Here is a 57,671-nt window from a genome sequence, read left to right as displayed (position 1 = left end):
CTCTATGCCTCGCTGCACAAGATGAAACGCTCCTACATCCGCAGTTTCGTGTTCCTGCTGACGGAACTGGACGGGGCCGTGAAATGGCCCAAAGCGATCTCGCGCAACACCGGCGTGGATCTGGCGCGGATGCTGAAGGCGCAGCCGGAACGCACCGGAACCCTGCGGCGGATGCTGGAGGCTTGTGTGTCCGAGGATCAGCAGACCGAGGAAATCGCGGGCTTCCTGAGCTACGGCCAGAAGCTGCGCAAGGACGGTGCAAAGACGGCCGCGCGTCCGCAACGGCGCGAGAAGTATGAACTGGCCATCGGGTCTTTGAAGGTCACCGCGCGGGATGGTGAATGCCGGATTGTCAGCAAGCGCGACTTCACCGTCATTCCCCGCGACCGGCTGGAACGCGCCGTGCGACTGTTCGAAGAGGCGCTGAAGGACACTCCGCCAATCGAGCCGCGCATCAAGCCGCTGGATGTGGAGTAACCCACGGGTTACCCGAAAATCGCCCGCCGTAACCCACGGGTTACGGCCCTGGAAAACACCCCGCTGGACTGGCTCACGCCTCTGGCGGGGTTTTTCTTTGGGCCGGTGGTTGCGGGGAAAACCGTGGGTCCGGATCAATCCAGAAGGTCGGTTGCCGGGTTCTCGGTGATGTCCACGTCGTCGTAATAGCGCTGTGCCTGTGAGACAGAACGGTGCAGCGACAGGCGCATAGCGGCCTGGATCGGGGCGCCGTCAAGGGCTGCCTGGGTCAGGAAGCCGGACCGCAGGCCGTGGGGGCTGGCGTGATCCGGGGCATAGCCTGCAGCGACCAGCAGGCGGCGCAGGATATGGGCCACGGCCTCGGGGGCCAGCCCGCGCTTGAGCACCCGGTCGGATTTCGAGATGGCGCGAAACAGCGGCCCGCCGGTGATCTTGCCCGCGTCGATCCAGGCCACCAGCGCCCGCGCGGCGCGGCCCTTCAGGACCAGTCGCGGGGTGTCGCCCTTGGTGGTGGTCTTGGTCTCGATAAGGCGGATCCAGACCACGCCGGATTTCTCGAAATCCTCCAGATCGATGTCGGCGCGATGCAAGCCGGTCAGCTCGGACCGGCGACGGCCACCCGAAGCCCAGCCGGTCAGCAGCAGCGCCCGGTCGCGCAACCCGCGATGGCCGGGGCCGGATGTGGCAAGAAGGTCTTCCAGAAGGTCGCGGGTGATCGGGCGGGCGGATTTTGGGGCCGGGGGCCGGGCGGCGGCGCGGCGGGCCTTGGCGCGGGCCTGACGCACCAGCGGGGCCTCGAACGGATTGGCGAGGTTGCGCATGCCGTGAAAGGCCCGCCACGAGGCAATGCGACGGTCCAGCGTCGAGGGCGCGGGGCAGGTGAGCTGGCGGCGCAGACCCGCGTCGATCAGCGTCTCGGCGGTGATCCGGGCGGGGTCGGTCAGGGGCGCCTCGCTGAGGTCGCGGGCGTGATCGAGGATGAAGCGCAGGGCCACGGTCTCGGCCTCGGGCCAGTCCAGTGGGGCGTCGAAGGCGGCGGCTTTCCAGGCGGTGACATAGACCAGATCACGTTCGTAGGCGCGCAAGGTATTGTCGGGCGTGCCGCGCAGGTAAAGGTCATGCAGCGCGTCGCGATCGGTTTGCGACAGGTGCTGGGCGGCCTCGGCCAGCAGCAGTGGCGGGGCAGGGGAGGGGCGTGTCATGGGCAGAGTTTGGGGGATTTGGCGTATCGTCTCAAGGGCTTTGATAAGGGGAGATTATCGGTTCAAATGCCGGAGATTTCGGGAGAACACAGTAGTGTGCAAAAACTAGATATAATGCGCACAAGAAAATCAGGAATCGGGGATCGTGACAAGACCCGGATGTGCCGATGGTTCCAGAAGTGCGCTTAGGTGACGGGCCTGCCGTGGGCGCGTGTCACATCGGGGCAGGGAAGGGCAGGGTCACAGGCCGGTGCTTACCGCAATCCTCCCTTGATCCAGGGGTGATCAACAGGACCCCCACGCCTGGCCCTGTGTGGCGGGTGTTCTGACCAACCTTTGCCGGGTCAGGGCGGGGCCGGTTCATCATGCGGATCAGGGGTCTGTCGAAAACCGGAACGGGTGGGCCTGTATCGGGGGGAATTCCGCAGGCTGACAGGGTGTCCGCGCCGGGATGCAACCATCGCGTGTTACCCCGCGGAAGGCAACAAAAACACTTGGGATCAGTGCCGCGTAAAGTCAAATGACCAGACGGAAAATCTAAAGATATGCGACAAGATGGCCTTTTGGGGGCAGCGTAAATGGTGCATCCTTGGCCGGTGGGTCGGATTCTGGCGCAAGCCGCAAAAACGGTCGCCCCGCCACGTAAGAAAAAAGGTCGGCAGCTGAATGGCAACCGCAACAAGTCGCAGGGAATTTCTGAGGGGAAGGGTGGGGCCGGACGCCCGCACCGTGATGCGTCCGCCGGGCGTGTCTTCCGCTTTTCTGGAAGCCTGCACGCGCTGTGCCGACTGCATTACTGCCTGCCCGGAAGGCATCCTTGTGCGCGATGCGGACAATGGTCCGGTGGTGGATTTCGCGCGCGGGGCCTGCACGTTTTGCGGGCAATGTGCCGAGGCCTGCCCGACCGAGGCCCTGATGCCGGACCGGGTCGCGGCCTGGTCGTGGAAGGCGCGGGTTGCCGACAATTGCCTGTCGATGAACGGCGTCACCTGCCGCAGCTGCCAGGATTCCTGCGAACCTGCCGCAATTTCATTTCGTTTGGCGTTGGGAGGGTGTTCGCGGCCCGTAGTTGACCTCGATCAATGCACGGGGTGCGGCGGATGTGCTTATTCCTGCCCAACTGGCGCCATCGACTTCTATCACCCGGAAATCACGAACAAGGAGGCCGCGGTTTGAATATCTGTGGATGCCTCGTGCATGTTGCAAAGGACAAGGCCGATGCGGCCCGGTCCGAAATGACCGGCATGGCCGGGGTCGAGGTTCATGCCGCCACCGACGACGGAAAATTCGTCGTGGTGGTGGAAGACATCGACGACAAACGCGCCTCTGACCAGATCATGGCGCTTCACCAGATCCCCGGCGTGATTTCGGTCACGCTGAACTATCACCATTTCGAAGACCTTTCCCAGCGGGTCCCACTCGCCAGTCGCTAAGCCGGAGAACAGACGCATGACCATTTCGGACTCTCGCCGGACATTCCTGAAAGCCACCGCCGCCGCCAGCACCGCTGCGGCCGCAGGTATTCCCCTTGCAAGCGGCCAGGCCGCCGCGCAGGTGCGGACCCCCGACATTCGCTGGGACAAGGCCGCCTGCCGCTTCTGCGGCACCGGCTGTTCGGTTCTGGTCGGCACCAAGGATGGCCGTGTCGTGGCCACCCAGGGCGACCCCGATGCCCCTGTGAACCGCGGGCTGAACTGCATCAAGGGCTATTTCCTGTCCAAGATCATGTACGGGCAGGACCGGCTGACCACGCCGCTGCTGCGCAAGACCAATGGCGTCTATGACAAGAATGGCGAGTTCGAGCCGGTGAGCTGGGACGAAGCTTTCGACATCATGGCCGAGAAGTGGAAAGAGGCGCTGGTCAAGAAGGGCCCGACCTCGGTCGGCATGTTCGGTTCGGGCCAGTGGACGGTCTGGGAAGGCTATGCCGCCGCCAAGCTGATGAAGGCCGGCTTCCGCTCCAACAACATCGATCCCAACGCGCGGCACTGCATGGCTTCGGCCGTGGTCGGCTTCATGCGCGCCTTCGGCATCGACGAGCCGATGGGCTGCTACGACGATCTGGAACATGCGGACACCTTCGTGCTCTGGGGCTCGAACATGGCCGAGATGCACCCGATCCTGTGGTCGCGGCTGACCGACACCCGCCTGACCAAGCCGGGCTGCGAAGTGCACGTTCTGTCGACCTACGAGCATCGCAGCTTCGAACTGGCCGACAACGGCATGATCTTCACGCCGCAGGCCGATCTGGCGATCCTGAACTACATCGCCAATTACATCATCCAGAACGACGCGGTGAACTGGGATTTCGTCAACGCCCATGTGAACTTCAAGCGGACCGATACCGACATCGGTTATGGCCTGCGCCCCGAGCATGAGCTGCAGCAGGCCGCGGCCAACCCGGATTCGGGCAAGCTGTCGGACATGACCTTCGAGGAGTACGCCGAGTCGGTGTCCGAATATACGCTGGAGAAAGCCTCCGAGATTTCCGGCGTTCCCGAAGCGCAGCTCGAGCGTCTGGCCCAGCAATACGCCGACCCGGACCGCAAGGTCATGAGCCTGTGGACCATGGGCTTCAACCAGCACACCCGCGGATCCTGGGTGAACGGGCTGATGTACAACGTTCACCTGCTGACCGGCAAGATCTCCGAACCCGGCAACTCGCCGTTCTCGCTGACCGGCCAGCCGTCGGCATGCGGCACCGCGCGCGAAGTCGGCACCTTTGCCCACCGTCTGCCCGCCGACATGGTGGTGGCCAACGACAAGCACCGCGAGATCTGCGAAACCGCCTGGAACATCCCCGAAGGCACCATCCCGCCGAAGCCGGGCTTCCACGCGGTGCTGCAGAACCGGATGCTGAAGGACGGGGTTCTGAACGCCTATTGGGTGCAGTGCACCAACAACATGCAGGCCGCCCCGAACATGAACGAGGAAGGTCTGCCGGGCTATCGCAACCCGGAGAACTTCATCGCGGTGTCGGACCCTTATCCGACGGTGACCGCCATGTCCGCCGACCTGATCCTGCCCACCGCCATGTGGGTGGAAAAGGAAGGCGCCTATGGCAACGCCGAGCGGCGCACCCAGTTCTGGCGTCAGCAGGTGGATGCGCCCGGCGAGGCGAAATCCGACCTGTGGCAGCTGATGGAATTTGCCAAGCGCTTCACGGTCGAGGAAGCCTGGGGCGACGAACTGCTGGCCAAGATGCCGGAACATGCGGGCAAGACCCTGTACGAGGTTCTGTTCGAGAATGGTGTCGTCAACCAGTTCCCGGTGTCCGAGACCGCCGAGGGCTTTGCCAACGACGAATCCGAGCATTTCGGCTATTACGTCCAGAAGGGTCTGTTCGAGGAATACGCCGCCTTCGGGCGCGGCCACGGTCACGACCTGGCGCCCTTCGAGATGTATCACAAGGCCCGCGGTCTGCGCTGGCCCGTGGTCGACGGCAAGGAAACGCTCTATCGCTTCCGCGAGGGCTATGACTCCTATGTCGGCGAAGGCAAGGGGGTCGAGTTCTATGGCAACCCGGATGGCCGTGCGAAGATCATCTTCGCCCCGTTCGAGCCTGCCCCGGAAGTTCCCGATGAGGAATTCGACCTGTGGCTCTGCACGGGCCGGGTGCTGGAGCACTGGCATTCCGGGTCGATGACCCGCCGGGTGCCGGAACTGCACCGCGCCTTCCCCTCCGCCGTGGTCTACATGCATCCCGACGATGCCCGCGACCGCGACCTGCGCCGGGGGCAGGAGATCCTGATCTCCTCGCGCCGGGGCGAGATGTTGAGCCGGGTGGAAACACGGGGCCGGAACAAGCCGCCGCGCGGCCTGGTCTTCGTGCCGTGGTTCGACGAGGGCCAGCTCATCAACAAGCTGACGCTGGATGCGACCTGCCCGCTGTCGAAAGAGACCGACTTCAAGAAATGCGCCTGCAAGGTCGAGCGCGCCTGAGCCCGGACTTGAGCCAAGGAACGCGACGCCATGCCTGCCGCAGGAGGAAAGCCACGCTCAACTGACCGCCGCCGGTTCCTTCGGGACGCCGCGCGGGCGGCGGGCGGTTGCGCAATTGCCGGGATGGGTCTGACCTATCTGGCGCGGGACGCCCGCGCCTTGCCGGCCGAGGCGTTGCGGCCGCCCGGTGCCCTGCCAGAAGATGACTTTCTGGCAGCCTGCATTCGCTGCGGGCTGTGCGTCCGGGATTGCCCCTATGACACCCTGAAGCTGGCGGAACTGGGAGAAGACGGGCCGGCCACCGGCACGCCCTATTTCACCGCCCGCGACGTGCCCTGCGAAATGTGCGAGGACATCCCCTGCGTGGCGGCCTGTCCGACCGGCGCGCTGGACCCGGCGCTGGATGATATCGACGACGCCGAGATGGGGGTCGCGGTCCTGGTGGATCAGGAAAACTGCCTGAACTTCCTCGGGCTGCGCTGCGATGTCTGTTACCGGGTCTGCCCGGTGATCGACAAGGCGATCACGCTGGAGTTGCGCCACAACGAGGTGTCGGGCCATCACGCCATCTTTGCGCCCACGGTACATGCGGACCACTGCACCGGCTGCGGCATGTGCGAGAAAAGCTGCGTCCTGCCGGAAGCCACGATCAAGGTTCTGCCGATGCGGCTGGCCCGTGGCAGTTCGGCGGAACACTACCGCAGGGGCTGGGAAGAAAAGGAACTGAAGGGCGCGCCGGTGGTCGAAGGCATCATCGATCTGCCCGACCGCCTGCCCGGACCGGGCACCGACAATCTTGTCGCGCCCGGCGGGTTCGACCCGGCCTTCAAGCTTCCGGGGGCAGGGCAATGAGCGTCAAGACAAGACTGCCCGTCGGAGAAGAGGCCATCCGCGAAAAAGGCTGGATCGGTGCGCATCGCTTCTTGCTGTTGCGGCGTCTGAGCCAGGCATTTTTCCTGGTCTTGTTCCTGCTGGGTCCGTGGTTCGGCCTGTGGTGGGTCACCGGCACGCTGGCCGGGTCGCGCACCTTCGGGGTGCTGCCGCTGACCGATCCGCTGGTGTTGCTGCAAGGCATGGTCGCCGGGCATTGGCCGGAATTCACCGCCCTTCTGGGCGCGATCATCGTGCTGGTGGCCTATGGGTTGATCGGCGGGCGGGTCTATTGCTCGTGGGTGTGCCCGATCAACCCGGTCACCGACGCCGCCCATTGGCTGCATGACAAGCTGGGGATGCCGAAGGGCTGGCAGCCCAAGCGCAACACGCGCTTCTGGATCCTCGGCGCGGTGCTGGCGGCCTCGGCGATCACGGGCACGGTCGCCTGGGAGTTGATCAACCCGATCACCATGCTGCACCGCGGCCTTGTCTTCGGCATGGGCTTTGCCTGGGCGCTGGTCGTGGCGGTGTTCCTGTTCGACCTGGTGGTCGCCCGGCGCGGCTGGTGCGGGCATGTCTGCCCGGTCGGCGCCTTCTACAGCCTTGTTGGCGCCCGCAGCCTGCTGCGCGTCAGCGCGGCCAACCGGCAGGCCTGCGACGACTGCATGGACTGTTACGCGGTCTGCCCGGAACAACAGGTGATCTCGCCTGCCCTGAAGGGAAAACCGGGGGAGACCCCGATCATCCTTTCGCCCGACTGTACCAACTGCGGGCGCTGCATTGATGTCTGCTCGGTGGATGTCTTCGCCTTCACCCATCGCTACGACCAACGTGTCGTCCCCCTCACGGAACCGGCAGCGCCCCCTGCCACCAGAAACGCCGCCTGAACGGAAGAACGGAGAACAAAGATGAATAAGCAGGTCCTTGCGGGTGTCTCCGCCCTGGTCGTAACCCTTTCTCTGGCCGGATGGGCCGTGGCGCAGGGGGTCGGAAGCGTCACCTCGCTTCGCGGCGCCGATGTGGACGAGCCACAGCTGCTCGACCAGGTTCCACGCCAGATCGAAGGCCGCATGGTGCGAAACTATCGCCAGCAGCCGCCCTTGATCCCGCATACTGCCAGCCAGTACCAGATCGACCTTCGCACCAACCAGTGCCTGAGCTGTCATGACTGGACCAACGCCGGAGAGCGTGGCGCGCCCACCCTGTCGATGACCCATTACCTGGATCGCGACGGCAACGAACTGGACCAGGTCGCCGGAACCCGCTGGTTCTGCAACCAGTGCCATGTGCCGCAAGCCAACACCCCCGAACTGGTCGGGAATGATTTTCAACCTTCCGCGAACCTGCGCTGAACCGGTGAGTTCAAGGAGACACCAACATGGCTGATCCAAAAGACAAGACACGACGCAAGGGCCTGCTTGGCTTGTGGGACCGGTTCTGGACCCCGAACGGGATACTCAGCATCGGTTTCATTCTGATCGCGGGTTTTCTGACCGGCATCATGTTCTGGGGCAGCTTCCACTGGTCGCTGGAACTGACCAACACCGAGGAATTCTGCGTGTCCTGTCACACGATGGAAACCAACCTCGGCGAATACCGCGAGACCATCCACTACAACAACCATTCAGGCGTGCGCGCGACCTGTCCCGACTGTCACGTTCCGAAGGAATGGAACCACAAGGTCAAGGCCAAGATCATGGCCGCCAAGGACGTGTACCACGAGTTGCTGGGGACGATCTCGACCGAGGAGAAATACGAGGATCGGCGGTTGCACATGTCGGCCTCGGTCTGGCGCAAGATGAAGGCCTCGGACAGCCGCGAATGCCGCAACTGCCACGCCTTCGAATACATGGATTTCACCGCTCAGGAGAACCGCGCGGCGTCCGAACACCAGCGCGCGCTGGACAACAACATGACCTGCATCGACTGCCACCAGGGCATCGCCCATGCGCTGGCACCGGGATACCTGGAAGAATACAAGCGGGTCGTGGAAGAGCTGGGCGGCGAACCGGAACTGTCGCAAAGCTCGATCGTCGATCTGCACGCGATCCGCAGATTCCTGGGCGAAAAATCCGAATAGGCCGACACATCGGGCGGCTGTCCGCAGCGCGCGGGCAGCCGGTTGCACAGACATCTACTTGGGAAGGCTGGTATGCTTGATTTCTTTGGAACCATCGCGGGAAACATCCTCAGTTTGCCGGGGATTCTGGGCCTTGCCCTTGGGATGATGACGCGGAACTGGTCGCTGGCGGCCTCGATGGGCGGCTTCGTCGGCATCCTGAACACGCTGATCTTCGCGCATTTCTCGTTCGCGGAAATTGCCGTCTATGACCTGCTGATCGCGGTCGCGGTGGGGGCTGCGGCCGGTGTCGTGGGCTGCGCCATCCGTCACAAGGGATCATTGGCCTGAGGACAGGGGCCGGACATCCGGCCCGCCGGATCTGAGCGCGCCGCCGCCCGTCCGGGTTGGCGGCGTTTTCCGTGGTCGCCGATCAGCCGGATGTGCATCGACAGGCCGGCACCCCCACCAGCCGGGACCGGCGCGGTGTCAGATGTCTTGCCAAGGTCTTTCCGCTTTTGCTCGTGGTCCGCATCGGTCTAGGAATTGTGCGACCGCAACCAACCCGGAGGCTCCATGCCCGACGATCTCAAACTCCTGCAACGGACAATCGATCTTGCCCTGGAGTCCCGTGCTTCGGGCAATCATCCCTTCGGGGCACTTCTGGCGGATGCCGAGGGCAACATCCTGTTCGAGAGCGGCAACACCCACAGCACCGACGGCGGCACCGGCCATGCCGAGCTGAACGTGGCGCGCGCCGCCGCCCGAGCCCATGGCCCCGAGTTTCTGGCCGGATGCACGCTTTATACCTCGGTCGAGCCTTGCAGCATGTGCGCGGGCGGCTGCTATTGGGCCGGGATCGGCCGCGTGGTCTTTGGCATGACCGAGGCGCGGCTGGCCGAACTGACCGGCGACAATCCCGAGAACCTGACCATGTCGCTGCCCTGCCGGCAGGTGCTGTCCGCCGGCCAGCGCGATGTGCAGGTGTCGGGCCCGTTTCCCGAACTCGAACCGCAGATCCTGCGCACCCATGCGGGGTTCTGGTGATCCATCGCTTGCCGAGGGGATCTTGCCCATGCCCACGCCCGGCGCTGATTGTCAGGCCGGGATCACGGCCGGACTAGGTTCAGGCGAGTTCGGGGCGCATCTGCCGCCCGAACCCGCCCCGGTGTGTCTTACCGGGCCGCGACAAGCTCGATCAGCTTGCGGTGGTCGGCGTCGAACTTGCGGATGCCTTCGGCCAGCTTTTCGGTCGCCATCGCGTCGGCGTTCAACTCCCAGCGGAAGGTGGCTTCGTCCATGGTGATCGGAGCCATGCCGCTGGTGGCATCGGGCGACAGGACGCGGGGCAGCTCGGCCTCGTCGCGCGACAGCTCGTCCAGAAGGGCAGGGGCGATGGTCAGGTTGTCACATCCCGCCAGCGCCTTGATCTGGCCCGCGTTGCGGAAGGACGCGCCCATGACCACCGTGGCGATGCCGTTCGACTTGTAATAGTCATAGATCTTGCGCACCGATTTCACGCCCGGATCTTCGTCGGGCGCATAGCCTTCGACCCCTTCGGCGGCCTTGTACCAATCGGTGATGCGGCCCACGAAGGGCGAGATCAGGAAGGCACCGGCATCGGCACAGGCCACCGCCTGCGCCATGCTGAACAGCAGCGTCAGGTTGCAGTCGATGCCTTCTTTCTGAAGGATTTCCGCCGCGCGGATGCCCTCCCAGGTCGAGGCCAGCTTGATCAGGATGCGGCTTTTATCGACACCGCGCGCGGCATAGTCGGCCACGATGTCATGGGCACGCGCCACCGAGGCTTGCGTGTCGAACGACAGGCAGGCGTCGACCTCGGTCGATACCCGGCCCGGCACCAGCTTGGTCAGCTCGGCCCCGACGGCGACGGTCAGGGTGGCGGTGATCTGTTCGGGCGTCAGCCCCTTGGCGCGCCCGGCCGCGATCTCGCGCGCGATCAGTTCTTCCGAGGCAGGATCCTTGGAGGCGGCCAGCACCAGCGAGGGGTTGGTGGTGCAATCCACCGGTTCATAGCGCTTTACCGCCGCCACTTCGCCGGTATCGGCGACCACCGCGGTCATGGCGCGGAGTTGTTCAAGTACACTGGTCATTTTCTTGCTCCTGTGTTGGCGTCTGTATCTCTCAAAATGCGGCGGCGGGCAACTGAGTTGTTAACGCTATCAATGCCGTGCGCCCGGCGATGCGATTTTCCATGGCGCTGCCCGCTGGTCCGAGTCCGCAGCTTGTCGTACAACTAACGCATGACTTCAGACCAGATCATCCTGTTCGGCCTGTTCGGCTTTGTGTTCGCCCTGTTGCTGTGGGGGCGGTTCCGCTATGATCTCGTGGCCTTTTCGGCGCTGATCCTTGGCGTGGTGCTGGGGCCGATCCCGGCAGAAGACGCCTTTTCCGGCTTTGGTCACCCGGCAACCATGGTGGTGGCACTGGTGCTGATCGTCTCGGCGGGGCTGGTCCGGTCCGGCGCGGTGGGGTTGATCACCCGCACGCTGGTCGATCCCGAGCGGGGGCTGGGCGCGCATATCACCTTCATGGGGGCCATCGGCGGGGTGCTGTCGGCCTTCATGAACAACGTGGCCGCGCTGGCGCTGCTGATGCCGGTGGACATCCAGACCGCGAAAAAGGCCGGACGCGCGGTGCGGCTGTCGCTGATGCCGCTGTCGTTTTGCACCATCCTGGGCGGCATGGTCACGTTGATCGGCACGCCGCCCAATATCGTCGTGGCCACCATCCGCAAGGACACGCTGGGCGAGGGCTTTCGCATGTTCGACTTCGCCCCGGTCGGCGGGGTCACGGCGCTGGTCGGGCTGGCCTTCGTGGCGCTGGTCGGCTGGCGGCTGATCCCGCAGCGCGAGGGTGCGGGCGCGATTTCCGATGCCCGACAGGCGGTGAAGAACTATATCGCCGAGCTGTCGGTGCCCGAGGAGTCGCCGCTGATCGGCAAGCGGTTGTTCGAGCTTTACGAACCGGCCGAAAAGAATGACGTGGCCATCCTGGGCCTCGTGCGGGACGGCCAGCGCCGCTATGGCACGCAGCGCAATACCCTGCTGCAAAGCGGCGACACCATCGTGATCGAGGCACAGCCCGAGCCGTTGGACGAATTCCGCACCACCGTGGGGCTGGATTTCGCCAATGAGGTTGACCAGAAACGCCTGTCCGCCGAGGGCGCGGGTCTGTCGATCACCGAGGTCGTGGTGCCCGAGGGTGCGCGCATCGTCGGGAAATCCGCCCGCAGTCTCGGGCTGGCATGGCGCCAGCGCACCATCCTTCTGGGCATCTCGCGTCAGGGGCGTTCGATTGCCAGGGAAGTGCGCAAGACCACGGTGGAGCCGGGCGATATCCTGCTGCTGCTGACCCCGGAAGGCGAGGGCGAGGCGGTGGCCGACTGGCTGGGTGCCTTGCCGCTGGCCGACCGGGGACTGGCCGTCACCGACGCCAGCAAGGTCTGGCTGGCCATCGGCATTTTTGCCGCCGCCGTGGCGCTGGCTTCTATCGGGCTGGTGTATCTGCCGGTGGCCCTGGGGATCGTCGTGGTGGCCTATGTGCTGACCGGCATCCTGCCACTGTCGGATATCTATGACCATGTGGAATGGCCGGTGATCGTGCTTCTGGGCTCGATGATCCCGTTGGGGGCGGCGCTGGATGCGGCGGGGGGTACGGCGCTGATCGCCAATGCGCTGGTCGGGCTGACCGCGGGCTGGCCGGCCTGGGCGGTGCTAACGGTGCTGATGGTGGTGACGATGACCCTGTCGGATGTGCTGAACAACACCGCGACGGCGATTGTCGCGGCCCCGGTGGGCATCCAGATGGCCCGCAGTCTGGAGGTCAGTCCAGATCCCTTCCTGATGGCGGTTGCGGTGGCGGCGTCCTGCGCGTTCCTTACGCCCATCGGTCACAAGAACAACACGCTGATCCTGGGGCCGGGGGGCTATTCCTTCGGCGACTACTGGCGCATGGGGCTGCCGCTGGAAATTCTCGTGGTCGCGACCTCGGTGCCGATGATCCTGCTGGTCTGGCCCATGTGACCAGCGCCCGGACGGGGCTTGCGTTGCGCGGGCGTGCCGTCCTATGCCCAAGAGGCCCGAACAGGACATGCCCCGATGACCCGACAGCTTCGCCTTGCCAGCTATAACATCCGCAAAGCCGTGGGGCTGGACTATCGCCGCGATCCGGGGCGGATCCTGGATGTCATCAACAGTCTGGATGCCGATGTCGTCGCCATTCAGGAAGCCGACAAGCGTCTGGGCAACCGGCCCACGGCGATGGATGTCGAAGCCCTGTTGCGCGACACCGATTTCCAGATTGCCCGGCTGGCCGACAACGATGTCAGCCTGGGCTGGCACGGCAACGCGGTGCTGGTGCGGCGCGGGCTGACCATTCACCGGGTCGATCGCATCGAACTGCCGGGGCTGGAGCCGCGCGGTGCCGTACAGGTCGACGTGGGCACCGATACGGGCCATCTGACCGTGGTCGGCACCCACCTGGGGCTGCTGCGCCCTTATCGTCTGGAACAACTGGCCCGCATCCGCGCCCATCTGGCCGAAACCGGGGCCGGGGCCACGGCGATCCTGGGCGATTTCAACGAATGGTCCGACACGGCCGGGCTGGAGCCGCTGGCCGACGGGTTCGAGGTCATCAGCCCCGGCAGATCCTTCCACAGCGCCCGGCCCATGGCGGGGCTGGATCGGATCGCCCTGAGCACCGGAGTCGCGTTGCGCGATGCCGGGGTCGAACAGGGCAAGTTGGCCAAGGTGGCGTCGGATCACCTGCCGATCTGGGGCGATGTCACCCTGCCGGACCTGACCAAGGGTTGAAGCCATAGGCCGGAGCCGTCAGCCCTTGGGCTTGGGGGCAGTGATGGCGGCGTAGTCCTGCGGCTCGCGGTGCAGGGCGAAGTTGAAGACATTGGCGCGGGTTTCGGAACAGCGGTTCAGATCGACCTCGGCGGTGATGATCTCGTCGCCGCTGGTCGCAGCGCGGGCCAGGATTTCCCCGGTGGGCGCGACGATCACGCTGCCGCCGATCAACTCGCTGCCTTCCTCCATCCCGGCCTTGGCGACGGCCACGGCCCAGACACCGTTCTGGTAGCATCCGGCCTGGATCGACAACTCGTTGTGGAAGTATTGCAGGTGATCGTGTTCCGGCGCGGGCGGATAATGCAGCGGCGTGTTGTAGCCCAGAACCACCAGTTCGGCCCCGCCCAGCCCCAGCATCCGCCAGGTTTCGGGCCAGCGCCGGTCGTTGCAGATGCACATGCCCAGCTTGCCGCCGAAGGCCTCGAACACCGGAAAACCCAGATCGCCCTTTTCGAAATAGCGTTTTTCCAGATGCTGGAACGGGCGCCAGGGTTCATCCTCGCGGTGGCCGGGCAGGTGGATCTTGCGGTACTTGCCGACGATGGCGCCGGTCTTGTCCACAAGGATCGCGGTGTTGAAATACCGCCCTTCGGGGGTCAGTTCGCCATAGCCCAGGTGAAAGCCGACCCCCAGTTCGCGGGCCAGATCGAACAGCGGCTGAACCTCGGCATTGGGCATGGCGGCTTCGAACCAGCCGTCTATCTCGGCCCGGTCGGTCATGAACCAGCGCGGGAAGAAGGTGGTCAGCGCCAGTTCGGGAAACACCACCAGTTCCGCGCCACGGGCATGGGCGTCGCGCATCAGCGCGCACATGCGCGCCACCGCCGAGACGCGGCTGTCCCCGCGCTGGATCGGGCCCATCTGGGCCCCGGCCACGACGAATTTCCGGCTCATGTTTCCACCCCTGCCAAATCGCACACGAGATCGAGCAGCACCTGCGTGCCCGCGATGATATCGGCCTCGTCGCTGTGTTCCTTCACGTTGTGACTGAGCCCCTTGTGCGAGGGGATGAAGATCATCGCCGTCGGACAATTGGGCGCGAACATCTGCGCGTCATGGCCCGCGCCCGAGGGCATCCTTTTCACGGACAACTGGCGCGCCGTCGCGGCGGCCTCGACCTTGTCCACAAGACCCGCGTCGAAGGCCACGGGGGCAAAGCGGGCCAACGGACGATGGGTCAGGGTGCACCCGGCCTCGGCGGCGGCGGCCTCGGCAAAACCCGTCAGCCGCCTGGTGGCGGCCTCCAGCACCGCGCCGTCGGTGTTGCGCAGATCGACGGTCAGGCGGGCGCGGTCGGGCACCACGTTGACCAGTCCGGGGGACACCTCGAAGACGCCCACGGTGGCCACCTGTGGCGGGCCGTTGTCGGTGGCGATGGCGTCGGCTTCGCGGGCGATGCGCATGGCCACCTGTCCGGCGTCGCGGCGCAGGGCCATGGGCGTGGTGCCGGCGTGGTTGGTCTGGCCGTGCACGGTAAATTCGGTCCAGTGGATGCCCTGCACGCCGGTCACGGCGCCGATACGCACCCCGTCCTGTTCCAGGACCGGGCCCTGTTCGATGTGCAGTTCCAGAAAGGCCGCCGGGGTGATCGGGGCGGCGTCACCGCGATAGCCGATGCGGTCCAGGTCTTCCTTGACCACGCCCTTGCCATCGGTGGCGGTGACCGCCAGCATCTGCTGCAGTTCCAACGCCCCCTGATGCACGCCCGAGCCCATCATGTCAGGGGCGAAACGCGCGCCTTCCTCGTTGGTGAAGGCGGCCACGGCGACGGGGTGTTCGGTGCGCGCCGCACAGGCGTTCAGGGCGGCGATGACCTCCAACCCGGCCAGCACGCCGAGCGCACCGTCATAAATTCCGCCGGTCGCCACAGTGTCGATATGCGAGCCGACCATGATCGGCGCGCCATCGCCGGTGCCGGGCCGAATGCCCCAGATGTTGCCGATGCCGTCGATGAAGACGCTCAGTCCAAGCGCCCGCATCCCCGCGACCAGCCAGTCGCGTCCGGCCTTGTCGGCGTCGGTCAGCGCCAGGCGGCTGACGCCGCCACCCTCCAGCGCGCCGATGCGGCCCAGTTCGGTCAGACGGGCCATCATGCGGTCGGGGCAGATTTCGGGGGTCATGCGGTGCCCTGCCGGATGGTGGCGGCGGGCGCGCCCACGAGGTCTTGGTAAAGGGCGGGATCGGTGTCGCCTTCGGTGCCGAACAGCAGCACGCGGGCGTCGGGGCCAAGATGCAGCAGGCTTCGGGCCTCGGCATCCTCGGCCAGCGCCAGCAGCCCGGCCAGCCCGGCCACGGCGGATTCGCCCGCCACCACGGCAGGGTCACCGCCCTTCGGGAAGGCCAGATGTTTCATCGCGGCGACGGCGGCGGCGTCGGTCACCGCCATGACGGCATCGGCGTGTTCCTCAAGCACCGCCCAGGCCAGCGCCGAAACCTCGCCACAGGCCAGCCCGGCCATCAGCGTGTCCAGATCGCCTTCGACCACCGCCGGTTTCCCGGCGCGGAAGGATTCCAGGAAACAGGCGGACAGATCCGGGTCGCACAGCACGATCACCGGGCGGGCATCGCCCCAGCGCCGCTTGGCTTGTGCCGTGACCGCTGCGGCCATGCCGCCGACGCCGGTTTGCAGGAAGATGTGTGTGGGCGGATGGTCCAGCGCGTCGAAGGCTTCGGCGGCCATGATCTCATAGCCCTGCATCACGTCCTTTGGCACCTCCATGTAGCCGGGATAGGAGGTATCCGAGACCACGAACCAGCCTTCGTGCCGGGCGGTGTCCTGGGCTGCGCGCACGCTGTCGTCATAGTTGCCGTCGCAGCGGCGCACCTCGGCCCCGAAGCTTTCGATGGCGGTCTTGCGGGCCTCGGACACGGTGGCGTGGATGAAGATGACGCAAGCACAGCCGAAGGTTTGCGCGCCCCAGGCGACCGAGCGTCCGTGGTTGCCATCGGTGGCGCAGCACACGGTGATCTTCGCGGCCAGATCCGGATGGGCGACCTGCGTGACCTCATCCATGGTCACCTTGCGGCCCAGGGCCTTGCCCAGTTCCGCTTGCAGCAGCCGCGCCACGGCATAGGCGCCGCCAAGCGCCTTGAAGCTGCCCAGTCCAAAGCGCCCGCCTTCGTCCTTGTAGTGCAGACTGACGACCCCGGTCCGGTCGGCCAGATCGGGCAGCGCCACCAGCGGCGTGGGCGCATACCCCGGCCAATGGCCGATGGTGTCCCGCGCGGCGGCAAAGCCCGCGTCGCTGAGGATCGCGTTCTGCGCCGCGGTCCAGGGGTTTCTCGGGGCCGCGGCCGGATTCAGGCGCAGCGTATAGGCGGCAGGGGTGTCCGGGCCGCGGGTCAGCTCGATCGTCATGGGATCCTCGAATGTCATGCCCGGTGCGGGGCGGGGTCCGGGCACTGAAGGGGCGCCCGGACCGGTTGGCAAGGCTCAGAAGTTGCCGCGTTCCTCGTCGATCGAGGCCAGCATCGCGTCCAGCAGGGCCATGCCCTCGGCGCCATAGCTGTCTTCGATCAGGGCGCGCACGGCGGGCTGGGCGGCGGCAGCGAATCGGGCCTGTTCCTCGGGCGTCACCACGTTGACCTCCATCTTCTCGGCCAGCGCGGGCAACCCGCGATCCGAGGCTTCGATGACCCGGCTCATGGCGCGGCCCGCGTCGGTGGCAACATCGGCGGCCCAGCGGATCAGGTATTGATCCTCGGCGCTCAGCCCTTCCAGGAACTCGGCGTTCATGGTCCAGATGTAGGGCGTGATCAGGTGGTTCGTGACCGACAGGTATTTCTGCACCTCGTCGAACTTGGCAAAGGCGATGATCGGCACCGGGTTCATCTGGCCATCGGCCACGCCGGTTTGCAGGGCGGTATAGACCTCGGCCCAGGGCAGCGGCGTCGGCTGGCCGCCCAGCGACGAAACCATGGTTTCATGGGTCGGCAGGGTCATGGTGCGGATGCGTTGACCGTCCATGTCCTCGACCGAGGTGATCGGCGCCTTGCCCGAGGTGAAGGCGAAGAAGCCACCGGAATCCAGCAAGCCCAGCACCTCAAGCCCGGTCTTGTTTTCCAGATCGGCCACGAAGGCCTCTCCGAAGGAGCTGTCGGTGTCGATCACCTTGGAGGCCACGCCGATGTTGGGGAAGGCGAAGGGAATATCGAAGACGCCAACCAGCGGATAGTGCTGCGCCATCCCGCCCGACGAGGAAATCGTGCTTTCCACGAGGCCCGAGCGCACTTGGTCGATGACCTCGTTGTCCTTGCCAAGCTGGCCGTTGGGGAAGACCTGCACCTCGATCCGGCCGTTGGAGTTGGATTCCACCAGCGAGGCAAAGACCGCCGCCATGGCCCCCGAATGCGAGGCGAAGGGATCGTCGGGGTTCAGATGCGCCAGACGCAGGGTGATGTCGGCGGCGTTGGCGCCGGTGGCAAGGCAGGCACCGATCAGCGCGGCAGAGGCGTATTTCAGTAAAGACATGGGATATTCCTTTCCTTTTGGGACGTTGAGCCGGGGGTCAGAGCCCCAGTAGCCTTGGGACGAAGAGGGTGAGATCGGACCAGAAGGCGATCAGCAGAAGGATCGCCACCTCGGCCAGGATAAAGGGCCAAAGCTCGCGGGTGATGGCCTCGACCTTTTCGCCGGTGACCGAGGCCAGCACGAACAGGCAGGCGCCCACCGGTGGCGTCATCAGCGAGATGTTGAGCGCGAGAATGATCATGATGCCGGCGTGGACCGGATCCATGCCGATCTGCAGGGTCAGCGGCGCCAGCACCGGCGCCAGGATGATCAGGGTGGCGTTGATGTCCATGACCAGCCCGATCAGCAGCAGCAGGATCAGGATCATGCCGATAATGATGTTGGGATTGTCCGAGACCGCCAGCATGGCCTCGGCAATCGCCTGCGGAATGCGGTTGAAGGTCATCCACCAGCCCAGGATCGAGGCCGCGGCGATGATCAGGAAGATCACCCCGGTGATCCGGGTGGTGCGCACGGCGATCTCGTACAGGTCGCGCCAGGTCAGCGCCCGGTAGATCACCCCGCCGACGAACAGCGCATAGGCGACGGCGATGGCGGCGGCCTCGGTCGGCGTGGCAAAGCCGCCCAGGATCGAGCCGAGGATGAACAGCGGCAACAGGGCCGCCAGAAAGCCCTCGCGCAGGGCCTGAATGACAAGGCGAAAGCTGGGGCGGCCCTCGCCCTTGGGCAGGTTCTTGCGGCGCGCGGTCAGGGCGATCACCGCCATGCAGATGGCGCAGATCAGCAGCCCCGGAAGGATGCCCGCCGCGAACAGCCCGGCAATGGACACCCCCATGATCGAGCCATAGATGATCGCCAGCGTCGACGGCGGGATGGTCGGCCCGATGATCGACCCCGCCGCCGTCACCGCCGCGGCATAGGATTTCGAATAGCCCGCCTTGTGCATGGCCGGCACCATGGTGTTGCCGAAGGCCGCCGCATCGGCGGTGGCCGACCCGGTGATGCCCGCGAACATGACCGAGGCCACCATGTTGGAATGGGCCATGCCGCCGCGCATCCAGCCCACCAGCGCGTTCGCCAGCTTCACCAGCCCCTGGGTGATGCCCGAGCGGTTCATGATCTCGCCCGCCAGGATGAAGAAGGGCATCGCCAGGAAGGGAAACAGGTCCAGCCCGGCAAACAGCCGGTCCGGGGCCATCTGCATGAAGCGCGGCCCGATATCCAGGATGCCGATCATGCCCGACACCCCGATGGCAAATCCCACCGGCATGCCCAGGGCCATCAGCCCGAAAAACGCGATTGCAACCAGCAGTGCACCCATCAGTCGTCTCCCGGATCGAGCAGCGTCGCGCCCAAGGCCTCGGGCGGTGTATCGTTGAAAAAGTCGTGGATCCCGATCAGGGCCAGTTGCACGCAGGCCATGCCCGCGGCCAGTGGCACGCCGAGGAAGGGATAGCCCTTGGGAATGGCGTAGATCATCGTCAGCCGCGAGAACCCGCGCTCGGCGAAGCCGATGCCATAGTAGAAAAGTGCGGCGAAGAAGATGAAGGCGATGACGTCGAACCCGGTGGCCAGCCAGCGGCGGGCCGAGGCGGGCAGGCGGCTGAAGATGAACTCCACCCCGATGTGTTCGCGATGCGCGATGCCCGAGGACACCGCCAGCAGCGCCATCCAGATCATCAGGTAGCGCGCCAGCTCCTCGGTGAAGGTCATCGGCAGGGGGATGACATAGCGCGCCAGAATGCCAAGCCAGACATCCAGCACCAGCAGCACCAGAAGGGCAACGCAGACACGTTCCACCACCCAGTTGACGCGCAGGCTGAGCCGCTTGGCTTTTTCCGAGATTGGGGACACGTTGGTTCTGGCCTCTCTGGCTGGGACTTGACGTACAAAGAGAAAGACACTTTTCTTTTACCATGGAACAACGAAAAACCTATTTCAATTTATCGGCGCCGCGACGTGTCTGAAAAACAGGCAAAAAAAAGCGCACGCCCAATGCCGCAGCGCATTCATGAGGCGTTTTCAGGACTGCCCGAGGGCGAAAGGCGCATCGCCGATTCGGTGCTGGAGAACCCCGCCGAACTGGCGGTGCTGACCGGGTCAGAGCTGGCCACCCGTGCGGGCGTGTCCAATGCAACCGTCAGCCGCTTTTTCCGGCGGATCGGCTATGACAGTTTCGACCAGGCGCGGCAGGAAGCCCGCAAGCTGCGGGCCGGAGGCTCGCCCCTGTTCACCGGCGCGCGGTCCGGGGACGGCGGCCATCTGTCGGATCTGCTGCACAACGAGATCGAGGTTCTGGAAGGCACCCTGTCGCGGCTCAACCCGCTGACGTTGAAGGACATCAGCACCGCCCTGGCCAAGGCGCCCCGCGTGCGCTGCCTGGGCTATCGCAACAGTCATTTCCTGGCGCAGTACGTCACCGCGCAACTGGCGCAGATCCGCCGCGCGGTCTCGCCGCTGTTGCTGCCCGGACAGACGCAGGCCGAAGGGATTGCCCTGCTGGAACAAGGGGATCTGGCCATCGTGGTCGGGCTGCGGCGGCGGCCTGCTAGCTTCAACCGCGTGGTGGCCGAGATGGCGGATCGTGGCGCGCGGATCCTGCTGATCACCGATCAATCCGTGCGCGAAGCCCCGGCGCTGGCGACATGGACCATCGAATGCCAGGTGGACACGCCGCAGTTTGCCGACAGCTATGTCGGCGCGATCTCGATCCTGCGGCTTCTGGTTCTGGAAACCCGCCGCGCCCTGGGTGAGGCCGGGCAAAGCTATCTGGAAGATGTCGAGGCGCTGCGCATCCGGTTGAACGAACTGGAATGACCCGCGCCGCCGGATCGATCTGCCCCTGACCCCTGCTTGACGTGTCCGGTTTTCCCAACTCTGCGCCCGATTTCCGCGCAATCTTCTTGCATGTCTGCCCCGGTTTGCAGGAACAATGTGTTAAGATGACGCCACGTCGCAAGAACATTGGCAATGCAGCCGCCAGAAACACCGGGGAAGTTCAGTGGGAAAAATTCAGTATCTGCCGATCGCAAACGCCACGCAAACCAGCGCGCAGATATTCGATGCCTATCTACAGCCCCTTGATGCCAGCAGTCTGGCGGTGTTCGCGGCGCTGTTGCGCCAGTTCAGCCTGACCTTCGATCCGCTGGGGGCCACGCAGCCCGTGACGCTTGACCATGCGGGCGTCCGGTTGATGGGCAGCGGGCTGCCGACGCTGCCCGGCCAGATGGCCTCGTGGCTGGTGATCGGCGATCCGACGCAGCCGCTGCTTGAGGTGCTGAGCGATGGCACTGCCACCCAGCTGCGCTTTTCCCAGGCGTCGCGCGGGCTGGACCTGACCGCGGCCAGCAGCGGCGACACCGCCGCAACGGCCGATCAACTGGGCCGGGTGCTCACCCTGTTGTCTTCCTATCACGATGGCCAGTTGGACGCGGATGCGCTGGCCACCGGCCTGGAAGGTGAAAGTGTGACCGCGCTGGACAGCGCCCTTGCCGCGCCTCTGGCCGCGCAGGCGGCGGTGCCGCTGGCGGCGGCGTCGATGGGCGTGAACTTGGTGGGCGATGGCAGCGACGAGACCCTGACCGGCACCGATTTCGACGATGTGATCGACGCGCGGGCGGGCAATGATTCCGTCTCGGGCGGGCTGGGAAACGATACGCTGATCGGCGGCGGCGGGGCCGACACGCTTTATGGCGAACAGGGCGACGACAAACTGGACGGCGGTTTCGGCAACGACCTTCTGTTCGGCGGATCGCAGAACGACACCCTGTCGGGCGGCGATGGCAATGACCAGCTGTTCGGCAACTCGGGTGCCGACATCATGGATGGCGGCAACAATTCCGACAGCTATTTCGTGGACCGGTTCGACACGGTCACCGACACCGGCACGGCGGGTTATGACAAGGCCACGATCCAGGATCCGACCGGGGTCGCGCTGGATCTGACCGGGTGGAGCGGGATCGAACGGATCAACGGCAACGATGGCGACGACACCATCGATGGCTCCAGCCAGACCACGACCTTACTGCTGTCGGGGGCCAAGGGCGACGATACGCTGATCGGCGGCACTGCAAGCGATGCGCTGATCGGCGGCGAGGGCGACGACACCCTCAGCGGCGGCGCGGGCGATGACCTGCTGCTCGGATCGACCGGCAACGACACCTATTCGGGCGGCGCCGGCAACGATGTGCTGATGATCGGCGAGGATGGCGACACCGTCACCGATGGCGGGGCCGGCAACGACAAGGCGGTGATCTACAATCCGGGCGGGGTGACCCTGTCGGTGGGCGGCTGGAAAAGCGTCGAACGCTACACCGGCTATACCGGTGATGACACCATTGACGCCACCGGCGGCACCACGCGCGTGGTTCTGTCGGGCGGTGACGGTGATGACACGCTGACCGGCAGCGATGTGGCCGACACGATTTATGGCGGGAAAGACGACGACACGCTGGACGGCGGTATCGGCGACGACCTGCTGGTGGGCGGCGACGGCAACGACATTCTGCGCGGCGGCGCAGGCGACGACCTGTTGTTCGGCGGCGCGGGCAACGACACCTACACCGGCGGCGATGGCGACGATGTGATGCTGATCGGCGAAGACGGTGACACCGTCACCGATGGCGGCGCGGGCAACGACAAGGCGATCATCTACAACGCGGCAGGCGTGTCGATCTCGGTCGGCAGCTGGCTGGGGGTCGAGCGGATTTCCGGCTACACCGGCGATGACACCATCGACGCCACGGGCAGCACCACCCGGTTCACCATGGTCGGCAACGGTGGCAACGACCGGCTGATCGGGGGCACCAAGGGCGACACCATCTTTGCCGGGGATGGCGATGACAACGTGTCGGGCGGCGGCGGCAATGACGTGCTGATCGGCGGCGCGGGCAACGACACCATCGAAGGCGGGGCCGGTGACGACTTCCTTCTGGGGGGCGCGGGCCGCAACACCTATGTCTTCGGCGATGGCGCCGGCAAGGATGTGGTGGTCGGCTTCAAGGATGGCACTGACCTGATCCACCTGGCCGGGCATTCGCAGATCAGTTCGCTGTCGGATCTGGATATCACCCAGATGGGCACGCACACGGTCGTCCGGGCCAAGGGCACCACGGCGCATCAGTTCACGCTGGCCGATTTCGATGCCACCAAGCTGACCACCGCCGATTTCCACTTCGGCATCACACCGGGGGGACCGGCGCAATTCACCGTGGCGCTGAAGACCGACACCGGGGTGTCGGCCAGCGACAATATCACCAGTGATGCCGACCTGATCGCGACGATCCAGAGCACGGCGGCGGTCAGCCAGGTGCTGGTCTCGCTGGATGGCGGCGGGTTCGTGGCGATCTCGGAAACGCCGGATGCGACGGGCAAGCTGGACCTGACCAAATCCAGTCTGGAAACCGCGCTGGGAACCAGCCTGTCGGACGGGCTGCACACGGTGCATTTCGCGGTGGATGACGCCAACGGCGCGCGCAGCATCTCGCAGGCGCTGGATTTCACCTTCGACACCACGGCGCAGACCTCGACCGCGGCGCTGGCGCCCAGTTCCGACACAGATCCGGTGGGCGACAACAGCACATCGCTGGCCAAGGTCAAGCTGGTGGGTATGGGCGAGCCCGGCGCCACGGTATCTGACGGCACGGTCTCGGCATTGGTCAAGAACGACGGCAGTTTCGCGCTGAGCGGGGTGGCCGTGGCCAAAGGGGCCAATACCATCACCCTGACCACCACCGATGCGGCGGGCAACGCTTCGACCCTGAGCCTGACCATCACCGGCGTCGATCCGGTGGCCAGCGACACGCCGGTGCTGACGTGGAACCAGATCGCGCTGGACAGCATCGTCGACAACGCGGCCGGGGCAACCACCGCCAGCCGGGTTCTGGCGATGCAGTCGGTTGCCGTCTATGACGTGATCGCGGCGCTGGACGGAAGCTCGGCGGTGATGGCCGATGTGGATGCGGCGGCGGGGGCCAATCTGGCGGCGGCGGTCTCGGTCGCCTCGCACGCGGTGCTCAGCTATGCCTTCCCGGCCTTCGCGCCGGAACTGGACACCCATCTGGCCACCTCGCTGGCGGCGATCGGCGACGGTCAGGCCAAGACCGACGGCATGGCGCTGGGGCAAAGCGTGGCCAGCAAGGTGATCGCGATCCGGGGGCAGGACGGCTGGGATGATTTCGAACCTTATCCCGGCAGCGATGTGCCCGGCGAATGGCGCGAAACCGGCCCGTTCTACAACACCGCCGTAACGCCGCAATACGCCACCATGGATCCCTGGTCGCTGCAATCCACCGATCAGTTCCGGCCCGGTGGCCCGCCCAAGCTGACCAGCCAGGCCTATGCCGATGCGGTGGCCGAAGTGGCCGATATCGGCGCCCGCGACAGCACCACGCGCACCACCGATCAAAGCGAGGCCGCGCAGTTCTGGAAGGACGCGCGCGGCACCGAGACCACGCCGGGACACTGGAACTCGATCGCCGCGGATTACCTGGCTTCGCAAGGGCTGGGATCGGCCGAGAATGCCCGCACCATGGCAGTGCTGAACATCGCCATGGCCGACGCGATGATCGCGGCCTGGGATGCGAAATACGCCTTCGACTACTGGCGTCCCGAGGACGCCATCCGCGAGGCCGACAGCGATGGCAACCCGGCGACCGTGCAGGATGCCACCTGGAACCCCTATCTCTTTGCCCCGGCGCATCCCGAATACGTGTCGGGCCACGGCGCCGCCTCGGGGGCTGCGGCCGAGATTCTGACCGACCTCTTCGGCACCCAGTCCTTCAGCACCGAGTCGCTGGGCCTGCTGGGCACCACCCGCAGCTTTGCCAGTTACTGGGAGGCCGCGCAGGAGAACGCCGACAGCCGCCTGTGGGGCGGGGTGCACTATGATTTCTCGAACCAGGACGGGCTGACCCTTGGCCAGACGGTGGCGGATTGGGCGATGGCCGCCTTCACCTCGACCACCGATTCCGCGCCGCCGGTCATTGTCGTCGACAGCTTCCCCGATTACGTCGCCAACCAGCCCATCGACCTGACCGGTGCCGCGCTGGACGCGCTGTCGGGGCTGGCCGGGCTGACGGTGTCGGTCAACGGCGGTGCGCCTGCCGATGTCGGCACCGATGCTGCCGGGAACTTTGCCTATACGCTGTCCGGACTGGCGGACGGGCAATACGATCTGGCCTTCCGTGCCACCGATGTGGCCGGCAACCAGAGCGCCACCCTGAACCACACGGTGCTGGTGGACAGCCTGCCGCCCAGCGTGACCCTGACCAGCACCGATGCCAATGGCGACCTGTCGGGCATCGGCGCGCGGCTGACCGGCACCATCGACGGCACCGGCTCTCCGGTCATCGCGCTGGCCTATCAGATCGGCGGCGGCACCACCGTGCCGATCTCGTTCAACACCGCCACCGGCGCGTTCGACACCAAACTGAACCTGTCCGGTGTCGATGCCGGCGACCATACCGTCACCCTGATCGGCGTGGATGCGGCGGGCAATTCGATCTCGCAGGACATCGCCCTGTCGCTGGTCACGGCGGTTCCCTTCGTGGTGACAGACCGGTCCCCGGCCGAGGATGCGACCGATGTCGGCTCGACCTTCCGGCCCGAGGTGCATTTCTCGCGTCCCGTCGATGCAACCACGCTGACCAGCAGCACTTTCTACATCACCGACACCGGCGGGGCGGTTCTGCCGTCGCAAGTCAAGCTCAGTGCTGACGGCCTGAAAGCCTGGCTGTTCCCGGCGCAAGCCATGCCTGGTGCCAGCAAAGTCACCGTTCATCTGGACGGCGACAACATCAAGGCCACCGACGGCGCGGTGCTGGACGGCGACGCCGATGGCGCGGCGGGGGGCGGCTTTGCCAGCAGTTTCTCCACCGTCTCGACCGCGGCAGTGTCGAACACCACCATCACCGGTTACCTTGTCGATCCCGGCAACGATCTGAAGCCGATGACGGTGGACGATTACTCGCGCGGTCCGGATGGCACCGATTTCACCGACGACGATGTGTTCAAAAGCCCGATCGAAGGCGCCGAGGTCTATATTCTGGGGCTTGAGCAATACAAGGTCACCACCGACGCCACCGGCTATTTCGAGCTGACCAATGTGCCCTCGGGCAACGTCAAGGTGGCGCTGGACGGGCGCACGGCGACCAACCCGCCCAACGGCATCTTCTGGCCCGAGATGGTGATGGATGCGACGATCATCGCCGGTCAGGAAAACACCCTGATGGCAGCGCAGGGCACCCCCGAACAGCGGGCGGCGGTCGAAGGCCGGGGTGAGGTCTATCTGCCGCGCGTACCCAGCGAGATCCTGACCGATCTGTCCGACACCGCCGAGACCCAGATCAACGTGCCGGTGTCCGCCGCGCAGGATCTGACCGCCGAGCAGCGCAACGCGATCCAGCTTGTGGTGCAGCCCGGCACCGCCGTCGATGAACACGGCGATCCGGTGAGCAATGCGCAGGTCGGCATTTCGACGGTGCCGCCGGAACTGGTGATGGACATGCTGCCCGCGGGCATCATGCAGCACACCTTCGACCTGACCATCCAGGCCCCCGATGCGGCGGTCTTCACCACCCCGGCGCAACTGACCCTGCCCAATGTCTTCAACGCCGCGCCCGGTACCAAGCTGAACCTGCTGTCCTTCGACCACACCACCGGACGGCTGGTGATCGAGGGCACCGGCACCGTCAGCGCCGATGGCAAGACCGTCACCACCGATCCCGGCACCGGCATCACCAAGCCCGGCTGGCACGGCATGACCCCGCCGGGGGGCAACGGCTGCAATGGCGGCGACCCGCTGCAACCGGACGAAGAAGATCCGTCCGTACCGGACCCCATGTTGCCGACCGATGTCGACACGCTACCGCTTTATAACAACGACGGTGCCGGGGGCATCCGCTTCTCCCGCGACTGGGTCGCGCCGCCGCCGCTGGACGAAACCCCGCCCAACCCCGGCGACGAGGACTGCCCTGAAGCCGCCGAGGATGTGAACGGCAAGGAACAGCCCTGGATCAACGTCAAGATCGAGATCGACGGCCCGCTGGCCGCCTTCGCCGACAAGGAGGGCAACCTTGGTCTGGCGAATACCGAATTCACCCTGCGCGCGGGGACCAATGCGCAGAAGGGCTTTGCCTTCTCGTTCAAGGACTTCGACTCCATGTTCGGGGCGGGCGGCCTGAAAAACATCGACACGAACAAGCTTTATGGTTCGAAGATCACCATCACTGAGCGCACGCAGGATGAAAATGGCGTCCAGACCGTCACCAAGGACGAGATCATCGTTTCGCGGTTTGTCGACGCAACGGATGACACGCATACCGGCGGGATGGGCGGCGGAGAGATGGGCTTTGCCCAGACCGTGAATGATGGGGCCGGGACCAGCGTGCGCGATGTGCCGTTAGAGTTGATCGGGGTGCAGCCGGACCTGAGCATCGGCACCGGAACCCACTATTCCCTGCAAAACGGAAATACCGTCGTGCGGTTCGATCCGACGGCTACGGCTGACGCTTTGACCGACACGTTGGATGTCAGTTTTACCAGCATTGGCGGCGAAAGCGCTGGCACCATTCAGCTGTCCGGCAAAGGGGCCGCCCCCGAAACCTACAAGCTGGATACCACGACCTTCGAGTCGATCCTGGCGAGCATGTTGAATGCCACGAACTATCCCAACCTGACGGCGACCCAGAAGGCCCTGATCGATACAAAGGCCGAGCGTGACGCGATCCTGGCTCTGATCGGGACACAAACTCAGAAGTTCTTTGATGATGCCGGTCTGGAAGGGATTTCCGAAACCACCTCAGGCACCGGCAGCAACAACATCAGCTTCCTCGATGGGCGGTCCCAGATCAGCTATGATCCGGTGACCGGTGCAATAGATGGCTACGGGCTGGGCGGGGCAACAAATGCCTTTGCTGCCACGGACATTGATTTTGACGAGATCATCAAGCTTTACACGGAGCGGGGGAACTACAACAAATACGAAATTCTGTATCGCGCAGCCGAAGTGATGAACAACACGCTGGGAGGGCCGATTGCGTTCTACCTGGACAATTTCTTCATTGATAGCGCCAGCAGCGATACCAATGGCGAGTTGCAACTGGCGCTGGGTCACAACTCTGCCCATGAAATCGGTCACAACCTTGGGCTGATCCACACCCTTGAATACCAATCGACCGGAGCGGTGACGCTTCACGCTGGCGGCACAGATGATGTGATGGCCCAGGGCCTGTATTCGACCAACTCGCAAAGCTTCGATGAATCGCTCGAAGCGGCGATGGTCAACCTTCACAACACCTACACGCCCGAAGAACTGCTGAAGGCGCTCAAATACTACAACACGATCAACACGACACAGGCGGGTTACGTTACCGGCATCAACAATCAGGTTGGCTATACCGGCACGACGGATACCGGCCATGATGCCTTTGTACAGGTTGACGGCCCGGCGCTTGATATCTCGCTGGTGGACGGCACGCCGGTCTTTGGGTCGCTGGCATTCGCAGATGCCGTCATCGGTGGCACCGCCCCGTTCCTTGACATCGAGATCCAGAACTACGGGTCGGATGTGGCGGTGATCGACGGGATCACCGTCGACAGTGGAGCCTTCGAAATCGACGCGCTGGAAACCGCGTTTTCCCTGCAACCGGGCGAATCCCGGATTATCACGATCAATTTCGACCCGGATACTACGGGTGATCTGTCGGCCGTCTTCTCGATCGACAGCAACGCAACAAGCGATCCCTATGAAGTCGCCTTGTCTGGAACCTCGACCGCGTCGCTGCCGACACTGCGTGTAACCTCGGACAATTCGAACATTGGCGGTGTAGATCGGGGCGATACGCAATCGGTTGCAGACATGTTCACCATCACCAACGATGGGCTGCAGGATCTGGTGATCGACGGTATCGATCTGGATGCCACGGCCTCGGCCTTTGATCTGGTCGGCGTGCCCACCGATCTGGCGACCAACCCCATCACTCTGGCCACCGGCGATACCTTCAGCTTCGGAGTCTCCTTCACCGGCGTCGCGCCGGGGCTGGAGCGGGGCGCGATCACCATTTCGTCCAACGACCCGGTGAACCCGGTGACAGCGGTGGCGGCCTCGGCGACCTCCTTCGAAGGGATGCACTATTTCGACTGGGGTAACGACTTTATCGCCGTCGATGTGGCCGGTGACGTGCTGCGCACGCGGTCCGACGACAACGGCGATTTCGAAGTGTTCATGCCGGCGGACGCTGACTATCGCATCACGGTCTTCGACCCGGACAGCGGTCTGGTGGCGCGCGGCTATGGCACCACCTCGCCCTCGGGGCAGGGCACTGATCTGACCTCGGGGCTGGTGTTCCGGCCCTCGACGGCGCCGGACAGGGATTTCGACGGGCTGGCGGCAGACATCGAACATGCAGTCGGCACGTCGGACATCAATGCCGACAGCAACGCCGACGGCATCTCGGACTACAACGCGGTGCTGTCGGGGATCGAGGCGCTGGATCCGTTCTCGACCAACCTTGGCGTGGTGCGCACGCTGGCCCTGAACGGCGAGGTCAAGGCCATGTTCGCGGCCCGCGATCAAGCGGCCGATGGTTCCACCACCGACCCGCTTCTGGTGTTGACCGCCACCGGGCTGTCGGTGATCGACGTCACCGATCCCCGCGCGCCGACGGTGGAGTCCGTCACCGACATCGCCAATGTCCGCGACGGGGACTTCGACGCGGCGCTGGACCTGATGGTCGTGGTCGCCACCGATGGCACCGCCCATATCTGGGATCTGAGCGACACCAGTGCCCCGGTGGATCTGGGCGAGCTGACCACCGGCGCGGGCCATGTGGCCGCGCGCGACGGGCAGGCGCTGATCTCGGTCAGCGGTGCGGTCAAGCTGTTCGACCTGACCACCGGCGACGAGATCGAGAGCATCTCGCTGGGCAGCAATGTCGCCTCGGTGCGCGGGCTGGTGCAGGAGGGCGCCTTTGCCTATGCGCTGGACAATCGCGGCACCCTGCATGTGATCGAACAGCTGGGCGATCAGCTGTTGCTGCGCGGATCGGTGAGCGTCGGCCTGTCGGCGGCAGAGCGCAAGCTGTTTGCCGGGGACGGCGTGGTTTATGTGCCGGCCTCCAACGGGTTCCAGGGCGGCTATGTCACGGTGGATGTGTCCAGCCCCGATGCGCCCTCGGTCATCAGCGGCGCGGATGACACCTCGCTGGGTGGCAACGCCATTGCGCTGAACGGCGCCGGGCGCGGTTTGATCGTCGGCGATCCGGGCGGCGCGTTCGGCGTGGATGCCATCGACGTCATCAACACCGCCAGCCCGGCCAATACCGGCGGGCTGATCACCCGCTACACCGTGGACAGCAAGCCCACCGATGTGCTGATCGCAGCCGGTGTCGGCTATGTCGGCGCGGCGGATGGCAAGTTGCACATTGTCAACTTCCAGCCCTTCGACACCAGCGGCGTTGCGCCCCAGGTGTCGCTGGTGTCGGCGGATGTGGACATGGACCCGGCCACCGCCGGGGTGCAGATCCTGGAAGGCAGCCTGATTTCGCTGGATGCGATGATCACCGACGATGCCGGGTTGCGGTCGGTGTCGCTGCTGGTCGATGGCGATCCGATCATCGTGGACCTGTCCTATCCTTTCGACCTGAACGCGCGCATTCCGCTGCTGGGCAGCGGCGAAACCAGCCGGCCGATTTCGCTGCAGGTGCGGGCCACCGACACCGGCGGCAATGTCGGGTTGAGCACGCTGATCAACGCCGAGATCGTGCCAGATACGATTCCGCCGATGCTGGTGTCCTCGACCCTCGATCCCGGCGCATTGTACGGGCGGTCCAAGCGGGGCTTCAGCTTCACTTTCGATGAACCGCTGGATCCCACAATCGATCTGTCAGCGGCATTCCAGCTGACCGGCCCGTCGGGCGTCGTGGCGCCTGCGTCGGTGCTGTTGCGGTCGGGCGACCGGACGGTGTCGCTGACCTATCCGGTGCTGGAGGAGGGCAGCTACACCATGGCGCTGGTGGGTGGCGCCATCACCGATGTGGCGGGCAATGCCACCTCGGCCACCGACCAGACCTTCGACTTCGAACTCGGCACCTTCTCGAACGAATGGACCGGGGCGGCAGGCGACAACCTGTGGGGTACCGCCGGCAACTGGACCACCGGCGTGGTGCCCGATGCCACGGACGATGTGTTCGTCGGCAATCTGACCGGCGAGGTGGTGTTGCAGTCCCTTGGCGATGTGGATCTGAAATCGCTGGTGGCCGAAGCACCGCTGCGCATTTCCCACAGTACCCGGCTGGCGACCGAATTTGATGCCCTGCTCGACGATGTGACGCTGGAGTCCCATTCGGCGGTGCTGGAAATCGGCAGCCTGGGGCAGATCGACATTCTGAACCTGACGCGGGGCACCGTGGATGGACCGGGCACAATCAACATCGAGGAAGAGCTGAACTGGCGCGAGGGCACCTTCGGGCAGGGCGGTTTGCTGACCGTTGAGAACGGCGCGCTGGCACGCTTCGGCGCGGATTACGACCCCGAAGCCGACGTGCCTTATCCGACGACGCAGCGCCTGCATCGCGATCTTTTGCTGGAAGGCAACGGGACCGTCGGGGCCGGGCAGCTTCGGCTGGGTCTGACCCAGTACAACCCGACGCTGGCACAGAACGAAACCATCGGCGGGCGGCTGACCATTGCCGCCGGGTCGGAACTGGAACTGACCAATTTCAACTCGGACATTTACCTGGATTCCCACTTTGGCGGCGCCGGGGTGGAAAACCTCGGCACCCTGCGCAAGACCGGCGGCGGCACCTCGCAGGCAGCGCCGTTCAACGAGACCCTCGGCCAGGTGGTGATCGAAGACGGGTTCGTGTCGATCCCCCATGGCGCGACGCTGCGGCTGACGGATCAGGACGACCTTACCCAGTTGAACGGGCTGAAGATCGACGGCGGCACCCTGATCCTGGACAGCGATGTGACGCTGGGCGACTTCCAGATGGCCAGCGGCACCGTGCAGGGCGTGGGCGACCTGACCCTGACCGGAACCGCGCTGGTCACCGGCGGCACCTTCCGCGGGACCGGCGACATCGTCGTGCCTGATGGCGAGACGCTGCAACTGGGTCAAACCTATGACCCCGAGGTCTATCCCTCGACCGGTTACATCACCATGGCCCGCGATCTGGACGTGTCCGGCGATGTCATCCATGCCAATGCCAACCTGGGTCTGGGCGACGCGATCTACGATTCAACGACCGGGCAGTATACCTATACCGACACCGCGATCACCGTGCAGAGCAGCGGCGTCTATACGTTCAGCAGTCCCTTCGCGGACATGAGCGTCAACTATCCGCAGCAGAACACCGACTCGGGACTCAGCAACGCGGGTGGCATCGTCAAGACCGGGGGCGGTGCCTCGGGCGCGGCCTTCTTCGGCGCGCAGACCGGCACCTTCGACTTCCGCGATGGCATTCTGGAGATCACCGACGGCACCTTCACGCTGACGCAAGCACTGATAGACGCGGGCTTTGACCGGCTGCAGATTGTCGGCGGCACGGTTGTTCTGGACGAGGATGTGACCCTGACGGAACTGACCATGCTGGGCGGTTCGCTGGAAGGCACGGGCGCGGCCACGGTGCAGGACATGATATGGCGCGGCGGCGCGGTCTCGTTGACCGGCGGTGTGGACATTCCCGCCGGGGCCACGGCCACCGTTGACAACCCGTATTACACATCGCCGACGCTGGCCACGACCCTGACCGTGGATGGCACGCTGGTCTTCGGAGACAACTCGTACTTCACCTTCGGTACCACGCTGACCGATGCCAGCACCTCGACCTCGACCCCGACGGCAGGCACCGTGCAGCTGAATGCCACCGGTGTGGCCGAGTTCCAGGGGCAGACCTCCCTCTACGACGGGTTGAACGATGGCACTTTGTCGGGCTTCACCGGCACCGGCACCCTGCGCAAGACCGGGTCGAACATCTCGTCGCTGATGGTGCAGGATTTCGCCGGAACCATCGACGATCCCGACAGCCAGTTCCACTTCAGCACGGGCACATCGACGATCACCCAGGCTACGCTGGACGGCGGGCTTGCAGTGCTGAACATCGACGGCGCGACGGTGCTGGCCAACGAGGACCTGAGCATCGACACCCTGTCGCTGGTCAACGGGCGGCTGGATGGCACCGGCACCGTGACCATCACTGGCCAGATGGACTGGACCGGTGGCAGCACCAATGGCAGCGGCGGTCTGGTGATCGCCAGCGGCGCCGATGTCGATTTCGGCGAAGCCGGCAATCCCAATGCCTATCTGCGCTATCTCTATCTCGGGCGCGACATGACCATCCAGGGCACGGCCGAGATGGGCAATGCCAATCTGTATCTGGGCAACCAGTACTACGACCGGACCACCCAGGCCACGATCACCCAGCCGGGCTTCTTGACGGTGGATACCGGCGGCACGCTGGACTTCCAGAACACATCCGGTGACGTGCGGATCTACAGCACGGCCTATTTTGCGGCAGGCGATGCGATCGGGATCGTCAACCTTGGCGCCATCACCGCCAGCGCCGGTACCCAGACCACCAGCATTCCGGTGGCGCGGCACGAAGGCAGCATCACCGCCGCCGACGGGCGCTTCCAGATCGAGACCGGCGTGTTCGAGGTGGATCAGGCGACGGATGGTGGCATCTTTGCCATCGCCGACGTGGTCAGCGGCACCGTCCACATCGTCGAGGACGTGTCCCTGGCCGAACTGACCATGGCCGGCGGCACACTTGACGGCCCCGGCGACCTGAGCCTGACCAGCGCCCTGAACTGGAGCAACGGCACCTTCTTTGGCGATGGCAAGGTGATCCTTGCGCAAGGCGCCAACGGGGTGATCGGGGCGGGCGCGGGCAGCACCGCGACGCTGTACCTGCAGCGCGAACTGGTGATTGCCGGCGATGCGGACATGGAGGGCGCGCTGCTGCGGCTGGGCACCTATGTCTACGACGCAACGCAGGGGCTGAACATCAACCATCCGGGGGTTCTGACCATCGATCCCACCGGCACCCTGCGCCTGATCGGGGACAATGCCAATTTCAGCAACTATCGCAGCATCGGGACTGTGGCGGCCGCTGGCAACCAGATCGACAACAATGGCCAGATCATCAAGGACGGCGGCGGCATCAGTTCCGTCTCGAACGGGGTGCCGCTGGTCGGGTCGGGCAGCTATCTGACTCAGGACGGGGTGTTCGAGGTCCGCAGCGGCACGACGCTGGTCATCAACGGATCGGTGTCGCTGTCCCACATCCGTCTGAACGGCGGCACCCTGGACGTGACCGCCGACAGCAGCATCACCGATCTCGAGGTTGTCTCGGGCACCATCACAGGGATCGGGGATCTGACCGTCACCGGCGACTACCGCCAGACCGGCGGCACCCTGACCGGTACCGGCGCCTTGGTCATCGGCACCGGTGCTTCGGCCCAATTCGGGCCCGAGTACACCGGCGACAGCCGCGCCACCAACATCAATCTGGATGTGGCGCGCGACCTGACGATCCAGGGCACCGCCACCATCGAACAGGCGCATCTGCGCCTGGGCGTCAGTGGCACGCCGCAGACCGGGGTCGATGTGACCGTTGCCGCGGGTGGGACGCTGAACCTTGAAGGGGCGCACGCGCGGCTGCAGGACTACCGATCCTCGGCAGGGTCGCCCAATGCGGTCATCAACAACGGCACCATCCAGAAGACCGGCGATGGCATCGCCGACATCGACGCCACCATCGCCCTTTCGGGCAGCGGCACCGTGCTGGCACCCACCGGCCAGATCACCACGCCCAACGGAGACGTCGGCAGCTTCACGCCCCCGGCCCCGACGCCGATCTATGCCGATACGGTGGCCAACGGGGTCACGCGGGTCGTGACCGCCGCCGACGGGGTCACCGATATCTCAGTCACTGGAGGCGTCTTGCAGGTGAACGAGGATATCACCCTGACCAACCTGTCGATGACCAATGGCCGCATCGAAGGCACCGGCGTGATTACCATCACCGGCCGCCTGGACTGGCAGGGCGGCGAGTTCCGCGCGGGTGGCGAGGTCATCGTGGCTGCCGGCGCGCAGGCGGTGCTGGGTGAATTGCTGAACGTCGAGGCGCCCATCGACCACGGCAGTCTCTACCTGGGCCGCACCCTGACCATCGCAGGGTCGGCGGTGCAAGAGCAGGCGACCCTGCGGCTGGGATCGACCCAATCGGGGCCCGATACCCATGGCATCCTGAACATCACCGGCACCGGCAGTTACGAAGCGCGTGAATTCAACTCGGACATCCTGCGCTACCGCGATGCCAGCGATGGCACCCTGTCCGAGATCATCCTGGATGGCAGCTTCACCAAGACGGGTGCGGGACAGACACGCCTGAACGGTCTGCCGATCTCGGGCACGGGCACGCTGTCCCAGACCGACACCGGCACGCTGTACCTGGAAAACATGACCTCGACCCTGGACAGCCCCGGTGCAACCCTGACCGGCGATATCGCGGTCTCGGGCGGCCGGTTCGTGATCGACGCCGACACCGATCTGAGCGGCCTGACCAGCCTGCATATCATCAATGGCACGCTTGTTGTCTCGGGCGACGTCAGCCTTGCGGGCCTGATCCTGCAAGACAGTACCCTACAGGTGATCGACACCCTGACCGTGACCGGCAGTTACACCGCCTATGCCTCGACCGTGACGGGGGGTGGGGAGCTGATTGTCGATGCGGGCGCCAGCGCCGAGATTCTGTCCAACCGCAGCTATACCACCAATCACTATCTGGGCGTCACCCTGACGGTGGATGGCGATCTTGCGGTCGACAACAGCGTGGTGCGGCTGGGCGAGCAGCATTACGACAGCGCGCAGGCGCAATACGTCTCGTTCGGCGGCCGGGTGGACGTCGGCACGACGGGCACCCTGACCCTGCACGGCGACTATGGCGATATCGTCCTTGGCCACACCGTTACGGGCGTCACCGCCGAGGTCGCGGTCGATGGCACGCTGATCAAGGAAGACGGCGGCACCAGCGATATCCACGCGTTGCAGCTTGGTACCAATGCCACAGTCCAGATCGTGGATGGGGTCGTGCGTCTGACCGGCGGCACGCTGGACCTGACGCAGGCGATGGTCGATGCGGGCCTGACCGATATCGCGCTTGGTGGTGGCGAGTTGGTGATCACCGAGGATATCTCGCTGAACAGCCTCTCGATCTCGGGGGGCACCTTGTCCGGCGATGGCGATTTGACGATCACCACCGCCCTGACCACCACGAGCGGCGGCACGTTGAGCGGTGGGGACATCATCATCGCCGATACCGCCAAGGCCGAGCTTGGCAGCCACTACTACAGTTCGCTTGGCCGCAACCTGACGGTGCATGGTGAGGCCGAAGTGACCAGCGCGATGTATCTGGGGGTGCAGACCTACGACTCGACTCTTGGGCAGTACGTCTACACCGCGGGTGCGCTGGATGTTTCGGCGACCGGCACCTTGCGGGTTTCCGGCTCGGGCTCGATCTACCTGGCCGCGACACCGCCGGCCGGCACCAACTGGGGCGTGACCTCGGCTGGCACCATCGTGTCCGAGGTGAGCGAGCTGACCATCCCGCTGCTGGATGGCAGTGCCAGCACTTATCAGTTGAACAACGGGGTGATGGTGCATTCCACCGGTGACCTATTGCTGACACAGGCCATGGTCGATGCCGGGCTGACCAGTCTGAAGGTCACCAACGGCACGGTCACTGTCGATGAGGACGTCACCCTGCCGCGCCTGGACCTGAGCGGCGGCGAGGTACGGGGCACCGGCACGCTGACGGTCAGCCAGGACTTTGACTGGATCGCCGGCACCATGAGCGGAACCGGCGTGACCCATCTGGCCGATACCGCCGATGTGCTGTTCGGCTACGACCACGCCACCACAAGTTCCTCTGGCCACGGCTTCCTGACACGCACGCTGGAGATCGAGGGCGATGCCGATCTGGGCAACATGTCCCTGCAACTGGGCCAGCGCGGCACTTATGACAGCACGCTGAATCAATACAACTTCGACCACGGGGTGGTGTCGGTGCTCGGCACCGGGACCCTGACCATCAACGGCAACCTGAACAGCATCAGCCGCAGGTTCGCGGGCTATGACGAGGATGACAGCGGGGTGGCCAACGCGGGCGCCATCGTCAAGACCGGCGGCGGCACCACCGCGATTTCGCTGCTGTCCAATACCGGCACCTTCGACTTCCAGGATGGCATCCTGACGCTCAGCGGCGGCGAGTTGACCTATTCGCAGGCACTGATCGACGCGGGCTTCACCGAAATCGTGGTGCAAAGCGGAACCTTCACCGTGTCCGAGGCGCTGTCGGTCGACAACCTGACCATCAATGGCGGCACGCTGGTCATCCAGGATGATCTGACCGTTCTTCAGAACTTCGACTGGCAGCAGGGCACCGTCGAAACCGGGCATGCAACGCTGACCATTGCCGACACCGCCACGGCGGCTTTCGGCCAGCCCTTCGATCCTGAGAACCCGTACAACAGCACCAATCTGCAGCTGCGCGGTGACATGGATGTGGCGGGAACGGCGGACTTTGGCAGCGTGCAGCTTTACCTTGGCCAGACCACCTACAATTCGCAGATTGGCCAGTACGATCAGAAACCGGGGACGTTGGACATCCTGTCCACCGGGGTTCTGACCATGGACGGGCCGCGGGCGGATATTTTCGTGAGCTCTTACAACAACGTGGTGACAACCGGGGTTAACGTCGGGGTCAACGTGCAGGGCACGCTTGCCAAGATCAACGGCGGATCCAGCGAGGTGCCGCTTTACGGCGACAACACCAGTGGCACCTTCCAGCAGGGTTCGGGGCAGTTCGCCCTGACCGCGCCCTGGCAGGACTCGGGCCTCACCGAAGTGGTGCTGACCCCGGAGATGGTGGCCAACGGGCTGGATCACGTGCGGGTCGAGGACGCCGTGCTGTATGTCGGGCAGGATCTGTCGGTCGGAACGTTGGAGTTGGCAGACAACGCGGCGCTGGCCGGGCCAGGCGATGTCACCGTCACCGGCGGGTTCGACATCAGCGATGCCTCGCTTCTGGGGACCGGCGACCTGATCCTTGAGACCGGCTCGGTCAGCCGGTTCGGCGAAGCCGCGATTCCGGATCAATACGACTTTGCCGAAGCGATCCTGATTGCCCAGACCGTCGAGGTGCGCGGCACCGCGATCATCGAGCAGGCCGACATGCTGCTGGGCGGAAGTCAGGCCAGCGGCAACGGCTTCTTTGACACCGATGCCTTCCAGTTTGTAACCGATCTGGACACCGCCGCGCCGGGCAACTTGGTCATTGCCGATACCGGCACGGTGGAGTTCTTTGGCCCGCAGACCGATTTCGAGCTTGGGTTCGATGCCCCGGCTGCCGCGCAAAGTGGCATCAGCAATGCCGGGACGATCCTGAAATCGGGCAGTGGCACCACGACCATCGACACCGGCATCAGCTTCGACAGCACCGGCATCATCCAGGTGATCGGCGGCAGTTTCGACGCGCCGGGCACGGTGTTCGACTTCGGGATCTGATGGAAAATCCCCGCCCGGGCGTTGTTGCCCGGGCGGGGGAGAAGACGCTCAGGCTGCCAGTGGCAGAATGCGCTGATCGTCGGCGTCGAAATAGAAGGCATCGTCAGGGTCGTAGCCCAGCGTCACACGGGCGCCCACCGGGGTGCTGTCCTGCCCGAAAAGCCGCACGGTCAGTGTTTCGCCCTGATCGGTGCGCACCAGCAGGTTGGTGTCGCCGCCCAGACGTTCCACATGGGTGACCTCGCCCGAGATCTGGCCATCGTCGCGGAAGGACAGGTACTCGGGGCGGATGCCCAGGGTCTGGCCCGCAGGCAGACCCGCCACCGATCGCGCCAGGAAGTTCATCGACGGCGAGCCGAGGAACCCGGCCACGAACTTGTTGGCGGGGTTGTTGTACAGATCCATCGGGCTGCCCACCTGTTCGATCCGGCCGTCGCGCAGCACGACAATCTTGTCTGCCAGCGTCATCGCCTCGATCTGGTCATGGGTCACATAGATCATCGAGGCCGACAGGGTGCGGTGCAGGGCGGCGATTTCCACCCGCGTGTTCATGCGCAGGGCGGCATCGAGGTTGGACAGCGGTTCGTCGAACAGGAACAGCTTGGGATCGCGCACGATGGCCCGGCCGATGGCCACCCGCTGACGCTGACCGCCGGACAGTTCCGAGGGACGGCGCGCCAGGTATTTGTCCAGATCCAGCATCGCGCTGGCTTTGCCGACACGCTCTTCCACCACGTCCTTGGACTGGCCTTCCTGTTTCAGGCCCAGCCCCATGTTGTCCTTAACGGTCAGATGCGGATACAGCGCGTAGGATTGGAACACCATGGCGATGCCGCGGCGGGCGGGCGGCACGGTGTTCACCACCTCGTCGCCGATGGTGATGGTGCCGCTGGAGGCGTCTTCCAGCCCCGCGATGACGCGCAGCAGCGTTGATTTCCCGCAGCCCGAGGGGCCGACGAAGACGACGAATTCACCTTCTTCCACGGTCAGGTTGATGTCTTTCAGGACATGAACCGGGCCGAAGGACTTGTTGACGTTTTCCAGTTTCAGGGCGGTCATTGCAGGTCTCCCAGAGAAATAGTTTGGCCGGTGCGGATGCTGTCATCGGCGGCAAGGCAGATGCGCAGGGATTGCACGGCGTCGGTCATGTGACGGCTGAGGTCAGTGTCTTTGGCGATGGCGTCGAGGATCCAGGCCGCTTCGGCGTCGCAAAGTGCCTGGTGCCCCGGCTCGTCGGGCAGGTCGATGCGACGGTCGTCGCCGGGGCGATGTACCAGCAGGCCACCGACGCAGGTGTGGTTGTCGATGTCGTCGCTGTCGCCCTTGTCGGCATCGACGATGGACACCGCGCCATTGGGGCTGACCACATCCTTCACGAAGAAGGCGGTTTCCGACATCATCGGTCCCCATCCGGCCTCGTACCAGCCGACGGACCCGTCGTCGTAGATCACCTGGAACTGGCCATAGTTGTACATGTCCGGGGCGATCTCGTCGCTCAGCCGCAGGCCCATGCCATGGACCCGCAAGGGGGTGGCATCGGTGATCTGGCACATGACGTCGACATAATGCACCCCGCAGTCCACCAATGGAGAGGTCGTCTGCATCAGCGCCTTGTGGGTCTCCCACGCGGCCCCTTCGGACTGCTGGTTCAGGTTCAGGCGGAACACATAGGGTCCGCCAAGGGCGCGGGCCTCGGCGATCAGCCGCTGCCAGCTGGGGTGATGGCGCAGGATATAGCCAACCCCCAGCTTGCGGTTCAGTCGGCGGGCGGCGTCGGCCACCCGCTGCGCATCCGCGACCGTGCCTGCCAGCGGCTTTTCCACGAAGACATGGGCACCTGCCTCTATCGCCGCCACGGCATAATCGGCGTGGCTGTCGGTATAGGTGGCGATCACCACCAGTTCCGGCTTGGTCTGTGCCAGCGCCTCGCCAAACTCGGTGAAGCGCGGGTAGCTGGCCAGGGCGTCGGGCAGATCCACCGGCGAGCGGTTGACGAGCCCCACGACTTCGGCGTCAGGGTGGGCATGGTGGGCCAGGGCGTGGCTGCGCCCCATGTTGCCCAGTCCGGCGATGAGAACCCTCATTTCACCGCCCCCGAGGTGATACCGCGGATCAGCTGACGCGAGAAGATCACATAGAGGATCATCACCGGCAGGATCGCCATCGACAGGGCCGACAGAACCGCGTTCCAATCCGTCACGAACTGGCCGATGAACACCTGGCTGCCCAGGGTCAGGGTCTTGACCTCTTCCGCGGGGGCCAGGATCAGCGGGAACCACAGGTCGTTCCAGATCGGGATCATGTTGAACACCGCGACCGTGGCCATGGCGGGCCGCACCAGCGGCAGAACCAGCCGGAAGAAGATCTTGTATTCGCTCAGCCCGTCGATCCGTCCGGCGTTCTTCAGGTCGTCGCTGACGCCCTTCATGAACTCCGACAGGATGAACACGGCCAGCGGCAGGCCCTGCGCGGTGTAGACCAGGATCAGCGCCCACAGGGTGTTGACCAGCCCGGTCGAGACCATCATTTCCAGAATGGCGACGGTGCCGATGCGGATCGGGATCATGATCCCCAGCGCCAGGTACAGCCCCATCAGGGTGTTGCCCTTGAACCGGTACTCGGCCAGGGCAAAGGCCGCCATGGCGCCGAACAGCAGGATCAGGGTCAGCGAGACCACGGTCACGATCATCGAGTTCTGGAAGTACAGGAAGAAATCCCCCTGTTTCATCACGGTCTCGTAGCCGATCATCGAGAAACTCTCGGCATTGGGCAGGGCCAGCGGCTCGCGGAAGATGGCCTTGCGGGTCTTGAAGCTGTTGATCAGGATCACGAAAACCGGGAACAGCGCGATGATGGTATAGGTGATCAGCACCGCGTGCGCCGCGAAGGTGGTGCCCAGATTTGCTCTTGATTTGCTCATGTGTCCGCTCCTCAGAACTGGTAGCTGCGCAAACGGCGCTGGATACCGAACAGGTAGATGCACACGCCCACCAGGATGATGCCGAACATGGCCGAGGCGATGGTCGATCCCATGTGCGGATCGCCAAGCTGAAGCTGGAACCCGAAGAAGGTGCGGTACATGAAGGTGCCCAGGATGTCGGTCGAGAAATCCGGCCCGGCCAGCGCGCCCTGGGCGGCATAGATCAGGTCGAAAGCGTTGAAGTTGGCGACAAAGGTCAGGATCGAGATGATCCCGATGGAGGGCAGGATGAGCGGCAGCTTGATCTTGAAGAAGGCCTGCAAGCCGGTGATGCCGTCGCATTCGCCCGCTTCAAGGATCTCGTCGGGGATCGACAGCAGGGCTGCGTAGATCAGCATCATCGGGATCCCGACGTACTGCCAGACCGAAACAAGGCTCAGGGTGGTCAGGGCGTATTCTTCCTTGCCCAGCCACGGCTGGTAGAGGAACTTCAGGCCGATGGCGTTGAGCATTTCAGGTGCGATGCCCCAGATCGGCGACAGGATCAGTTTCCAGGCGAAGCCGACGATCACGAAGGACAGGATGGTCGGGATGAAGATCGCCGACCGGTAGAAGGCCGAGAACCGCAGCCGGGGCGAGGACAGGATCGCCGCAAGGGCGACGCCGATCGGGTTCTGCACCAGCATGTGGATCAGGAAGAACCAGGCGTTGTTGCCAAGCGCGTTCCAGAACTGATCGGACCAGATCGCATCGCCAAAGAGGGTACGGAAGTTCTGCAACCCGACCCAGACCCGCTGTTGTTCGACTTCGGAAAACAGGGACAGGCGCAGGGTGTTGAACAGCGGGTAGATCATGACCGCCGTGTAGACAAGGACAGCAGGCGCCAGGAAAACCGCAATGTGCCACCTGACTCGGGGTTTGGACGGCGTTGCCATCGGATGTCTCCTTCGAAATGTCGGGGGGGGAGGGGGTCCCCGGGCGGAGAGATGCGCCCGGGGCAGGTCAGGCCGCGCTTATTGCTGCGGGGCGTACCAGCTGGCGAGGCCGTTCTGCAGACGCTGGGCCGCGTCTTCGGGGCTTTCTTCGCCCTTGATCACGGCGACCGAGGCGTTCCAGGTCTCGTTTTCCAGGTTCGGCGTGCCGCGCGACAGGATCTGGTAGGTCGACCGGATCGAGCTTTCGCACTTGTCGCGCCACGAGATGAACTCCTGCGCGAGCGGATCGTCCAGTTCGACCGGCGCGTTGGACAGCGGGAAGAAGCCCGGTAGCGCGTTGGCGAAGATGTTCGAGAACTCCGACGAGGCCACCCAGTTCAGGAAGGTGCGGGCCGCTTCGGGATTCTCGGAGGCGGCGTTCATGCCGATGCCGATGTCGGTGTGATCCGAGATATAGCAGGTGTCGCCCGCATTCGGGACCGGCGGGTTGAAGGCGCCCATTTCGAAATCGGCCTGCGCGTTGAAGCCCGAGATTTCCCACGATCCGGCCGGATAGATGGCGGCGCGGCCCAGGGTGAAGATGTTCTGGCTGTCGGGATAGGTCTGCGCCTCATAGCCGTAACCCAGGTAGTCGCCCCATTTGGCCAGTTGGCGGAACGGTGCGATCCAGCCTTCGTCGGTGAGCGATTGTTCGCCCGCGATCAGCGCGTTGCGGCCTTCTTCGCCCTTCCAGTAGTTCGGACCGATGTTGTTGTAGCCCATGGTGGCGGCTTCCCACTGGTCATTGGTGCCCATCGCCATCGGGGTATAACCGCCGTCTTCCTTGATCGCGTCCAGCACTGCGAAGAATTCGGCTTCGGTGGTGGGAACTTCCAGGCCAAGCTCGGCAAAGGCATCCTTGTTGTAGATGAAGCCGTGGATCACCGAGGCCATCGGCACGCAGTAGGTGGCGCTGCCGTCATCGGTGGACCAGCCCGACTTGGCCACGTCCGAGAAGTTGGCCATGCCGTCAAGGTCGCTCAGATTGGCCAGGTGGCCCGCGTCATACAGCGCCAGCGAGGCGTCGAAGGGGCGGCAGGTGATGATGTCGCCGGCCGAGCCCGCGTCCAGTTTGGAGTTCAGAACGGCGTTGTATTCCGCCGGGGCCGAGGGGGTGAACTTCAGCTTGATGCCGGGATGCTCGGCTTCGAACGCCGGGATGATCTTGTCCTGCCAGATGGTCAGGTCGTCGTTGCGCCAGCTTTCGATGATCAGCTCGGCATCCTGCGCCATGGCGGCAGTGCCGCCCAGCAGCGTGGTGACAAGCAGCGCGCCTTTCAGTGTGTTGAGTTTCATGTCTCTCTCCCTTGGGTTGGTCGTTCGATAAGGTTCAGGGTGTCTGTGCGGCCGCGGTCAAGCAAGCGCGAAGTCGTCCGCCTGCGTCGGCCAGCATCCGGCGGGCGGTGTCGGGATCATGGCCCGACGCCACCAGAACGGCGCATTTGGTGTTCCAGTCGCAGGCCTTCAGGGCCTCTTGTGCCGCCTCGGGCGAGACGCCGGTGATGCGGCTGACAATGGTGGCCGCGCGCTTGCGCAGCTTGATGTTGTCGGGGATCAGGTTGACCATCAGCCCGTCATGCACATGGCCCATCAGGATGCCGGCCTGCGTCGACATCATGTTCAGCGCCACTTTCTGTGCGGTGCCGGCGCCAAGACGGGTCGAGCCTTCGATGATTTCCGGACCTGTCGGCAGCGCGATGGCCACATCGGCCAGGGTCAAAAGCCGCGAGCCGGGCACATTGGCGATGGCCACGACCGTCTGGCCGCGCTTCAGCGCGGCTTCGGCAAAGGCGATGGCAAAAGGGGTGGTGCCGCTGGCGCTGACCACGATGGCCAGGTCGCCGGGCTGCATGGTGGCGACGGCGGCAAGCGCATCGGCGGTGCCATCTTCCGTGTCGCCGGGCATGGCGCCGTCGGCAGGCACCCCGCCGGCCATGCAGATGCGGATTTGATCCTGTGCAACCCCGAAGGTGCCGGGCATCTCGCTGGCATCGGCAAGTGCCATCAGGCCCGAGCTTCCCGCCGCGGCCCAGAACACCCGATGTCCGCCCGACAGGGCCCCGGCCAGATGTACCGCCGCGATGTCGATGGCAGGTTTCGCATGGGCAACCGCAGCCACCGCTGCCTGTTGAGAGGCCAGCATGGCCGACAAGGCGTCGCCCCGCGACAGGGCGTCGAGGGGCATTGTGCCGGATGCGGTGGGCGGCGTGATGCGCAAGCTGATTCCTCCTTCAAGTGCCACAACAATACCTAAACAATACCTTTTGTCTACCAATTATTTCCAAAACCGCCAATGCCGCCCGGAACCGCTTGTTGTGGCCTGATCCGGCCGGAATTTCTGTTGGATTGGCTGTATAGGTATGGTAAAGGTATCTTATGAGCAGCCAAACAAAATACCAAACATGTGCCGTGGATGGCGGCGGAACCGGATGCCGGGCCGTGATCGGGCGCTCGGACGGCGTGATTCTGGCGCGGGCCGCAGGCGGCCCTGCCAACTATACAACCAATCCCATACAAGCCGCCGAAAACCTGCAAAAAGCGGTGGACGAGGCGCTGTCCTTGGCCGGATCCGACGCGCTGCCGCTGGAACGGACCGTGGCGCATGTGGGATTGGCCGGGATCATGTGCGAAGACGATTCGCAGGCGCTGGCGGCGCAACTGCCCTTCGCGCGTTGCTCGGTCTCCGATGATCGGCTGACCTCGGCCCTGGGCGGGCTGGGCGACCGGGATGGCGCGCTTCTGGCTATCGGCACCGGCTCTTTCGCGGCGGGCCGACGCGGAGGTTCGGTGCGGTTTCTGGGCGGCTATGGCTTCAAGGCCGGCGATCAGGCCTCGGGCGCCTGGCTGGGGCGGGAACTGTTGTGCCAGACGCTGCTGGCCTGTGACGGGCTGGCCGCGCCTTCGGACCTGACGCGTGCGGTCTTCGCCCGCTTCGACGAAAAGATCCATCGGCTGGCAACCTATTCGGCCACCTCTGACCCATCGCAATACGCCGGTTTCGCGCCGCAGATCGTGCAGGCCGCCAAGGATGGCGATGCCGTGGGCCAGCGGCTGATGGAAGGCGGGGCCGCCTATCTGAACGCGGCGCTGGACGCACTTGCACTGAAGGAAACGGATGTCCTGTGCCTGATCGGCGGGCTTGGGCCGCATTACGCGCCCTATCTTGCGCCCCGCTACCAGGCGCGGATCTGTCAGCCCCAGGGCACGGCATTGGATGGGGCCATGACGCTGGCCCGTGAACTTCTGGAGACAGTGGCATGACCGTGGCAGAATTCCTTGATCCCGAAGGCTGGTTCCATCTTGGTGCCGGACCCCGCTACATGCAGTTGTGGCAGCGCCTGAACGACGGCGTGTCGCGCGGCATCCTGCAGCCCGGCAGCCCGCTGCCCGCCGAGCGCGAGATCGCCGCGATCACCCAGATGTCGCGGGTCACCGTCCGCAAGGCGTTCCAGATGCTGGCCGACGAAGGCACCATCATCCAGAAGCAGGGCTCGGGCTCCTTCGTGGCGTCAAAACCCGAACGGATCGAGCAGAACCTGTCGCGGCTGACCTCGTTTTCCGAGGACATGACCCGGCGCGGTAAGACCTCGACCTCACGCTTCCTGGAGCGCGGCTTCTTCATGCCCTCCCCGGACGAGATCACCTCGCTGGGCCTGTCGTCCGAAGATTCGGTGGCGCGGATCGTGCGTCTGCGCATGGCCGATGGCGAGCCGATGGCGATCGAACGGGCTTCGCTGCCCACGGACATCCTGCCCAATCCGCTGTCAGTCGAGACCTCTCTTTACGAAGTGCTGGAGCGTGACGGGTTCCGTCCGGTCCGTGCGCTGCAGAAGATTTCCGCCATCAACCTGTCGGCCAAGGATGCCGAGCTTCTGGCGGTGCCGGTCGGCGATGCCGGCCTGATGATCGACCGGACCTCGTACCTGGAAAACGGGCGCGTGGCCGAGTTCACCCAATCCCTCTATCGCGGCGACGCCTACAACTTCGTTGCCGAACTCAGACTCTCAAAGGAATAGCCATGACGTCCCAGACTCATATGCGACGCGAGATCCTGGAAATCCCCTCGGTCGTCGAAACCCTGCTGTCCCGTGAGCAGGCCAACATGCAGGCCGCCGCCCGGATGCTGGAAGAGCGCGACCCGGCCTATCTGATCTCGGTGGCGCGCGGATCCTCGGATCACGCGGCGACCTTTTTCAAATACGCCGCCGAGCTGACCGCCGGTGTGCCCGTGGCTTCGGTCGGGCCGTCGATTGCGTCGATCTATGAAAAGAAGCTCAAGCTGCAAGGCGCGGCCTGTCTGGCGGTGTCCCAGTCGGGAAAAAGTCCCGACATCGTGCGCATGGCTGAAATGGCAGGCGAGGCCGGGGCGCTGACATTCGCCATGACCAACCATGCCGACAGCGATCTGGCCAATGTCAGCAACCACACGCTGAACTTGCAGGCCGGCGCCGAGCTGAGCGTGGCGGCGACCAAGACTTTCGTGACCTCGGTGGTCTCGGCCCTGTGGCTGCTGGCCGAATGGCAGCGCGACGCGGCGTTGCTGGCCGCCATTCACAAGCTGCCGCAAGCACTGGAAAAGGCGGTTATCCTGGATTGGAGCGCGCTTGGCGAGCAGATCGCCTCGCAATCCTCGTTGTTCTGCCTGGGCCGAGGCACCACGCTGGCGATGTCCAACGAGGCGGCGCTGAAATTCAAGGAAACCTGCCAGTTGCACGCCGAATCCTATTCCTCGGCCGAGGTGCTGCACGGGCCGGTCTCGATCGTCGATCAGGGCTTCCCGGTGATCGCCCTGGCCGCCGCCGATCAGGCCGAACAGGCGCTGGTGGACGTGGCCGACCAGATCGCGGACAAGGGCGCGATGGTCTTTGCCACCTCGGACAAGGTACGCCGGGCTTCGCGTCTGCCGGTGGCGGCCACGGCGCATCCGCTGACCGACCCGATTTCGCTGATCTCGTCGTTCTACGCGCTGGTCGAACAAGTGGCGGTGTCGCGCGGGGTCAACCCGGACGAGCCGCGCCACCTCAAGAAAGTGACGGAAACAGTATGAGCACACATGCCTACCTGGGTGCAGGGATCTTTGACGGAACCAAGCTGCACAGCGATCGGGCGCTGGTTCTGGATGGCGACCGGGTGCAGGGAATTGTTGCACCCGATGCCATCCCCGCAGGCGCCGCGATCACCGAACTGGATGGCGGCACGCTGCTGTCGGGGTTTATCGACCTTCAGGTGAACGGCGGCGGCGGGGTCATGTTCAACGACGACACCACCGCCGAGGGCGTGGCCGCCATTGCCGCCGCCCATGCCACCACCGGTACGCGCGCGTTGCTGCCGACGCTGATCACCGACACGCCCGCGCGCACCCGCGCGGCGGTCGATGCCGTGGAAACCGCCATCGCCCGTGGCGTGGCGGGCGTCGTCGGCATCCATCTGGAAGGTCCGCATCTGTCCATCGCCCGCAAGGGCGCGCATGATCCGGCTCTGATCCGCCCGATGGAAGAGGATGACGCGGCCTTCCTGTGCGATGCCGCCCGGCGCCTGCCCAACGTGATGGTCACCGTCGCCTGCGAAAACGTGACCCCCGACCAGATCGCCCGGCTGACCGGGGCCGGGGTGATCGTGTCGCTGGGCCACACCGATTGCAGCCGGGATCAGGCCGAAGCCGCCTTTGCCGCCGGGGCCAGTTGCGTCACCCACCTGTTCAACGCCATGAGCCAGCTGGGCAATCGCGAACCCGGTCTGGTGGGCGCAACCCTGTCGACGCCGCAGGTTTCGGCGGGGCTGATCGCGGATGGCATCCATGTGCATCCCTCAAGCATGGCAGTGGCGCTGTCGGCCAAGCAGGCGCCGGGCAGTGTTTTCCTGGTGACCGATGCCATGTCCACCGTCGGCTCGGACATCACCGAGTTTCACCTCAACGGCCGTCGTGTGCTGCGCCGCGACGGGCGCCTGACGCTGGAAGATGGCACGCTGGCCGGTGCGGATCTGGATTTTCCCACCGCCTTGTCGGTGCTGATCGACAAGGTGGGCATCGCGCCTGCCCGAGCCTACGCCATGGCCACATCCATGCCTGCCGCCGTTCTGCGCGACGCCAAGGGGCTTGGCCGGATCGCCGCTGGGGCCGCCCTGTCGGCGATCTATCTGGATCGGGCGGGCCGGTATCGCGGAGATGTCCTGTCTGCATGACGGCACCGTCACCGAATGGCCGTTCGTGGGCCGGCGGTGACGGAAGGTCAGCCATGCACCGAAAGCATGACGGGCTTGCATATTAGTTTGTTGCCGCACTGCAGCGAGACGACTAGGTTCCTACTCAACGGATCGCAGTGATCCTGAAAGTTTCCGGCAGCTCCTCCTCCTCCCTGGGCTGCGGAAAATCTGCGGCGGCCCCTATCCTCCTCCCGGGGGTCGCCGCTTCTTTTCCCTCGATACCGCCAATCCACCGAACCCGCCGCGACACCGCCTGCTTTCGCGTTTCGGGTCTTTTTCTGTTGGCGGCTTGCCCGACCCAGACAGCGATCAGCACAATTGCCGCGCCGGTCATCTGCATGCCGCTCAGCGCCTGACCCAGCACGACCCAGCCCAGCAGTACCGCGGTCAGCGGGCTCATCATGCCCAGGATTGATGCGGTGCCGGGGTCAAGCCGCGCAATCCCGCGAAACCACAGCCAATAGCTGAACGCGGCCCCGATCAGGCCCAGCCACAGCAACCCGGCCCAGGCTGGCGCTGACAAGCGGGGCAGCGCCGGTTCAAACAGCAACGCCACCGGCAACAGCAGAACGCCCCCTGCCGTCAATTGCCAGGCCGTGAAGCTGAGCGCCGAAACCGGCGGCTGCCATTTGCGGCTGAGCACCGTGCCCACCGCCATCGACGCGGCCCCGCCCAGTCCGGCGGCAATGCCCAGCGGATCCAGCGTGGCCTTTGGACCCAGCACCAGAAGTGCGACGCCGAGTATCCCGGCCATCGCCGCCCCAACGGCCAGTGGCCGCACCGGGGTGCCCAGCAGCCCGCGGGACAGGGCGATGACCATCAAGGTCTGCGTCGCGCCCAGTGTTGCCGCCACCACGCCGGGAAGGCGGTGCGCGGTCACGAACAGCAGCGTCCAGAACACCGCGAAATTCAGCGCGCCCAGCAGCAATGTCCGGCCAAGCCAGTCGCGTGGGGGCAGGCAGCGCGTCAGCGCCAGCAACAGCAGCCCGGCCGGCAAAGCGCGCGCCATGGCAAGGGTCAGCGGGTAGCCCTGCGGCAGGGCCTCGGTGGTGACGATATAGGTGCTGCCCCAGATGGCCGGAGCAAGGGCGGTGAGCATCAGGTCGGAGGTGCGGGACATGGGAGCCTCGTTTGGGTCAATAGCGAAGGTAGGATCCAAGGCGCGGATCGGGTGGCCGGGGCGGCAGGCCGATATCGCGCATCTCGTGCGGGTTCAGGGTGTGGGGCGTGGCGGGCAGGATCCGCTGCCGTGCCCAAGGGCGGAGCTTTCGAAGAAATCGACGCATGACGGGGCTCAAGCCACTTGCGCCGGGGCTGCGGCGACGGTCAGTTTGCTGGCGATCCGCGCCACATGCGCCCCCTGATAGCGTGCACCATCCAGATCGGTTTGCGTCGGGTGCAGGCTGCCATCGGCCCCGGCAATGGTGCCCGCGCCGTAGGGCGCACCGCCGATGATGCCCGTGCTGTTGGTCTGACCGGCAAAGCTGTAGGGCAGACCGACGATCACCATGCCGAAATGCATCAGCGGGATCTGCGTGGACAGCAGGGTCGCCTCATGGCCGCCGTGCTGCGAGCCGGTCGAGGCGAACACAGCCCCGACCTTGCCTTCCAGCGCATTGCGCGCCCAGAGGCCACCGGCCTGATCCAGAAACTGCTTCATCTGTCCCGCCATCATTCCAAAACGCGTGGGGGTGCCGAAGATGATGGCGTCATAGCGGGCCAGATCGGCGGGGCTGGCTTCGGGCGTGTCATCCGCGACGAACCCGGCGGCGCGTCGGGCCGCTTCGGGCATGGTTTCGGGGATGCGGCGCAGGTCGACGTGACAGCCGGGAACCGACCGGGCGCCATCGGCCTCGGCCCACGCCAGGGTGCGCACATGGCCGTAGCTGGAATAGTAGAGAACAAGAATGCGGGTCATCTGGGGCCTCTTTCGGGTGTTGTGATGCCCGCGAAGATGGCCTTGATGGGCCGTCGGATTGAGACGGCCTGCCGCAAATGACTTTTCAGCCCGCGTGAAGAATGTCAGCCCGACAGGGTGGCGCGCAGGTGGTCAAGGAAGGCAGCCACCTTGGCCTCGCCGCCGGCCTGCGCGTTGGTCACCGCATAGATGTGCCGCATGGGGAGTTCGTGCGCCGGCAGGACCCGCACCAGCGCGCCTTGCTGTTCGGCGGGGTCGGCGATGAAATCGGGCAGGGTGCCGATGCCCATGCCCGCCACCAGAAGATCGCGCAGGACAAGGCTGCTGCCCACCTTCAGCCGTGGGGTGGTCTCGACCGGGCGTGCGCCCTGTGGCCCGTGCAGGTGCCAGGTCGAGGTGTGATCGGCCAGCAGGAAGCCGATGGTGTCATGACCGGCAAGATCATCGGGTGTATCCGGGGTGCCACGCCGCTCCAGATAGGAGCGTGCGGCATAGATCCGTTGATGCACCTCGCCGATCCGCCGTGCCCGCAGGCCGCTGTCGGGCAGGGTCGCACGCACCCGGATCGACAGGTCGAAGCCGCCTTCGATCATGTCCACGACCTGATCGTCCAGCGACAGGGTGACCTGCAGATCCGGGTGCCGGTCCAGAAACGCAGGCAGGATCGGGGCCAGCACCATCTGCCCGAATGACCCCGGCGCATTGATCCTGAGATGCCCCCGCACGACGCCGGACCGGGTGCGGAGACGATCCTCGGCGCGGGTCACGGCCTGCAGGATCTCTTGTGCATCCTGATAGTAGTCCCGCCCCGGATCGGTCAGCGCCATGCGCCGGGTGGAGCGGGTCAGCAGCGTACAGCCCAGGCTTTCCTCCAGCAGCTTGAGTTCCCGGCTCAGCAGGGCGGGGGACACGCCCAGATCCTCGGCGGCACGGGAAATGCTGCCGCGTTCGACAATGCGGCAATAGGCTTGCATGACCGAGAGCTTGTCCATGAGGGTCCTCCGGGCGGCGTGTCTTGCGGTTGGGGTCAGCATTTCAGCTTTGCCCTACGCTGGCAAAACCTGTGCATCCGGCAGCGTTGCTGGTTGGCCCAAGGGAGGTTCCGGAAAAACTGTTGACAGGTCCGATCAGCCTGCTCTACGCATTTGGAACGATCCAATAAGAGATCGACAAAGATTGTTAGCGATCACCGGGGGGATGGCATGAATTGGACGCTGGTCGGCGCAAGCACAATTGCGGCGCAATACATGATCGATGCGATCCGGGCCGTTGGCGGAGGAGAGATCCGTCACGTGATCAGCGGATCGGCGGATCATGCCGCAACCTATGCCAAGCACCACGGCATTCCATTCGCCGGAACGGATCTGGATCAGGCGTTGGCCGATCCCGAGGTTGCGGCGGTCTATATTTCATCCACCAACGAAAAGCACTTTGCGCAGGCCATGGCCGCGATCCGGGCGGGCAAGCATGTACTGTGCGAAAAGCCCCTTGCCATGACCCCGCAAGACGCCCGCGAAATGGTTCTGGCCGCCGAGGCCGCCGGCGTGGTGTTTGCAACCAACCACCACCTGCGCTGCGCTGGCAGTCATCAGGCAATCCGCGATGTCATCAAGGCTGGCCGCATCGGGCGGGTCTTGTCGCTGCGGATCCATCACGCGGTAGAGCTTCCGGGCAACCTGCAAACCTGGCGCATCAATGCAGCCGGCAGTGGCGGCGGGGTGATCCCGGACATCACCGTGCATGATGCCGATGTGGTGCGCTTTCTGACGGGCGAGGATCCCGTCCGCGTGACGGCCATGATGGCCGCCAGCGGCATGGGGCAGGGGGTCGAGGATTCTGCCATGTCGGTCTGGGCGCTGCCCTCGGGCGCCATGGTGATGTCGCATGAAAGCTTCACCCATCCGTTCGCCGGCACCGGGATCGAGGTACACGGCACCGAAGGCTCTATCTTCGCCCGCGATGTGATGACCCAACGCCCCATCGGTTCTGTCGAACTGGTCACCGGGGCGGGGCGCGACGCCGTGCCCTTCCCGGATCACAACCTTTACGAATACGGCGTGCGCCGCTTTGTCGAAGCGACCAGGGGCCAGGGCACGCCTGCCGCGACCGGTTGGGACGGGGTGCACTCTCTGACCATCGCGCTGGCGGTGCGCGAGGCCGCCGAAACCGGGCAGACCGTCACCATCGCGTCTCCGGGGGTGGCATGAGCCGGGTTCACCTTGACGTCGCGGGCCGTGTTGCCGAAATCCGCCTCGACAACCCGGCCAAGATGAATGCGCTGGATCACCAGATGATCGCGCAACTCTCGGCCCATATCGACACCGTCGAACGCAATCGCGACCTTGCCTGCGTGCTGGTCACCGCCCAGGGCGACAAGGCCTTCTGCACCGGGGCCGACATTGCGGCCTGGGGTGGGCTGGATCCGGCGGAATTCGCCCGCCACTGGGTGCGCGATGGCCACCGGGTGCTGGGGCGACTGGCGCAATTGTCCAAGCCCACCATCGCGGTTCTGAACGGCCACGCCTTCGGCGGCGGGTTGGAACTGGCTGCTGCCTGCGACCTGCGCCTCATGGCGCCGCAAGCGACGCTGGCCCTGCCCGAAGCCGGGGTCGGGATCGTGCCGGGGTGGTCCGGCACCCAACGGCTGGCCCGCCTGATCCCCGAACCCGTGCTGAAGGAAATGGCGCTGTTTGGCCGCCGGATCAGCGCGGAACGGGCCTGCCAGATCGGCTTTGTCGCCGAGGTGAGCGAGGATCTTCGCGGTCTGGCGGCGACCCTGGCCGACCGCGCCGCACGCTTGTCGCCTCGGGCGGTCGAAATCACCAAGTCGATGATCCACGCCGCACGGGGTGAAGATCCCGCCGCCATGATCGAGGCGCTTGGCTCGGCCGCCATCGCTGCCACCGAGGATCGCGCCGAAGGCGTCGCCGCCTTTGCCGAACGCCGCAAACCCCAGTTTTCAGGGACCTGAGCATGACCGATCTGAACATCATCGCGGCCACCGGCGCGCCGCTTCCGGCCCAACCTTTCACGGGGCGCCACCTGATCGGGGGCGACTGGGTCGACAGTGCCGACGGGGCCACCTTCGACCGTCATTCGCCCGCGCATGGCACATTGGTCAGCCGCTCGGCCCAAGGGGGCGAAGCCGAAACCGATGCCGCCGTCGCCGCGGCCCGCGCGGCTTTCGATGCGGGGGTCTGGAGCCGGATCTCGGGCAAGGAACGCGCGGCGATGCTGCTGCGCGTGGCCGATCTGATCGAGGCCAATGTCGACGAAATCTCGGTCTGGGAAACGCTGGAAAGCGGCAAGCCCATCAGCCAGTCACGCGGCGAGGTCGGCGGCGCGGCGGATCTGTGGCGCTATGCGGCGTCGCTGGCGCGCACCTTGAAGGGCGACAGCCACAACACGCTGGGCGAGGACATGCTGGGCGTGATCCTGAAGGAACCCATCGGTGTGGTGTCGATCATCACCCCGTGGAATTTCCCGTTCTGGATCCTCAGCCAGAAACTGCCCTTCGCGCTGGCTGCGGGCTGCACCTGCGTGATCAAACCGTCCGAGATGACGCCCACCACCACCGTGCGCATGGGCGAATTGCTGGTCGAGGCCGGAATGCCCGCCGGGGTCGTCAACATCGTGCTGGGCCACGGTCTGCCCGTGGGCGCGCGGTTGTCCGATCATCCCGAGGTGGACATGGTGACCTTCACCGGCTCGACCGCTGTCGGCAAGACGATCTCGGCCACCGCCGCCGGAACCCTGAAGAAGGTCGCGCTGGAACTGGGCGGCAAGAACCCGCAGGTGATCTTTCCTGACGCGGATCTGGACGGGGCCGCCGATGCGGTGACCTTCGGGGTCTATTTCAACGCGGGCGAATGCTGCAATTCCAGCAGCCGGATCCTTGTGCACGAAGACATTGCCGGGGCGTTCATCGACAAGGTCGTGGCCCTGTCGCGGCGGGTGGCCTTTGGCGATCCGATGGATCCCCAGACCCAGGTCGGCGCCATCGTCACGCCCGAACACAATGCCAAGATCGACGGCTATGTGCGGCAGGCCGAGGCCGCCGGGGCGAAAATCTGCCTGGGCGGCGGCGTGCTGACCGTGCCGGGCCTGGACGGGCAATTCTACCAGCCCACAGTGGTGGCAAGTGTCACCCCGGACATGCCGATTGCCCGCGACGAAGTCTTCGGACCGGTGCTGTCGGTGCTGACCTTCCGCACGCTGGATGAGGCGCTGGCCATCGTCAATGACGCCACCTACGGCCTGTCGGCGGGGGTCTGGAGCGACAGCATCCATACCTGCCTCGACTTCGCCCGCCGTGCGCAGGCCGGCACGATCTGGACCAACACATGGATGGACGGCTTCCCGGAAATGACGTTTGGTGGGATGAAGCAATCGGGACAGGGCCGCGAGATCGGCTCTTATGGGCTGGAAGAATTTCTTGAGATCAAGACCCTGGCCATGCGGATCGGAAAGACCCGCGGACCCTGGGTCAGATAAAGCCGGGAAAAACCCGGTACGACAACGAACCAACGCAACATGGAGGAGACATCAATGCGTGGATATTTCGGAAAGACGATGACAGTGGCCTGCGCCCTGGCAGCGACCACCAGCATGGTTAAAGCCGAGGACGTGGAAGTTCTGCACTGGTGGACCAGTGGCGGGGAAGCCGCGGCGCTGAACGTTCTGAAGGAAGACCTGGCCGGTCAGGGCATCGGCTGGCTGGACATGCCGGTTGCCGGCGGCGGCGGCGAACAGGCAATGACCGTTCTTCGCGCCCGTGTCACCGCCGGAGACGCGCCCACCGCCGTGCAGGCGCTTGGGTTCGACATTCTCGACTGGGGCGAGCAGGGCTCGCTTGCGGACCTGAACGATGTCGCCGCCCAGGAAGGCTGGGACGCCGTTGTTCCCGAGGCGCTGCAGTTCTTTGCCAAGTATGACGGCAAATGGATCGCGGCCCCGGTCAACGTTCATTCGACCAACTGGGTCTGGGCGAACAAGGCGGTGCTCGACGACAACGGAATTGCCGTTCCCGAAACCTGGGATGATTTCGTCGCGGCGGTGGAAACGCTGAAGGCGGCGGGGATCACACCGATCGCCCATGGCGGACAGGCCTGGCAGGATGCGACGATCTTTGACGCTGTCGTCATGTCGACCGGCGGCCCGGATCTCTACAAGGCGGCCTTCATCGACCTGGATCCCGAAGCGCTCGGTTCGGATGCGATGAAGGAATCCTTCGACCGCATGGCCTATATCCGCGCCAACGTCGACGACAACTTCTCGGGTCGTGACTGGAACCTGGCAACGGCGATGGTCATCAATGGCGAAGCCGGTTTCCAGATGATGGGTGACTGGGCCAAGGGCGAATTCCTGAATGCCGGCAAGGTGCCCGGTCAGGACTTCCTGTGCTTCCGGTTCCCCGGAACCGGCGATCAGGTCACCTTCAACGCTGACCAGTTCATGATGTTCGATCAGGGCGGTGTGGTGTCGCCAGAACAGGCGGCCCTTGCCACGGCGATCCTGTCGCCGACGTTCCAATCGGCCTTCAACGTGGTCAAGGGCTCGGTCCCGGCGCGCACCGACGTGTCTGACGAGGCCTTCGACGACTGCGGCAAGCAGGGGATGAAGGACCTGGCCGCGGCCGCGTCGTCGGGCAATCTGTTCGGGTCGATGGCCCACGGCCATGCCAACCCGGCGGCTGTCAAGAACGCCATCTATGATGTCGTGACGGCGCATTTCAACGGCGAATACGACTCGGCCACCGCGACCGAGGAACTGGTGAACGCTGTCGAAGGCGCGCAGTAAGGCGCAGGTCTCCGGGGCGTGGTCCTGCACCGCGCCCCGGAATTGCCGGGCCTTTCACCGGCCGGGTCCGATCCAACCAGAACAATCGCATTTCCGCGCGCCCGTGCGGGACAGGAGGCGTAATGGCGCATCAATCCGCCGAGGTCGATTTCCGGACACGGCTGCAGAACTGGATCCCAAAGCTGGTTCTGTCGCCGTCACTGGCCGCCGTGCTGGTGTTCGTCTACGGGTTCATCCTGTTCACCCTGTATCTCAGCTTCACCAACTCCAAGATGCTGCCCAGCTATGACTGGGTGGGCTTCGAGAATTATCGCAAGCTGTGGGGGCTGAGCCATTGGTGGACCGCGATCACCAATCTCGCCATCTTCGCGACCCTCTACATCGTCATCTGCACCGCCATCGGCCTGACGCTGGCCATCCTGCTGGATCAGAAGATCCGCGGCGAGGGCATGTTGCGGCCGATCTACCTGTATCCCATGGCGCTGAGTTTCATCGTCACCGGCACCGCGTGGAAATGGTTTCTGGATCCCGGCATCGGGCTGGAAAACACCATGCACCTGTGGGGCTGGGAAAGTTTCGAATTCGGCTGGATCAAGGATCGCAACATGGCGATCTACACCATCGTCATCGCCGCCGTCTGGCAGACCAGCGGCTTCGTCATGGCGATGTTTCTGGCCGGCCTGCGCGGCATCGACAACGAGATCCTGAAAGCCGCCCAGATCGACGGTGCGTCGAACTGGAACCTGTATCGGCGCATTGTGATCCCGCTGCTGAGACCGGCCTTCCTGTCGGCCTTCGTGATCCTCAGCCATCTGGCGATCAAATCCTATGACCTTGTCATCGCCCTGACCGGCGGCGGACCGGGCCGGGCCACCGAACTGCCCGCGACCTTCATGTATTCCTACACCTTCTCGCGAAACCTGATGGGGGTGGGTGCCTCCAGCGCCGTGATCATGCTGATGACCATCGCCGCGATCATGACGCCCTATCTTTACGCCGAATTGCGGGAGAAACCCTGATGTCCGCCGCCACACAGGAAACCGCCATCCGCACCGGACGCATTGCCCGCACCTTCATCTACGTGGTTCTGCTGGTCTTTGCCCTGTTCTACCTGCTGCCGTTCTTCGTGATGCTGGTGAACTCGGTCAAACCGCTGAGCGAGATCACCGAAGGCAACATGATGGCCCTGCCGAAGGAACTGACCTTCGCGCCCTGGGCGTCGGCCTGGTCCACGGCGCAGATCGGCGTCGAGCCGACGGGTCTGCGTCCATACTTCCTGAACTCGCTGTTCATGGTGGTGCCGGCGGTGCTGATCTGCACGGCACTTGGCGCGCTGAACGGCTATGTGCTGACCAAATGGCGGTTCCGGGGTGACACGCTGCTGTTCGG

The 57,671-nt window shown here is 64.9% G+C and carries 41 protein-coding genes (2 of these 41 cut by a window edge); 24 read left to right on the top strand and 17 right to left on the bottom strand.

Annotated elements, in window-relative coordinates:
- Positions 1–477 carry the end of a ParB/RepB/Spo0J family partition protein gene (locus tag ACP15K_RS10185; protein WP_424990443.1) on the top strand. 636 nt of this gene lie to the left of the window's left edge, so the window shows 477 of its 1,113 coding nt (coding positions 637–1,113); the start codon falls outside the window, past its left edge; it ends in the stop codon at positions 475–477.
- A gap of 134 nt (positions 478–611) precedes the next feature.
- On the opposite strand, the gene ACP15K_RS10180 is transcribed toward ACP15K_RS10185, so the two are convergent.
- Entirely contained in the window at positions 612–1,679 is a 1,068-nt protein-coding gene (locus ACP15K_RS10180; protein WP_424990442.1) for a tyrosine-type recombinase/integrase, read from the bottom strand.
- Positions 1,680–2,345: 666 nt separating this feature from the next.
- On the opposite strand from ACP15K_RS10180, the gene napF reads away from it, so the two are divergent.
- From napF to ACP15K_RS10135, 9 genes are all read left to right on the top strand, one after another.
- On the top strand, positions 2,346–2,855 hold the full coding sequence (napF, locus tag ACP15K_RS10175) for a ferredoxin-type protein NapF (RefSeq protein ID WP_193143016.1): 510 nt from the start codon (positions 2,346–2,348) through the stop codon (positions 2,853–2,855).
- Positions 2,852–3,112, top strand: coding sequence for a chaperone NapD (locus tag ACP15K_RS10170; RefSeq protein WP_193143015.1), 261 nt, complete (start codon positions 2,852–2,854; stop codon positions 3,110–3,112). The genes napF and ACP15K_RS10170 overlap by 4 nt, the downstream gene beginning before the upstream one ends.
- Positions 3,113–3,128: 16 nt before the next feature.
- Positions 3,129–5,621 carry a nitrate reductase catalytic subunit NapA gene (gene napA, locus ACP15K_RS10165; protein WP_193143014.1) on the top strand — a complete coding sequence of 831 codons (2,493 nt, stop codon included), beginning with the start codon at positions 3,129–3,131 and terminating at the stop codon, positions 5,619–5,621.
- Positions 5,622–5,651: 30 nt separating this feature from the next.
- Positions 5,652–6,473 (top strand): ferredoxin-type protein NapG, encoded by an 822-nt coding sequence (gene napG / locus ACP15K_RS10160; RefSeq protein ID WP_193143013.1) that lies wholly within the window; start codon positions 5,652–5,654, stop codon positions 6,471–6,473.
- A complete protein-coding gene (gene napH, locus ACP15K_RS10155) occupies positions 6,470–7,381 on the top strand; it encodes a quinol dehydrogenase ferredoxin subunit NapH (protein WP_193143012.1) in 912 nt (303 codons plus the stop codon). Before napG ends, napH begins: the two co-directional genes overlap by 4 nt.
- A 21-nt stretch (positions 7,382–7,402) precedes the next feature.
- Complete coding sequence (locus tag ACP15K_RS10150) at positions 7,403–7,846, top strand: nitrate reductase cytochrome c-type subunit (RefSeq protein WP_424990441.1); 444 nt, start codon at positions 7,403–7,405, stop codon at positions 7,844–7,846.
- 26 nt (positions 7,847–7,872) lie between these two features.
- Positions 7,873–8,574, top strand: a complete 702-nt coding sequence (locus ACP15K_RS10145; protein ID WP_193143010.1) for a NapC/NirT family cytochrome c — start codon at positions 7,873–7,875, stop codon at positions 8,572–8,574.
- A gap of 72 nt (positions 8,575–8,646) precedes the next feature.
- On the top strand, positions 8,647–8,904 hold the full coding sequence (locus tag ACP15K_RS10140; RefSeq protein WP_193143009.1) for a hypothetical protein: 258 nt from the start codon (positions 8,647–8,649) through the stop codon (positions 8,902–8,904).
- A 225-nt stretch (positions 8,905–9,129) separates the two neighbouring features.
- On the top strand, positions 9,130–9,600 hold the full coding sequence (locus tag ACP15K_RS10135) for a nucleoside deaminase (RefSeq protein ID WP_193143008.1): 471 nt from the start codon (positions 9,130–9,132) through the stop codon (positions 9,598–9,600).
- A 128-nt stretch (positions 9,601–9,728) separates the two neighbouring features.
- Here ACP15K_RS10135 and tal read toward each other — a convergent pair whose 3' ends face one another.
- Entirely contained in the window at positions 9,729–10,667 is a 939-nt protein-coding gene (gene tal, locus ACP15K_RS10130; RefSeq protein WP_424990440.1) for a transaldolase, read from the bottom strand.
- Positions 10,668–10,817: 150 nt separating this feature from the next.
- Here tal and ACP15K_RS10125 point away from each other — a divergent pair, with 150 nt between their 5' ends.
- Both ACP15K_RS10125 and ACP15K_RS10120 read left to right on the top strand, forming a co-directional pair.
- Positions 10,818–12,599 (top strand): SLC13 family permease, encoded by a 1,782-nt coding sequence (locus ACP15K_RS10125; RefSeq protein ID WP_193143006.1) that lies wholly within the window; start codon positions 10,818–10,820, stop codon positions 12,597–12,599.
- A gap of 75 nt (positions 12,600–12,674) precedes the next feature.
- Positions 12,675–13,388: an endonuclease/exonuclease/phosphatase family protein gene (locus tag ACP15K_RS10120; protein ID WP_424990439.1), complete on the top strand. Its 714-nt coding sequence runs from the start codon at positions 12,675–12,677 to the stop codon at positions 13,386–13,388.
- Positions 13,389–13,406: 18 nt separating this feature from the next.
- Here the strand turns inward: ACP15K_RS10120 and ACP15K_RS10115 are convergent, their stop codons facing one another.
- From ACP15K_RS10115 to ACP15K_RS10090, 6 genes are all read right to left on the bottom strand, one after another.
- Complete coding sequence (locus ACP15K_RS10115) at positions 13,407–14,324, bottom strand: N-carbamoyl-D-amino-acid hydrolase (RefSeq protein ID WP_424990438.1); 918 nt, start codon at positions 14,322–14,324, stop codon at positions 13,407–13,409.
- Entirely contained in the window at positions 14,321–15,550 is a 1,230-nt protein-coding gene (locus ACP15K_RS10110) for a M20 family metallo-hydrolase (RefSeq protein ID WP_193143003.1), read from the bottom strand. The genes ACP15K_RS10115 and ACP15K_RS10110 overlap by 4 nt, the downstream gene beginning before the upstream one ends.
- Entirely contained in the window at positions 15,547–16,788 is a 1,242-nt protein-coding gene (locus ACP15K_RS10105; protein ID WP_424990437.1) for a diaminopropionate ammonia-lyase, read from the bottom strand. The genes ACP15K_RS10110 and ACP15K_RS10105 overlap by 4 nt, the downstream gene beginning before the upstream one ends.
- Before the next feature lie 75 nt (positions 16,789–16,863).
- The gene (locus ACP15K_RS10100; RefSeq protein ID WP_193143001.1) at positions 16,864–17,901 is read right to left on the bottom strand and encodes a DctP family TRAP transporter solute-binding subunit; all 1,038 of its coding nucleotides are present in this window, start codon (positions 17,899–17,901) and stop codon (positions 16,864–16,866) included.
- A gap of 37 nt (positions 17,902–17,938) precedes the next feature.
- Positions 17,939–19,222, bottom strand: coding sequence for a TRAP transporter large permease (locus ACP15K_RS10095; protein ID WP_424990436.1), 1,284 nt, complete (start codon positions 19,220–19,222; stop codon positions 17,939–17,941).
- A complete protein-coding gene (locus ACP15K_RS10090; RefSeq protein ID WP_193143000.1) occupies positions 19,222–19,755 on the bottom strand; it encodes a TRAP transporter small permease in 534 nt (177 codons plus the stop codon). Before ACP15K_RS10090 ends, ACP15K_RS10095 begins: the two co-directional genes overlap by 1 nt.
- A gap of 141 nt (positions 19,756–19,896) precedes the next feature.
- On the opposite strand from ACP15K_RS10090, the gene ACP15K_RS10085 reads away from it, so the two are divergent.
- Both ACP15K_RS10085 and ACP15K_RS10080 read left to right on the top strand, forming a co-directional pair.
- Positions 19,897–20,718 carry a MurR/RpiR family transcriptional regulator gene (locus ACP15K_RS10085; RefSeq protein ID WP_193142999.1) on the top strand — a complete coding sequence of 274 codons (822 nt, stop codon included), beginning with the start codon at positions 19,897–19,899 and terminating at the stop codon, positions 20,716–20,718.
- Between the two features lie 184 nt (positions 20,719–20,902).
- Positions 20,903–38,467, top strand: a complete 17,565-nt coding sequence (locus ACP15K_RS10080; RefSeq protein ID WP_424990435.1) for an Ig-like domain-containing protein — start codon at positions 20,903–20,905, stop codon at positions 38,465–38,467.
- Positions 38,468–38,515: 48 nt separating this feature from the next.
- Here ACP15K_RS10080 and ACP15K_RS10075 read toward each other — a convergent pair whose 3' ends face one another.
- The 6 genes from ACP15K_RS10075 to ACP15K_RS10050 form a co-directional block, all read right to left on the bottom strand.
- Complete coding sequence (locus ACP15K_RS10075; protein ID WP_424990434.1) at positions 38,516–39,526, bottom strand: ABC transporter ATP-binding protein; 1,011 nt, start codon at positions 39,524–39,526, stop codon at positions 38,516–38,518.
- Positions 39,523–40,551: a Gfo/Idh/MocA family protein gene (locus ACP15K_RS10070; RefSeq protein ID WP_424990433.1), complete on the bottom strand. Its 1,029-nt coding sequence runs from the start codon at positions 40,549–40,551 to the stop codon at positions 39,523–39,525. The genes ACP15K_RS10075 and ACP15K_RS10070 overlap by 4 nt, the downstream gene beginning before the upstream one ends.
- Positions 40,548–41,387 carry a carbohydrate ABC transporter permease gene (locus ACP15K_RS10065; protein ID WP_193142995.1) on the bottom strand — a complete coding sequence of 280 codons (840 nt, stop codon included), beginning with the start codon at positions 41,385–41,387 and terminating at the stop codon, positions 40,548–40,550. Before ACP15K_RS10065 ends, ACP15K_RS10070 begins: the two co-directional genes overlap by 4 nt.
- Positions 41,388–41,398: 11 nt before the next feature.
- Positions 41,399–42,322: a carbohydrate ABC transporter permease gene (locus ACP15K_RS10060; protein WP_193142994.1), complete on the bottom strand. Its 924-nt coding sequence runs from the start codon at positions 42,320–42,322 to the stop codon at positions 41,399–41,401.
- Between the two features lie 78 nt (positions 42,323–42,400).
- Positions 42,401–43,657: an ABC transporter substrate-binding protein gene (locus ACP15K_RS10055; protein WP_193142993.1), complete on the bottom strand. Its 1,257-nt coding sequence runs from the start codon at positions 43,655–43,657 to the stop codon at positions 42,401–42,403.
- 34 nt (positions 43,658–43,691) lie between these two features.
- Positions 43,692–44,579 (bottom strand): N-acetylmuramic acid 6-phosphate etherase, encoded by an 888-nt coding sequence (locus ACP15K_RS10050; RefSeq protein WP_424990432.1) that lies wholly within the window; start codon positions 44,577–44,579, stop codon positions 43,692–43,694.
- A gap of 191 nt (positions 44,580–44,770) precedes the next feature.
- Between ACP15K_RS10050 and ACP15K_RS10045 the strand changes: the two genes are divergently transcribed.
- Genes ACP15K_RS10045 through nagA form a run of 4 tightly spaced genes read left to right on the top strand, consistent with a single transcriptional unit; the run spans position 44,771 to position 48,544 of the window.
- Positions 44,771–45,622, top strand: a complete 852-nt coding sequence (locus ACP15K_RS10045; protein ID WP_424990431.1) for a BadF/BadG/BcrA/BcrD ATPase family protein — start codon at positions 44,771–44,773, stop codon at positions 45,620–45,622.
- Positions 45,619–46,377, top strand: a complete 759-nt coding sequence (locus ACP15K_RS10040; protein WP_424990430.1) for a GntR family transcriptional regulator — start codon at positions 45,619–45,621, stop codon at positions 46,375–46,377. Before ACP15K_RS10045 ends, ACP15K_RS10040 begins: the two co-directional genes overlap by 4 nt.
- A gap of 2 nt (positions 46,378–46,379) precedes the next feature.
- Positions 46,380–47,408: an SIS domain-containing protein gene (locus tag ACP15K_RS10035; protein ID WP_424990429.1), complete on the top strand. Its 1,029-nt coding sequence runs from the start codon at positions 46,380–46,382 to the stop codon at positions 47,406–47,408.
- Positions 47,405–48,544: an N-acetylglucosamine-6-phosphate deacetylase gene (gene nagA, locus ACP15K_RS10030; RefSeq protein ID WP_193142989.1), complete on the top strand. Its 1,140-nt coding sequence runs from the start codon at positions 47,405–47,407 to the stop codon at positions 48,542–48,544. The genes ACP15K_RS10035 and nagA overlap by 4 nt, the downstream gene beginning before the upstream one ends.
- Positions 48,545–48,668: 124 nt before the next feature.
- Here the strand turns inward: nagA and ACP15K_RS10025 are convergent, their stop codons facing one another.
- The 3 genes from ACP15K_RS10025 to ACP15K_RS10015 all read right to left on the bottom strand — a co-directional run bounded on the left by ACP15K_RS10025 (position 48,669) and on the right by ACP15K_RS10015 (position 51,475).
- Positions 48,669–49,685: an EamA family transporter gene (locus ACP15K_RS10025; RefSeq protein ID WP_424990428.1), complete on the bottom strand. Its 1,017-nt coding sequence runs from the start codon at positions 49,683–49,685 to the stop codon at positions 48,669–48,671.
- 174 nt (positions 49,686–49,859) lie between these two features.
- Positions 49,860–50,483 carry an NAD(P)H:quinone oxidoreductase gene (wrbA, locus tag ACP15K_RS10020; RefSeq protein ID WP_193142987.1) on the bottom strand — a complete coding sequence of 208 codons (624 nt, stop codon included), beginning with the start codon at positions 50,481–50,483 and terminating at the stop codon, positions 49,860–49,862.
- Positions 50,484–50,587: 104 nt separating this feature from the next.
- Complete coding sequence (locus ACP15K_RS10015) at positions 50,588–51,475, bottom strand: LysR family transcriptional regulator (RefSeq protein WP_193142986.1); 888 nt, start codon at positions 51,473–51,475, stop codon at positions 50,588–50,590.
- A 210-nt stretch (positions 51,476–51,685) separates the two neighbouring features.
- Between ACP15K_RS10015 and ACP15K_RS10010 the strand changes: the two genes are divergently transcribed.
- The 6 genes from ACP15K_RS10010 to ACP15K_RS09985 form a co-directional block, all read left to right on the top strand.
- The gene (locus tag ACP15K_RS10010; RefSeq protein WP_424990427.1) at positions 51,686–52,690 is read left to right on the top strand and encodes a Gfo/Idh/MocA family protein; all 1,005 of its coding nucleotides are present in this window, start codon (positions 51,686–51,688) and stop codon (positions 52,688–52,690) included.
- Complete coding sequence (locus ACP15K_RS10005; protein WP_424990426.1) at positions 52,687–53,454, top strand: enoyl-CoA hydratase/isomerase family protein; 768 nt, start codon at positions 52,687–52,689, stop codon at positions 53,452–53,454. Before ACP15K_RS10010 ends, ACP15K_RS10005 begins: the two co-directional genes overlap by 4 nt.
- Positions 53,455–53,456: 2 nt before the next feature.
- The gene (locus tag ACP15K_RS10000) at positions 53,457–54,977 is read left to right on the top strand and encodes an aldehyde dehydrogenase family protein (protein WP_424990425.1); all 1,521 of its coding nucleotides are present in this window, start codon (positions 53,457–53,459) and stop codon (positions 54,975–54,977) included.
- A gap of 78 nt (positions 54,978–55,055) precedes the next feature.
- Positions 55,056–56,282 carry an ABC transporter substrate-binding protein gene (locus ACP15K_RS09995; RefSeq protein WP_226926053.1) on the top strand — a complete coding sequence of 409 codons (1,227 nt, stop codon included), beginning with the start codon at positions 55,056–55,058 and terminating at the stop codon, positions 56,280–56,282.
- Positions 56,283–56,404: 122 nt separating this feature from the next.
- Positions 56,405–57,301, top strand: coding sequence for a carbohydrate ABC transporter permease (locus tag ACP15K_RS09990; protein WP_193142981.1), 897 nt, complete (start codon positions 56,405–56,407; stop codon positions 57,299–57,301).
- Positions 57,301–57,671 carry the beginning of a carbohydrate ABC transporter permease gene (locus tag ACP15K_RS09985; protein WP_193142980.1) on the top strand. 511 nt of this gene lie beyond the right edge of the window, so the window shows 371 of its 882 coding nt (coding positions 1–371); the start codon lies at positions 57,301–57,303; its stop codon lies off the right edge, out of view. Before ACP15K_RS09990 ends, ACP15K_RS09985 begins: the two co-directional genes overlap by 1 nt.

The sequence above is a fragment of the Fluviibacterium sp. S390 genome, assembly GCF_049800695.1.
Taxonomy (GTDB): Bacteria; Pseudomonadota; Alphaproteobacteria; order Rhodobacterales; family Rhodobacteraceae; genus Meridianimarinicoccus.
Note: the sequence above shows the minus strand (reverse complement) of the source record. Positions and strands in the feature narration are given on the sequence as shown.

What these genes read in the sequence shown, in the direction of transcription:
- ACP15K_RS10180 (WP_424990442.1), bottom strand. Translation starts at nt 1,679, where the DNA reads ATGACACGCCCCTCCCCTGCCCCGCCACTGCTGCTGGCCGAGGCCGCC.
- napF (WP_193143016.1), top strand. Translation starts at nt 2,346, where the DNA reads ATGGCAACCGCAACAAGTCGCAGGGAATTTCTGAGGGGAAGGGTGGGG.
- napA (WP_193143014.1), top strand. Translation starts at nt 3,129, where the DNA reads ATGACCATTTCGGACTCTCGCCGGACATTCCTGAAAGCCACCGCCGCC.
- napG (WP_193143013.1), top strand. Translation starts at nt 5,652, where the DNA reads ATGCCTGCCGCAGGAGGAAAGCCACGCTCAACTGACCGCCGCCGGTTC.
- napH (WP_193143012.1), top strand. Translation starts at nt 6,470, where the DNA reads ATGAGCGTCAAGACAAGACTGCCCGTCGGAGAAGAGGCCATCCGCGAA.
- ACP15K_RS10150 (WP_424990441.1), top strand. Translation starts at nt 7,403, where the DNA reads ATGAATAAGCAGGTCCTTGCGGGTGTCTCCGCCCTGGTCGTAACCCTT.
- ACP15K_RS10145 (WP_193143010.1), top strand. Translation starts at nt 7,873, where the DNA reads ATGGCTGATCCAAAAGACAAGACACGACGCAAGGGCCTGCTTGGCTTG.
- ACP15K_RS10140 (WP_193143009.1), top strand. Translation starts at nt 8,647, where the DNA reads ATGCTTGATTTCTTTGGAACCATCGCGGGAAACATCCTCAGTTTGCCG.
- ACP15K_RS10135 (WP_193143008.1), top strand. Translation starts at nt 9,130, where the DNA reads ATGCCCGACGATCTCAAACTCCTGCAACGGACAATCGATCTTGCCCTG.
- tal (WP_424990440.1), bottom strand. Translation starts at nt 10,667, where the DNA reads ATGACCAGTGTACTTGAACAACTCCGCGCCATGACCGCGGTGGTCGCC.
- ACP15K_RS10125 (WP_193143006.1), top strand. Translation starts at nt 10,818, where the DNA reads ATGACTTCAGACCAGATCATCCTGTTCGGCCTGTTCGGCTTTGTGTTC.
- ACP15K_RS10120 (WP_424990439.1), top strand. Translation starts at nt 12,675, where the DNA reads ATGACCCGACAGCTTCGCCTTGCCAGCTATAACATCCGCAAAGCCGTG.
- ACP15K_RS10115 (WP_424990438.1), bottom strand. Translation starts at nt 14,324, where the DNA reads ATGAGCCGGAAATTCGTCGTGGCCGGGGCCCAGATGGGCCCGATCCAG.
- ACP15K_RS10110 (WP_193143003.1), bottom strand. Translation starts at nt 15,550, where the DNA reads ATGACCCCCGAAATCTGCCCCGACCGCATGATGGCCCGTCTGACCGAA.
- ACP15K_RS10105 (WP_424990437.1), bottom strand. Translation starts at nt 16,788, where the DNA reads ATGACGATCGAGCTGACCCGCGGCCCGGACACCCCTGCCGCCTATACG.
- ACP15K_RS10100 (WP_193143001.1), bottom strand. Translation starts at nt 17,901, where the DNA reads ATGTCTTTACTGAAATACGCCTCTGCCGCGCTGATCGGTGCCTGCCTT.
- ACP15K_RS10095 (WP_424990436.1), bottom strand. Translation starts at nt 19,222, where the DNA reads ATGGGTGCACTGCTGGTTGCAATCGCGTTTTTCGGGCTGATGGCCCTG.
- ACP15K_RS10085 (WP_193142999.1), top strand. Translation starts at nt 19,897, where the DNA reads ATGCCGCAGCGCATTCATGAGGCGTTTTCAGGACTGCCCGAGGGCGAA.
- ACP15K_RS10075 (WP_424990434.1), bottom strand. Translation starts at nt 39,526, where the DNA reads ATGACCGCCCTGAAACTGGAAAACGTCAACAAGTCCTTCGGCCCGGTT.
- ACP15K_RS10070 (WP_424990433.1), bottom strand. Translation starts at nt 40,551, where the DNA reads ATGAGGGTTCTCATCGCCGGACTGGGCAACATGGGGCGCAGCCACGCC.
- ACP15K_RS10065 (WP_193142995.1), bottom strand. Translation starts at nt 41,387, where the DNA reads ATGAGCAAATCAAGAGCAAATCTGGGCACCACCTTCGCGGCGCACGCG.
- ACP15K_RS10060 (WP_193142994.1), bottom strand. Translation starts at nt 42,322, where the DNA reads ATGGCAACGCCGTCCAAACCCCGAGTCAGGTGGCACATTGCGGTTTTC.
- ACP15K_RS10055 (WP_193142993.1), bottom strand. Translation starts at nt 43,657, where the DNA reads ATGAAACTCAACACACTGAAAGGCGCGCTGCTTGTCACCACGCTGCTG.
- ACP15K_RS10040 (WP_424990430.1), top strand. Translation starts at nt 45,619, where the DNA reads ATGACCGTGGCAGAATTCCTTGATCCCGAAGGCTGGTTCCATCTTGGT.
- ACP15K_RS10035 (WP_424990429.1), top strand. Translation starts at nt 46,380, where the DNA reads ATGACGTCCCAGACTCATATGCGACGCGAGATCCTGGAAATCCCCTCG.
- nagA (WP_193142989.1), top strand. Translation starts at nt 47,405, where the DNA reads ATGAGCACACATGCCTACCTGGGTGCAGGGATCTTTGACGGAACCAAG.
- ACP15K_RS10025 (WP_424990428.1), bottom strand. Translation starts at nt 49,685, where the DNA reads ATGTCCCGCACCTCCGACCTGATGCTCACCGCCCTTGCTCCGGCCATC.
- wrbA (WP_193142987.1), bottom strand. Translation starts at nt 50,483, where the DNA reads ATGACCCGCATTCTTGTTCTCTACTATTCCAGCTACGGCCATGTGCGC.
- ACP15K_RS10015 (WP_193142986.1), bottom strand. Translation starts at nt 51,475, where the DNA reads ATGGACAAGCTCTCGGTCATGCAAGCCTATTGCCGCATTGTCGAACGC.
- ACP15K_RS10010 (WP_424990427.1), top strand. Translation starts at nt 51,686, where the DNA reads ATGAATTGGACGCTGGTCGGCGCAAGCACAATTGCGGCGCAATACATG.
- ACP15K_RS10005 (WP_424990426.1), top strand. Translation starts at nt 52,687, where the DNA reads ATGAGCCGGGTTCACCTTGACGTCGCGGGCCGTGTTGCCGAAATCCGC.
- ACP15K_RS10000 (WP_424990425.1), top strand. Translation starts at nt 53,457, where the DNA reads ATGACCGATCTGAACATCATCGCGGCCACCGGCGCGCCGCTTCCGGCC.
- ACP15K_RS09995 (WP_226926053.1), top strand. Translation starts at nt 55,056, where the DNA reads ATGACAGTGGCCTGCGCCCTGGCAGCGACCACCAGCATGGTTAAAGCC.
- ACP15K_RS09990 (WP_193142981.1), top strand. Translation starts at nt 56,405, where the DNA reads ATGGCGCATCAATCCGCCGAGGTCGATTTCCGGACACGGCTGCAGAAC.